This window comes from Amphritea sp. (assembly GCF_048266285.1).
Lineage (GTDB): Bacteria > Pseudomonadota > Gammaproteobacteria > Pseudomonadales > Balneatricaceae > Amphritea.
Genome location: NZ_JBLWZV010000007.1, coordinates 1 through 57,671 on the forward strand (window position 1 = coordinate 1; position 57,671 = coordinate 57,671).

The 57,671-nt window shown below is 49.9% G+C and carries 46 protein-coding genes (1 of these 46 running past the window's edge); 16 read left to right on the top strand and 30 right to left on the bottom strand.

Annotated features, from left to right (window positions below; all coding sequences use genetic code 11):
- The 4 genes from ACN0T0_RS10000 to ACN0T0_RS10015 all read right to left on the bottom strand — a co-directional run.
- A partial coding sequence (locus tag ACN0T0_RS10000) for a transposase (protein WP_417225964.1) occupies positions 1-165 on the bottom strand: 165 nt, incomplete at its 3' end.
- A gap of 168 nt (positions 166-333) precedes the next feature.
- Positions 334-1,452 carry a tyrosine-type recombinase/integrase gene (locus ACN0T0_RS10005; RefSeq protein ID WP_417225632.1) on the bottom strand — a complete coding sequence of 373 codons (1,119 nt, stop codon included), beginning with the start codon at positions 1,450-1,452 and terminating at the stop codon, positions 334-336.
- A gap of 89 nt (positions 1,453-1,541) precedes the next feature.
- Positions 1,542-2,690, bottom strand: a complete 1,149-nt coding sequence (locus tag ACN0T0_RS10010) for a hypothetical protein (RefSeq protein WP_417225634.1) — start codon at positions 2,688-2,690, stop codon at positions 1,542-1,544.
- 935 nt (positions 2,691-3,625) lie between these two features.
- Entirely contained in the window at positions 3,626-4,348 is a 723-nt protein-coding gene (locus tag ACN0T0_RS10015) for an outer membrane protein (protein ID WP_417225636.1), read from the bottom strand.
- Between the two features lie 104 nt (positions 4,349-4,452).
- On the opposite strand from ACN0T0_RS10015, the gene ACN0T0_RS10020 reads away from it, so the two are divergent.
- Positions 4,453-5,361, top strand: coding sequence for a LysR substrate-binding domain-containing protein (locus tag ACN0T0_RS10020; RefSeq protein ID WP_417225638.1), 909 nt, complete (start codon positions 4,453-4,455; stop codon positions 5,359-5,361).
- Between the two features lie 91 nt (positions 5,362-5,452).
- On the opposite strand, the gene ACN0T0_RS10025 is transcribed toward ACN0T0_RS10020, so the two are convergent.
- Positions 5,453-5,635, bottom strand: a complete 183-nt coding sequence (locus ACN0T0_RS10025; RefSeq protein ID WP_417225640.1) for a hypothetical protein — start codon at positions 5,633-5,635, stop codon at positions 5,453-5,455.
- Positions 5,636-5,867: 232 nt separating this feature from the next.
- On the bottom strand, positions 5,868-6,698 hold the full coding sequence (locus tag ACN0T0_RS10030; protein ID WP_417225642.1) for a phytanoyl-CoA dioxygenase family protein: 831 nt from the start codon (positions 6,696-6,698) through the stop codon (positions 5,868-5,870).
- Between the two features lie 83 nt (positions 6,699-6,781).
- On the opposite strand from ACN0T0_RS10030, the gene ACN0T0_RS10035 reads away from it, so the two are divergent.
- On the top strand, positions 6,782-7,699 hold the full coding sequence (locus ACN0T0_RS10035) for a LysR family transcriptional regulator (protein ID WP_417225644.1): 918 nt from the start codon (positions 6,782-6,784) through the stop codon (positions 7,697-7,699).
- Between the two features lie 20 nt (positions 7,700-7,719).
- Here ACN0T0_RS10035 and ACN0T0_RS10040 read toward each other — a convergent pair whose 3' ends face one another.
- The 5 genes from ACN0T0_RS10040 to ACN0T0_RS10060 form a co-directional block, all read right to left on the bottom strand.
- Positions 7,720-8,319, bottom strand: a complete 600-nt coding sequence (locus ACN0T0_RS10040) for a dimethylsulfonioproprionate lyase family protein (protein WP_417225646.1) — start codon at positions 8,317-8,319, stop codon at positions 7,720-7,722.
- Complete coding sequence (locus ACN0T0_RS10045) at positions 8,320-8,526, bottom strand: hypothetical protein (protein WP_417225648.1); 207 nt, start codon at positions 8,524-8,526, stop codon at positions 8,320-8,322.
- Positions 8,523-10,730 carry an EAL domain-containing protein gene (locus ACN0T0_RS10050; protein WP_417225650.1) on the bottom strand — a complete coding sequence of 736 codons (2,208 nt, stop codon included), beginning with the start codon at positions 10,728-10,730 and terminating at the stop codon, positions 8,523-8,525. The genes ACN0T0_RS10045 and ACN0T0_RS10050 overlap by 4 nt, the downstream gene beginning before the upstream one ends.
- A complete protein-coding gene (locus ACN0T0_RS10055; RefSeq protein ID WP_417225652.1) occupies positions 10,727-11,692 on the bottom strand; it encodes a diguanylate cyclase in 966 nt (321 codons plus the stop codon). Before ACN0T0_RS10055 ends, ACN0T0_RS10050 begins: the two co-directional genes overlap by 4 nt.
- 117 nt (positions 11,693-11,809) lie before the next feature.
- Positions 11,810-15,790 carry a CHASE domain-containing protein gene (locus tag ACN0T0_RS10060; RefSeq protein WP_417225654.1) on the bottom strand — a complete coding sequence of 1,327 codons (3,981 nt, stop codon included), beginning with the start codon at positions 15,788-15,790 and terminating at the stop codon, positions 11,810-11,812.
- Between the two features lie 272 nt (positions 15,791-16,062).
- On the opposite strand from ACN0T0_RS10060, the gene ACN0T0_RS10065 reads away from it, so the two are divergent.
- Both ACN0T0_RS10065 and ACN0T0_RS10070 read left to right on the top strand, forming a co-directional pair.
- A complete protein-coding gene (locus ACN0T0_RS10065; RefSeq protein ID WP_417225655.1) occupies positions 16,063-17,727 on the top strand; it encodes a formate--tetrahydrofolate ligase in 1,665 nt (554 codons plus the stop codon).
- 177 nt (positions 17,728-17,904) lie between these two features.
- Positions 17,905-19,521, top strand: a complete 1,617-nt coding sequence (locus tag ACN0T0_RS10070; RefSeq protein WP_417225657.1) for an NAD(P)/FAD-dependent oxidoreductase — start codon at positions 17,905-17,907, stop codon at positions 19,519-19,521.
- A gap of 76 nt (positions 19,522-19,597) precedes the next feature.
- Here the strand turns inward: ACN0T0_RS10070 and ACN0T0_RS10075 are convergent, their stop codons facing one another.
- The 11 genes from ACN0T0_RS10075 to ACN0T0_RS10125 all read right to left on the bottom strand — a co-directional run bounded on the left by ACN0T0_RS10075 (position 19,598) and on the right by ACN0T0_RS10125 (position 32,096).
- Complete coding sequence (locus ACN0T0_RS10075; protein ID WP_417225659.1) at positions 19,598-21,052, bottom strand: NAD-dependent succinate-semialdehyde dehydrogenase; 1,455 nt, start codon at positions 21,050-21,052, stop codon at positions 19,598-19,600.
- Positions 21,053-21,061: 9 nt separating this feature from the next.
- A complete protein-coding gene (locus ACN0T0_RS10080; RefSeq protein WP_417225661.1) occupies positions 21,062-21,499 on the bottom strand; it encodes an acyl-CoA thioesterase in 438 nt (145 codons plus the stop codon).
- Positions 21,500-21,510: 11 nt separating this feature from the next.
- A complete protein-coding gene (locus ACN0T0_RS10085; protein WP_417225663.1) occupies positions 21,511-22,671 on the bottom strand; it encodes an iron-containing alcohol dehydrogenase in 1,161 nt (386 codons plus the stop codon).
- Positions 22,668-23,336: an ATP-binding cassette domain-containing protein gene (locus tag ACN0T0_RS10090; RefSeq protein ID WP_417225665.1), complete on the bottom strand. Its 669-nt coding sequence runs from the start codon at positions 23,334-23,336 to the stop codon at positions 22,668-22,670. The genes ACN0T0_RS10085 and ACN0T0_RS10090 overlap by 4 nt, the downstream gene beginning before the upstream one ends.
- Complete coding sequence (locus ACN0T0_RS10095) at positions 23,329-24,111, bottom strand: ABC transporter ATP-binding protein (RefSeq protein WP_417225667.1); 783 nt, start codon at positions 24,109-24,111, stop codon at positions 23,329-23,331. Before ACN0T0_RS10095 ends, ACN0T0_RS10090 begins: the two co-directional genes overlap by 8 nt.
- Positions 24,108-25,046 carry a branched-chain amino acid ABC transporter permease gene (locus tag ACN0T0_RS10100; RefSeq protein WP_417225669.1) on the bottom strand — a complete coding sequence of 313 codons (939 nt, stop codon included), beginning with the start codon at positions 25,044-25,046 and terminating at the stop codon, positions 24,108-24,110. The genes ACN0T0_RS10095 and ACN0T0_RS10100 overlap by 4 nt, the downstream gene beginning before the upstream one ends.
- Before the next feature lies 1 nt (position 25,047).
- Positions 25,048-25,944, bottom strand: coding sequence for a branched-chain amino acid ABC transporter permease (locus ACN0T0_RS10105; RefSeq protein ID WP_417225671.1), 897 nt, complete (start codon positions 25,942-25,944; stop codon positions 25,048-25,050).
- Positions 25,945-26,018: 74 nt separating this feature from the next.
- Positions 26,019-27,308, bottom strand: a complete 1,290-nt coding sequence (locus tag ACN0T0_RS10110; RefSeq protein ID WP_417225673.1) for an ABC transporter substrate-binding protein — start codon at positions 27,306-27,308, stop codon at positions 26,019-26,021.
- A gap of 464 nt (positions 27,309-27,772) precedes the next feature.
- Positions 27,773-28,999, bottom strand: coding sequence for an ABC transporter substrate-binding protein (locus ACN0T0_RS10115; RefSeq protein ID WP_417225675.1), 1,227 nt, complete (start codon positions 28,997-28,999; stop codon positions 27,773-27,775).
- On the bottom strand, positions 28,996-30,351 hold the full coding sequence (locus tag ACN0T0_RS10120; RefSeq protein ID WP_417225677.1) for a sigma-54-dependent transcriptional regulator: 1,356 nt from the start codon (positions 30,349-30,351) through the stop codon (positions 28,996-28,998). The genes ACN0T0_RS10115 and ACN0T0_RS10120 overlap by 4 nt, the downstream gene beginning before the upstream one ends.
- On the bottom strand, positions 30,348-32,096 hold the full coding sequence (locus ACN0T0_RS10125; protein ID WP_417225679.1) for an ATP-binding protein: 1,749 nt from the start codon (positions 32,094-32,096) through the stop codon (positions 30,348-30,350). The genes ACN0T0_RS10120 and ACN0T0_RS10125 overlap by 4 nt, the downstream gene beginning before the upstream one ends.
- An 888-nt stretch (positions 32,097-32,984) precedes the next feature.
- Here ACN0T0_RS10125 and ACN0T0_RS10130 point away from each other — a divergent pair.
- From ACN0T0_RS10130 to cydX, 6 genes are all read left to right on the top strand, one after another.
- Positions 32,985-34,949 (top strand): TonB-dependent receptor plug domain-containing protein, encoded by a 1,965-nt coding sequence (locus ACN0T0_RS10130; protein ID WP_417225681.1) that lies wholly within the window; start codon positions 32,985-32,987, stop codon positions 34,947-34,949.
- Positions 34,946-35,527, top strand: a complete 582-nt coding sequence (locus ACN0T0_RS10135; protein ID WP_417225683.1) for a YfiR family protein — start codon at positions 34,946-34,948, stop codon at positions 35,525-35,527. Before ACN0T0_RS10130 ends, ACN0T0_RS10135 begins: the two co-directional genes overlap by 4 nt.
- 5 nt (positions 35,528-35,532) lie before the next feature.
- A complete protein-coding gene (locus tag ACN0T0_RS10140) occupies positions 35,533-37,608 on the top strand; it encodes an EAL domain-containing protein (RefSeq protein WP_417225685.1) in 2,076 nt (691 codons plus the stop codon).
- A gap of 460 nt (positions 37,609-38,068) precedes the next feature.
- Positions 38,069-39,637 carry a cytochrome ubiquinol oxidase subunit I gene (locus tag ACN0T0_RS10145; protein ID WP_417225687.1) on the top strand — a complete coding sequence of 523 codons (1,569 nt, stop codon included), beginning with the start codon at positions 38,069-38,071 and terminating at the stop codon, positions 39,635-39,637.
- A complete protein-coding gene (gene cydB, locus ACN0T0_RS10150; RefSeq protein ID WP_417225689.1) occupies positions 39,630-40,766 on the top strand; it encodes a cytochrome d ubiquinol oxidase subunit II in 1,137 nt (378 codons plus the stop codon). The genes ACN0T0_RS10145 and cydB overlap by 8 nt, the downstream gene beginning before the upstream one ends.
- 17 nt (positions 40,767-40,783) lie before the next feature.
- The gene (gene cydX / locus ACN0T0_RS10155; RefSeq protein ID WP_417225691.1) at positions 40,784-40,888 is read left to right on the top strand and encodes a cytochrome bd-I oxidase subunit CydX; all 105 of its coding nucleotides are present in this window, start codon (positions 40,784-40,786) and stop codon (positions 40,886-40,888) included.
- Between the two features lie 39 nt (positions 40,889-40,927).
- Here the strand turns inward: cydX and ACN0T0_RS10160 are convergent, their stop codons facing one another.
- Positions 40,928-42,244, bottom strand: a complete 1,317-nt coding sequence (locus ACN0T0_RS10160; RefSeq protein ID WP_417225693.1) for a sigma-54 interaction domain-containing protein — start codon at positions 42,242-42,244, stop codon at positions 40,928-40,930.
- Positions 42,245-42,341: 97 nt separating this feature from the next.
- On the opposite strand from ACN0T0_RS10160, the gene cydD reads away from it, so the two are divergent.
- Complete coding sequence (gene cydD, locus ACN0T0_RS10165; protein ID WP_417225695.1) at positions 42,342-44,051, top strand: thiol reductant ABC exporter subunit CydD; 1,710 nt, start codon at positions 42,342-42,344, stop codon at positions 44,049-44,051.
- Positions 44,044-45,681, top strand: a complete 1,638-nt coding sequence (locus ACN0T0_RS10170; protein ID WP_417225697.1) for an amino acid ABC transporter ATP-binding/permease protein — start codon at positions 44,044-44,046, stop codon at positions 45,679-45,681. The genes cydD and ACN0T0_RS10170 overlap by 8 nt, the downstream gene beginning before the upstream one ends.
- 126 nt (positions 45,682-45,807) lie before the next feature.
- Here ACN0T0_RS10170 and fusA read toward each other — a convergent pair whose 3' ends face one another.
- The 6 genes from fusA to ACN0T0_RS10200 all read right to left on the bottom strand — a co-directional run bounded on the left by fusA (position 45,808) and on the right by ACN0T0_RS10200 (position 50,507).
- On the bottom strand, positions 45,808-47,892 hold the full coding sequence (gene fusA, locus ACN0T0_RS10175; protein ID WP_417225699.1) for an elongation factor G: 2,085 nt from the start codon (positions 47,890-47,892) through the stop codon (positions 45,808-45,810).
- Between the two features lie 156 nt (positions 47,893-48,048).
- Positions 48,049-48,612: a phosphoribosyltransferase gene (locus ACN0T0_RS10180; RefSeq protein WP_417225701.1), complete on the bottom strand. Its 564-nt coding sequence runs from the start codon at positions 48,610-48,612 to the stop codon at positions 48,049-48,051.
- A gap of 182 nt (positions 48,613-48,794) precedes the next feature.
- Complete coding sequence (locus tag ACN0T0_RS10185) at positions 48,795-49,235, bottom strand: c-type cytochrome (RefSeq protein ID WP_417225703.1); 441 nt, start codon at positions 49,233-49,235, stop codon at positions 48,795-48,797.
- Entirely contained in the window at positions 49,216-49,695 is a 480-nt protein-coding gene (locus tag ACN0T0_RS10190) for a DUF411 domain-containing protein (protein WP_417225705.1), read from the bottom strand. The genes ACN0T0_RS10185 and ACN0T0_RS10190 overlap by 20 nt, the downstream gene beginning before the upstream one ends.
- Positions 49,692-50,111, bottom strand: coding sequence for a Cu(I)-responsive transcriptional regulator (cueR, locus tag ACN0T0_RS10195; RefSeq protein WP_417225707.1), 420 nt, complete (start codon positions 50,109-50,111; stop codon positions 49,692-49,694). The genes ACN0T0_RS10190 and cueR overlap by 4 nt, the downstream gene beginning before the upstream one ends.
- Before the next feature lie 48 nt (positions 50,112-50,159).
- Positions 50,160-50,507, bottom strand: coding sequence for a hypothetical protein (locus tag ACN0T0_RS10200; RefSeq protein WP_417225709.1), 348 nt, complete (start codon positions 50,505-50,507; stop codon positions 50,160-50,162).
- A gap of 144 nt (positions 50,508-50,651) precedes the next feature.
- On the opposite strand from ACN0T0_RS10200, the gene ACN0T0_RS10205 reads away from it, so the two are divergent.
- Complete coding sequence (locus ACN0T0_RS10205) at positions 50,652-52,868, top strand: heavy metal translocating P-type ATPase (RefSeq protein WP_417225711.1); 2,217 nt, start codon at positions 50,652-50,654, stop codon at positions 52,866-52,868.
- A 325-nt stretch (positions 52,869-53,193) separates the two neighbouring features.
- On the opposite strand, the gene nhaB is transcribed toward ACN0T0_RS10205, so the two are convergent.
- The gene (gene nhaB / locus ACN0T0_RS10210; protein ID WP_417225712.1) at positions 53,194-54,702 is read right to left on the bottom strand and encodes a sodium/proton antiporter NhaB; all 1,509 of its coding nucleotides are present in this window, start codon (positions 54,700-54,702) and stop codon (positions 53,194-53,196) included.
- Positions 54,703-54,963: 261 nt separating this feature from the next.
- Between nhaB and ACN0T0_RS10215 the strand changes: the two genes are divergently transcribed.
- The 3 genes from ACN0T0_RS10215 to ACN0T0_RS10225 all read left to right on the top strand — a co-directional run.
- Positions 54,964-55,695 (top strand): glutathione peroxidase, encoded by a 732-nt coding sequence (locus ACN0T0_RS10215; protein WP_417225714.1) that lies wholly within the window; start codon positions 54,964-54,966, stop codon positions 55,693-55,695.
- Between the two features lie 147 nt (positions 55,696-55,842).
- Positions 55,843-57,120, top strand: a complete 1,278-nt coding sequence (locus tag ACN0T0_RS10220) for an imelysin family protein (protein ID WP_417225716.1) — start codon at positions 55,843-55,845, stop codon at positions 57,118-57,120.
- Positions 57,121-57,124: 4 nt separating this feature from the next.
- A protein-coding gene (locus ACN0T0_RS10225; protein ID WP_417225718.1) for a di-heme oxidoredictase family protein crosses the window boundary here: on the top strand, positions 57,125-57,671 show its start. The gene runs 950 nt beyond the window's last position; only the first 547 of its 1,497 coding nucleotides appear in the window; it begins with the start codon at positions 57,125-57,127; its stop codon lies off the right edge, out of view.

The following is a 57,671-nucleotide window of genomic DNA, read 5'->3' on the forward strand; positions in this document are numbered from 1 at the left end:
CTCGTTCCGAAACTCTCTAATCCAGTTCGACAACATATTTGCGTTGATGTCATATTCACGCGCAATCGCCGCCTTAGACTCAGGGCCTGTAATCGCTTCATGAACTATCTTGAGTTTCAGTTCGGGGGGATATCGACGTCGTGGCGGTAGTGTGGATTTATGCATGTTACGTTCCCATCTATTTTTAAATGGGAACTTCGCATCTCACTTATTTTCAAGCAACGTGTGAACAGTCCACGCTTACCAATAAATGACTGATGCAACCAGATGAAATTGAAAAGAATGAGAACTGACAGCCATCTAATCGCACTTCCAGTTCTCAACCTATGTGGATTAAACCAGACTAGCGATGGAGTGTAGTTCTGAGCTAGCGATATGGGCATATCTACGTGTTGAGACATGTGACCGATGCCCGAGTAGCTCCCCAATGTGATACAAGGTGACCGCTCCTTTTCCTTCCTTGAGAACCCGAGTACTGAAATCATGTCTAAGGTCGTGAATATGGAAGTCTTCTCCCTGAAGGCCGATCACCGTCAGTAGGCGCTGAAAAGTGGACCTAGGATGCCCTATAGGCTTGATACCATCCTTCTGGCGGAATACGTACCCATCGTTACCGTGAAGGATTTGTTGCTCTTTGAGGGTCGCTATAACCTCATCAGAGAGATAGATAGTTCGCGCGTAACCGTTTTTTGCTCGTGGTACCCGGATTGTTTTCTGGTCGAAGTTGATCGAGCTGAAGAGGAGATATTGCAACTCTCCAAGCCTGGCTCCTGTCTTCTTCAGGCAAATGAGAAGGTTGGATGCTTCTACATTTATGTCCTGAGCAGCTGCTTTATCAAACTGCTGGCTCTGAATGTCAGTAAAATACGCTATCCGCTCGTTATTCTCTTTCAACACCTTGATTCCCTTAACCGGCGATACATCAAGATAGCCTTCTTCCACTGCGAGTCTAAAAACACAGCTCAGCAATGAGCGATGTTTATTCCGGGTAGCAGTCTTAACATCAAGCTGACCCAGGTAAGCCTCAATGTCCTCGCGAGGAATTTTATCCAGAGGTTTGCCACCCAGAAAAGACTTTAGGTGAGTCTCATATTTAGATACATCACTAGCCCAGCTGCGCTTGGATTCTTTAGCTTTTGGTAGGTAAACCTTATAGAAAAAATCATGGAATAATTGAGAAGCGTTAGTCTTTTTCGCACAATAAATCCCAGTCACAACCTGATTATAGAGCGTACTTGCATGAGCTATAGCCTGTTGGTAATTTAACAGAGCAAACGGAGCGATCTTGATCTTATAGTGCTTTTTCTTATGCGAGCAGTCTAAGTACCACGTTTTACTCTTTGATCCGACATACAGCGACAACGCAGGAAACGTCGTACAGCGATACTCAATCCGACCCTTGTTGCATGTAAGAGCTTCCATAGCGCGTTTAGTTTTAGGCAAAGTGGGCATGAATAACCTCCTATTGATAGAAGGTTATTCATGGTATGCATATAAATTCTTAGAGCAAAAGGTTTAATGAGGATTTGCCCAAATATTCATTAGTTTCTAGGTAGAAAGCTTTCGTCAATATAACTCTTAAGTCTAATGTTATCTGCTGAAAGTAGGTCATATGGCATATGTTCTAACAAATAATCAGGCTGAAACAAGTCATTAACAAGTGAAATAATAGTAGATCGCTCCATCTTCAAGTTGTATTTTCCCAAAACGATTTCAAGATCAGCAGCTAGAGAATACTGTGGTTTTGGGTTATCGCGAGTCTGTAGATGAATCCAAGCTTTTATGACTACATTCCTCATAAATGTTCTGTATTGCTTTAGTTGAGCCCCTTTGTCACCTTTCCTTACCTTAGATAATATGAAATCATCAAATGTTTGGAGCTTAATTTTAGATTCTACTAATTCTTGCTTAGCTTCTACTTCCCACTTTTCTTTATTTTCTAAAAGCTTATTAGCTTTGGCAAGACTCACTACCCAGTACAGGAAAACCAATTTAAAGATATCTTTGCTCGATAGTTGAGTTTTTTCAGATGCTAATAGAGGTTCTATTTCATAGAAAACATAAGAGACCGCAAAATCATAAGGTTTGATGCTTCTCGATGCCAAAGGGTGAGCTAATTTAGAAAAGTTATTTTTTTTGTGAAGTAAAACAACAGTACTCATCCATTCTTCTGCAAAAATAGCAGCTTCATTGACGACAACATCTACATTCATAACTTCCGAGTTCTCATCGCCGAGCCATCTTAGAAATTGATTACGGGCTTTAGGGTACTCATTCCCTTTAGATTCATTTAAATGCTTATGAAGAGCAGGGGTTTTAGCGTATAAATAACGTTCGAAGATATCATTAATTATAATTTTTTTTCTAGGCTCATCTTGAATAAATGTAGGATATGACAAAAGAGATCCTTGCCGGGCCTTTGTCTGCTTACTAATCAGCTTTGACGCTTCAGTCTTAATATATTCACAATAATCCTGGAATGCATCGAGCTGATTTAATGCAGGTAGCAAATGCCAGCTAGATCTAGTGTTGTCTAAGAAGTGAAGGCTCTCTTCTAGGTCATTAAAATCTGACAAATCCAGACTACCAGTTAAGACTTTGATTAAGGCGATATCATGGTCATCTGAATCATTTGGATCATTTGGATCACCTATATGAAGCTGGAACCCTTTTCCCTTTTTATCTCCCATAATCAAATCTCATTTTTCAGCTAAAACAGAAGAATATTTATGAAGGAGAAAAATCAAAACTGCAAAGCATCTCTACTCATATTGAGACATTAGATCTAAAGCGTCGACCAGAGCTCTGGTCGCTCTCTGGTCATCGCAGCGGGAATGAAGGTCTATCTATAGGAAACTTCATGCAAAATCCCTGTGTACAGATCACCAAGAAAAGCCAGCCCCTGCTAGCAATGTGTAGCGATAAGTAACTATCGGATAGATCTGTGAAAGGGATTGAAAATCCTCGTGTCCTTGGTTCGATTCCGAGTCCGGGCACCATTTATTTAGTTAAAAGAGCCTCACTCATCTTGTAAAAAGAGAGCTGGGGCTTTTTTGCGTCTGGACTACCGCAGCTCGGAACACGAACCTGGTTCGATTATTCGTTGCTACGCCCCTTCATAACTATGAACAATAATCCCCATGGGGAAACTTCTCGCTAGGCTCTAGCGCTCAACGTTTTGCTTAAGTAGAGTGGGCCTGACAGGCAACTTGTGACCGCTATCGGTCGTGACTTTAAACTTAGGCGCTCAACACTGGTCTTTTTGAATGCTGCCCGCCAGTTATAAAGCTGCGACTCATCAATACCGAGCGCTTTGGCTGCTGAACGACACTGCTTTTGGCTGCGAGCTTTAGAGCTTCTGACTTGAACGATGGAGCGTATTGCCGACGTTTGCCCCTGGATGTCATTGTTTACCGAGCTAAGCGATTTTACTCGTTTAACTCGGTGTTCAAAATGCTGGGGCGGATCAATATAGAGAATACGGGCATACGATAAAAGTAAGTTGCGCTGCAATAAATTAGCTTATCGGGTAACTGGATATTAACCACAGAGCCGCCAACCCGGGAATAATCTCTAAAGGCTAATTTAAATAGCCCTTATGTCTTAATAGTCATCGTTATCTATCTTAGAAATTTACACGTACACCCACGGCAACTTCATGACTTGCGAGATCATCGATCTTAAAACCGTCAGTAAATGAATCCTGCCCAGTGCTTACATCGCCGAATGTGGCATATTGGTATTCACCATAAATGGAAGCCTGTTTGGTTAATGCATAACTGCCACCTACACCCACATTCCAGGTGAATTCAGTGTTATCACCATTTTTATAGTTATCATAATAACCATCGGCTACACCATCAAACGGATCGAATGCAGCAACACCCGCTCCGCCAAGACGTGCTGAGTAGCGGTTCTTAGATACGCCCACGCCAGCTTTAACGTAAGGCGTGAACTGAGATTCATTAGAGAAGTCATAAAAAACTTCTACAGTAAGGGTTGTGCTTTTGACGTCACCGTTGAGTATATATTCTTCACCAGCGCGACTACCGGTGCCGACCTTCCTGTCGTCAAAGTCACTTTCGTGGTAGCCGATACGCCCTTCAACACGCAGCTGCTCATTGAACTGATAACCGATACCCACCTCGCCTGCTATACCGCTGCCTGCATCAAATGATCCAGGAAAATCAGCATCAGAGGCAACATTGTTTCCGTAGGGTGTTGAGTCATTCGCCTGTTGATTGGTGCCGAGTTGTGCCGTCGCATAAAAGCCTTGTGCCAGCACTAATGAAGGAGTGGCTAATATTATTGCAATCGCTGAAGCAAACTTCTTACCTGTATGGTTCATCATTTCCCCTCTTAATTCTCTTAATTGATGTAGAAAGTAGGGCGAGTATGACGCAAACTACCAGAACCGATAAGCTCACTAATTTAGAATAGATTGGTCTGATTATGAGTACAATTGATTTCACCAACTTGCGCCTGCTGGCTGTGTTTGCCACTGTTGTCGAGCTAGGCAGCTTTGCCGCAGCGGCTCGTAAACTCAACACCAGCCGCTCAAGAGTGAGTGAACAGATCGCCAGTCTGGAAACAGTGCTAGCCGTGCGGCTCTTACAGCGCTCAACCCGCAAACTCACGGTCACATCCGAGGGTCGTAATGTTTATGAGCAGGCACAACTACTGCCGGATATTCTACAAAAAGTGGAATCCATAACCCACACCGAAATCCCTAGCGGGCGCGTCGCCATTACGATGAATCACGACACAGCACATAAGTATATTTTACCGGTGCTGGCGGATTTTCAGGCACAGTACCCTGAGGTATATCTGGATTTTATTCTAAGCGATGACACCTTAGACTTTATTGATGACCAGATTGATCTGGGTATTAGGATTGGTACCACAATAGATGATTCACTTATTGCCCGCCCCCTTCACGAAGAAAAGCTGGCCTTGTTCGCCAGCTCGTCTTATCTGGCGCAGGCAGGGACACCAGTCACAGTAGAGGATCTGGAAAACTGCCGCTGGGTGACTCTCATGCAAACCAACTTTAATGGTTCATTACGCCTGTGGGAAAATGGTGCGCCGTTGGAAATAAGACCGAAGGATTTTTACCGCTGCAATGCACCGCTGATGATGCAGCAAATGGTAGCCAACGGCATGGGGATTTGCGCACTGTTTCCATCGATGGTGCAGCAGGAAGTAAATAATAAACAGCTGATTAATGTGATGCCATCGGTAAGAAGTGACACGCTTACATTGGCTCTGGTATACCCCTCGCGCCGCCAGATTCCACAACGAACGCGGGTGGTAATTGATTATTTGCTAGCGGCGGACATGTTTACTTTAAAAGAACCCTGAACGACTTTTCAGAAGATTTTCCATGACCAATAGGGCTAAGAATGATCGTCAGGATTTTATCTAAAAAGCACCCATTTATATTGGAAAAAGGTTACACATAATCGCACCAGATTTTGTGAAACAGACCATGGAGATGATAGGCATAGAGAGCAGAAGCGACATCCCCGCAGCAGACATCGCCAAAGAGTGGTAATGCACCGTCCGCGATAACGAAGAGCATCTCTCCACAGAAGATACCGAGAAAAGCGATAATCATTGCTGCTTTCGGTGCCACCTGATACCCCATATCGCTACTGGAAGCAGCTCCCACTGTACCTACTAACACTATAGAGCAATTGATCGCTTGGTCTGTTCGTTAATGATCGATACCTCAAAAGAGCATGTGCCTTCCTTCATCAGAAGGACGACAGAGTCTTAAAGTCGAAAAAACGAAACAACCTTACTAGGGGAGCAAGCTTCTTGTCGAAGACAGATAAAACAACTTACTTATCTTCGACCGCCGCATCCTAGGCCTTATAGAACTCAGGAAAGATCGCATTATCCGCAGGATAGCTACCGGGACTCACGCGAACCTCCTCAGGATTAACACTCGGATCGGTGCCGGGTCTTGGATCCCAGATAGCACCATCGCCCAACCAGCGGGTTGAGAGGGCCATGCGATCCTGAGTAGTCGATTGGTTACCCGGTGCGCCATGCAGGGTCCAGGCGGAGAATAGCAAGGCATCCCCGGGCTGAAGATCAAAGCCGATAATATCGAAATCATCCCGGGCCGCTTCGATATCGGGACATGGAACACCCTCACCGGTACCGGTCCAGCTGTTCTTATCTGCACCTGAGGTACCGAAAGCTTGCGGCAGATAAAATAGGTCGTTTTGTTGCGAGCCTCGAACAAACTCTAAACCACTGCCCGCTACCGTCACCGGCGTTAGCGCTAACCATATTGAGGCGATCTGCTTACCTCTAAACGGCCAGTAAGGTACGTCCTGATGCCAAGGCGTCGGAATCGCTGTTTCAGCTTTCTTAATCAGTAGATGATCAAAATAGAAACGAGCGCTCTGGCTCTGCATCGCTTGGGCCGCGAGACGGGCGCAACCGGAATCTTTGGCATATTGATAGATAAGATCATGGGAGCGCCACAGGTAACGGTCGGTAAACATCCGTCCTTTTTCGGCTCCGGGGTTAGCATCGTTACAGAGTTTGCCGGGGTTTTCGAGTTGCTGTTGGCCGAAGGCGAGCAGTTTGGTAATCCATTCCGGGTCAACTGCATTACGAACACACACCACCCCCTCCTGTTGATACAGGCGGATCTCTTCTGCACTTAGGTTTCGCTCTATCATGTCGGTTTCCTCTTATAGTTATTGTTGATCCGACTATAGCGTTATCATTAGTATTGATTAAGTCGATAAACTTGATATCTATTATGGAAAAATTTGATTATAGCTCGCTAAGTTTCAAAAGCCTTAACACTCTCAAGCAGATTTATGAGCAAGGCTCTCTCACCGCAGCAGCCATAGAGTTAGGACAGAACCAACCCACCGTAAGCTATACGCTGGAACAGCTGCGTGTCGCACTGCAGGACCCGCTATTTGTCCGTTCTGGCCGTGGGGTAGCGCCCACCCAACACTGTCACCAGATCATGCCGGAGATTGAGCACTTACTCAGCGGGATGACGGCGCTATTGCAGCCAAAAGACTTTGATCCCGCCGACGCCTCACTAGAAGTCACTATCTCCTGTAACCAATATGAACTACAGGTCATCGTGCCTCGTCTCGTCCAACGGTTAAATCGAATAGCGCCGAATATTCGTATGACATTTATTCAATCGCAGGTAAATGGCCATCAGCAACTGCAACGTGGTCAGTGCGACCTGCTGCTATCCCCGGTGGTACGGGATTACGAAGCACTCTATCGGCGGGTGCTATTTAAAGATCGTTATGTGTGCTTAATGTCCACCACACATCCATTGGCTCAGCAATCACTGACGAGGGCAGATTATCTCGAGGCTAAGCATGTAGAAATTCGTTATGAGGGGGGCTGGAAACCCTTTTATCTAAATACACCCGAGTTGCAGGGGGCTACGTTGAACATTGCCCTTGGCCTACCGAGTGTCGCTAATATTGTGTCTATCATCGCCAATACCGACCTACTACTGACACTACCGGAACGCTTAGCGCAACTCATCGGTGACTCAATGGCGATCAAAGACCCACCCTTTAAGAGCGATTTTGAAGTTTGCCTTTACTGGAATAAAATAACTCACCATTCCAAGGCCCATCAATGGCTACGTGAACAGATTATTAACCTCATCTCGAATGAAATCATCCACGCCCCGGACTAACGATTAAGCAAAATGAACGTTTAGTGCTTCAAGCACCAGAGCGCCAAGAGCGGCGTATCGACTGAGCGCATCGCATGAACAATATGGGATGGGTTGTAAACATAGCCACCGATGCCCGGCGACCACCAGAAATCATCTGCTTGACGCCAAAGACCGTGGCTCAAGACGAGATAGATCTCTTCGGGCAGATGGTGGTGATCGGGATAAGTTAGACCCGGTCGCATTAAACTGATCCCAACCGTTATATCATCTCGCCTCTCAAGTCCGCGAGGGCCAATAATCTCGGCATTGATATGACCGGCCATAAAGTCAGGATGCTGCGGGGAGGAACGCTGAAACCAAAAGAGAAGATCAGCGAGCGAAAAGCACGCTTGAGCTAACGAGCGCAGCTGAGGTGGCAACTGAGGAATAGTGGCACCAAGCTGGTGACGTAAATCATACAGTTCAACCTGCGGTGAAATTTGCATAGATGGTAGGGATAGCACTCCCTGCTCTGCCAGCCGCTGACGGATCACTTCGGCGGCTTTGAGCTCCGGCCCAGCCAGCTCAGTCGTTTTTAACAACCCCCTTAGCTGAGTGCGAATATCATGCAAGACCGCCACAACATCGCCAGATTCCATCTACTTGTTAGCCGTTTCGATCTTTTTAATATAGGCCTCCATTGAGGCTAAATTAAGCTGATCCACCTGACTCTGAATCTGCATTTTAACATTGGCTTTGGCTTCGCTTGAATAAAGACGATACAGGGTAAAATTAACCCCCAGTGATAATACAAACAGCAGCGTAATCACGATCAACGCGTCCAGATGGAGTTCAAACTTCTTCAATGTTTATCCTTTTCTAAGCAGGGTTCAATGCGCTTAAGCCATTCGCTCGCCGGCTCAGGTATCGAGAATAGATACCCCTGCATCAACGGCCTGCCGTTCTGACGGAGATATTCCGCCTGCTCTTCGGTTTCCACCCCTTCGGCGACAACGCTTAGGTCAAAGCGCGAAGCAATTTGCTGGATGACATTAACCAGCTCGGCATCACCCGCATCATTGAGCATATCGCGGATAAAACTCTGATCAATCTTGAGTTCAGCTAACGGCAGGCTTTTCAGGTAAAAGAGGCTGGAATAACCGGTGCCGAAGTCATCAATAGAAAAGCTGACTCCCGAATCGGCTAGTGCAATCATCTTACCAACCACTCGATCGATATTATCCAACATGGTGCTCTCAGTAACTTCAATCACTAACTGAGCCGGATTGGCGTTATAGCGCTGCAAACACTGCTGTGTGTAATCAACAAAATCATCACACTGAAAGCACCGCGAGCTGACATTAACCGACATTTTCAGGGCGGGATGACTATCCCGAAGCCCGCCTAACAGCGCCGATACTTGATCGATCATCCAACGGTCGATCTGTACAATGAGATCAGACCCTTCTGCCAGCGGAATAAACATCGCCGGACTGATCAAACCATCATCAGGATGTTCCCAGCGCACCAGGGCTTCTGCGCCATGTAAGCGGCCATCGGAGCACACCTGTGATTGTAGATAGACTCGCAGCTGATCATTTTGAATCCCCAGACGTAAGCGATGTTCGTCGGTAAGCCGTTGCTCAATTCGCTCCCCCATACTGGATTCAAAGAAAACCGCCGGACCACCATCACTGCCCGCACTTTTAGCCCGAAAATAAGCGGTTTCAGCCCGACTAATCACCGATGTTACCGCTTCATCAGGCGCATCCGGATAGATCGCTACACCAACCGCCGCACGTAACTGGAATAGATCATTTTCAATAGCACTGGAAAAACGCACCACCAATTGCTGAATCGCATCCGCCTGCTGATGTGCCGCATCAATGGCTAACGCCGAGCTGCTGTGCACCTGAGGCAGCAACAACGCAAACTGATCACCTTCGAGACGGGCTAGAGAGTTACCATCGGTTATATAATCCTGTAGCTCTTTAGATAGGTCATGCAAGATTTTATCACCCAGCGCCGAACCTCGGGTGACGCAGAGATCGCTAAACCGCTGCAAACCAAACACAAGCAACGAGCCTAAACCTTCTTGACGACTGGTACTGCCCATTAATTGCGACAATCGATCGGTAAACAATAGACGGTTTGGCAGCGAAGTTAACGGGTCATGCCAGGTCAGAAAATCCATCCGCTGCTGCACTTCCCGCAACTGGGTAATATCACTAAACACGCCGATATAACACTTGATCCGGCCATCATCATCAAGCACGGCACTGATAGTCAGTAATTCCAGAAATAACTCACCACTTTTCTTCTTGTTCCAGACCTCCCCCGTCCAATGGCCGGTGCTTTTAATGGACTTCCACATCTCGCTATAGAAAGTCTGATCATGCCGGCCAGAGCGCAACATCCGGGGAGGCAGCCCGATGACTTCAGCTTCGCTATAACCAGACACCTGCGTAAAAGCATTGTTGACGGCGATAATATTGCCCTTGATGTCGGTAATCATTACACCATCATTGGTGCTTTCAAATACCTGAGAGAACAGCTTCTGACGTTCTCGCACCTCAGCTAATTCAGTGGAATACGTTAGCATCTTCTCATGTTGCTGTTGCAACAATGAAAGCTTGTCACTCAACCGCTGGTTGGCCTCTTCTAACTGTCTGACCAAGCTTTTTAGCTTCAGATGCGTATTCACCCGAGCCCTCACCACCGAGGTGGTAAAAGGTTTAGTAATGTAATCCACAGCCCCCAGTTTTAAGCCATATTCCTCTGCCGTCACATCGCTTTTAGCCGTGACAAAGATAACCGGAATACTGCTGGTTGAGCTATGACTCTGAAGTAGCTTGCACACTTCATAACCGTCCATACCGGGCATCATGACATCCAGTAAAATCAGATCGGGTCTTTCTTTCTCATGCACCAATGACAACGCTGACGGGCCATCGGTGGCAATCATAATATCGAAGTCATCCTTGAGGGATTGAGCCAATACATGGATATTGCTAGGGACGTCATCAACCATCAGCAATAAAGGCTTTGCGCTCGAGCACCGGCTACTCATTGGGACTCCCTTGTCTCTTTAGTGAAGCAAACCCGGTCTCGACCGGTCTCTTTAGCTTTATACAGCTGTTTATCAGCCAGCATAAACAGCGATTCTGGAGACTGGTTTTTATGGGGATAAACACATGCAACACCAATACTCACAGTGACTCTATCACGCAGAGCATCCGGTGCGTGTGGAATATTCAGCTCACGAATATGCGTCATCACTTTTTCCGCCAGCTCCATTGCCCCTGGTAACGGTGTTTCAGGAAGCAATAGCGCGAACTCTTCTCCGCCATAACGAGTCAGTTGATCCGAGGCACGACCAATCACTTGGTTTAACCTCATGGCTATACGTTGCAGACAATCGTCTCCTTCCCGGTGGCCAAAAAAATCGTTGTACAATTTGAATTGATCGATATCTACGATCAGCATGGATAAACAACTACCTTTACGTTGTAGCCGCCGCCACTCCGCTTCAAGAATTAAGTCATAGGCGCGACGATTACCAACGCCGGTAAGGGCGTCAATAAGGGTACGCTGTTCGAGCATATCGGTGCGCCGTTTTAGCTCAAGATGAGTATGCACCCGGGCCAACAAAATGGGCGCCGAGATCGGTTTGTGGATAAAATCTACCGCTCCTAGCTTAAGCCCTTTTAATTCATCGACTTCATCACTTAAGGCCGTCACAAAGATCACCGGAATATTGCGGGTTTCATTGTTCTCCTTAATTTCACGACAAAAGCTGAAGCCGTCAACCTCAGGCATCATCACATCCAATAGCAGAATATCGGGAATCTGCTTACGTAACACTTCCCTTGCCTCAGCGACATTTCGAGCGATCAATACTTCATAGTGAGGCGTCAACAAGTCGCCCATCAGCCTTAGGTTTGTCAATTCATCATCGACGACCAATACTTTAGCGGGAGAGTCTCCCCGGCTTTGCTGTTGATACCCTGCCTGAATAAAAGCTTTGACCATGTAATTACTCAACCAATTCGCTGCAAAGGTGTGACTTTAGAATAACAATTCGACGTGAAATGCCCACTTTATCAGGCCCCATTCTGTTTACCAAGCGATTGATTTAGCATGACTTCGTTAAGCGTCCTTTCTCTTCTCAGTATCGCCTTTAGACCAATGCTGTTTAAGAATTTTCTGCGCTGTAGGGTAATCAAAGCCGTCAATTGCTCGAATCAATCCTGATAGCCAGTCGACATCACTAAAATGTTTATATGATTCTAGTTTAGTCATCAACTCAGAAGACACCAGTCGGTGCCGCTCGACCAGGTCAACAACCTGCAATAATGACTGTTCTAACTCCGCGGCATCCGCCTCATTCAGGAGACAGGTCTGCTTCACTTCAGTTTGTTTCAGGTAGGGCTGCAAACACTCAAGAGTCGCGTTGATCGCTTGTTGTAACTGTTCTAACTCAGCCGCATCCGCACGGTTCTGATTCTGCACCTGCTGCTCAAGCCTTGCGGCCTCTTGATGCAGCGGCAACGCCTCAACATTGGCGGCAATGCCCTTTAAGGAATGCAGTGTCTGCTGTAACAAACTCAATGAGGTTCCTGCGACCACTGAGGGTAATAGCTGGGCATCCAGCTTACGCAAGTCATCGTTGAACGCTTGTAACAACCGCTGAAACGATGCTTGATCGCCGCCCAAGCGCTGCTGCAGTTTAGCAAAATCAATCCATGGAGTAGTGCCGTCATCACTCGATGTTTGCTCATCTAGGCCTTCAGCCATCGTAGCCGGCTCGCCTGCACAGAGATAACGTTGCAGCATGGCTTCCAGTGTTTTTAACTCAATCGGTTTAACGATATAACCATCCATCCCCGCCTCTTGAGAAGCTCTCTTGTCCTCATCCAGCACCGCGGCGGTCATCGCTATAATAGGGAGGTGCTGCCCGTCGGGCTCTGTCGCACGATAACGCTTAGTCGCCTCAAAACCATTGATATGCGGCATCTGTAGATCCATCAAGACCAGATCCAACGGCTGCGCCGCTATTAGCCTCAATGCTTCCTCACCATTATTTGCCAGTAAAACCTCGACGCCCAGCTTTTGTAATAGAGCCTTGGCTACCATGCGATTGGATGCCTGATCGTCCACCAGCAAAACCTTTTTACCCTTCAGGACCAACGTGGTTAAGGGCTGTTTAACCAGATGTTGAGGCTCACCACGTAAACTACGCTGCACCGCATTATAAAGACGCCGTGGGGTTACCGGTTTAATCAATACGGCATCCGGCTGGGTCGTATTACCAATCAGCTCGGCGGCGCTCTCATTCGCATTGATCATAAGCAAGACATGATGTCGCTCGCCCCGTTGCGCGAGTTCAGCGGACAACGCTGGCCAATGGCTGCGACTGCTGCTATCAAAGATAATCAGGTCGGCTTGTCGCAACTCAGGTGAACTCAACCCTTCCTCCTCGCTACTAACGGCAGTAACCGATGCCCCCAGCGATGTGAGCAGTGCCCCTGTGACCCTCTGACCGGTTGGTTGCGCATCGACTAATAGCACGGACACCTTAGCCAAATCACCTTCAAGTAAGCGCTCACTCTCAGCAACACGCCCTACCAAAGCGCTAAAGCTAAATTCACTGCCCTGCCCAAACGTGCTGCTCGCCTCAATGCTACCCCCCATCAGCTCCGCCAACGAACGACAAATCGCCAAACCTAAACCCGTACCGCCATATTTACGTGTGGTTGACGCATCCAGCTGTGAGAACGATTCAAACAGTGAGTGGATCTGACCTTCCGGCATCCCAAGGCCTGTGTCGCTGACTCGGAAACGCAACCGAATCTGATCTACCTCGCTGACAGCCTCAACCGCCACCACAATCTCCCCCTGCTCGGTAAACTTGACCGCATTACCAACCAGGTTATTGAGTATCTGTCCCAGCCTCAAAGGATCGCCAATCACCCGGGCAGGCAAGTGCGCCGGCATATCAAGATAGAGACGCAAGCCCTGTTCGTGAGCATCGATGGCAAATAGATCAATAGAGCGGCTCACCACCTCTTCTAAGGAGAACTCGACATGCTCTAGCTCAAGCCGGTCGGCATCCATTTTAGAATAATCAAGAATATCGTTAAGCAGGCTCAGTAGTGCTCGGGACGCATTAAACATACGCATAATATAATCCCGCGCAGTATCCGGCAGATCAAACTCAGTCAACAGCTGACTCAGGCCGACTATAGCGTTCATCGGGGTGCGAATTTCATGGCTCATATTGGCAACAAATTCACTCTTCGCCAAACTCACCGCTTCCGCTTGGCGGCGTGCCTCTTCGAGTATTTCAGAGGCTTTCGCTCGCTCAGTCACATCCACCACCGCGACGATAATCACCTCTTTATCCTGATAGATGATGGGACGGGCGGTCAGCTCGACACGAATCTCACTACCATCTTTTTTACGATGGATTGACTCACGCGAGAAATGCGACGCACTTAGGGATTGCAAGGTACTGCCATCTGTCACCAGATCGGTGAGTTTCAGACGCAAAAACGCTTCCCGCGCATAACCATAGTGGATCTCAGCCGCATGATTGATCATTAAAAAGCGGCCGCTGGCTCGATCCAGCAACATCATCGGCACCGGCGCTAACTCAAACACTTCGTGATAGCGGCGTTCACTGGCTTTCAACGCCTCTTCAGCCTGCTGACGCCGGGTGATATCGATAATAATCGACATGATCAGAGTCCGATGCGCCATGTCTATCTTGCCGTTACGAAGCTCAACAATACGCTTTTCACCGTTCGCTAACCGGTGGGTCTGGCGTATCAATTTTTTATGCCCGCCATGAGTATCCATTCGCTGCGAGCTCAAACCCGCCAACGTCATACCTTTGAAGGTATCGATGTCATAACCATAAAATTCTCGCGCCGCTAAATTAGCATCAAAGATTGTGCCATCTTGCGGATCACTCAACAGCATGGCGACTCCCGCATTACTGAATAGCAAACGGTGGCGTTCTTCACTCACACTCAGCTCATCGGTCATCTCCCGCGCCAGGCGCTGCGCCGCTTTTTGTGAAAACGAAAGGTTCGCCACAATAAAAAACAGTAATAAACTGACCACCAAACCACAGACTAAAACAATCGTGGGCTGACTGGCTTCAACGCTGGAGAGATAATCCGAACGGCTATAGAGATAAATACTCCAATGATGCCCGCCCACATCCAGCACATAGAGATCACTGAAGGCAGGGTCATGTCCCGGTGTCCCGTATAGGGGTTTAGCATAGGGAACGTTGTTGTAAAGAATATGCTCTGCCGAAGCTTCTTGTCCGTCATAGATTTCAAAATCGATACCTTCCTGATTAGACCCCAGCACACCGCGCATCAAATCACCCATACGAAAAGCACTGTAGACATAACCCAGCAAGGCACTACGACGCTGCTCTATCGTTCCCACCGGAGCATCTCGACGGTACAGCGGGTAATACATCAGAAAGCCATACTGAACATCTTTATCGGTTTCCTGCACCAACGTCACACGACCTGATACCGCCGCTTTACTGGTATCCCGGGCAATATTCATTGCCGAACGACGGGTCGGCTCCGAGTACATATCAAAGCCAAAAGCGCGCTGATTACGCCAATCAAATGGCTCTAGATAAACGATCGCACTATAGAGATCTCGCTCGCCTAAAGGCCTGATGTGATAATCAGGAAAACCTTCCGCTTGGATTTCAGCCTCATGCGAAAGCAGTTCCTCCGGCGCAACCATCCGCGCATACCCTAGCCCTTGGATACCGGGAAAGTGATCCTGTAAATTAAGCGTATTGGTAAAGGTGTGCCAGTCTTCTCGACTCACATCACTGGAAGCATTAAATAAACCGATACCACCACGCAGCGCCACCACATACTCATTCATGCGCTGCTCTATCGCTTTACGTACATCCAAAGTCTGAAACTTGAAACGTTCACCCACCCGTTGCTCAATAGCACTATCGGAGACGTACCAAGCCAGCCCCGTCAAGATCAATGAGATCGCCAAAACCACCCAAGCAATCGTTGGCCGGTGTTCTAAAAACTGACGAATACTGATGCCGTATTTCGTTGAATAGGCTTCTGGCATAGATACTGACTCCGGGGCAGGCTGCGCGCCCTTTAATTACACGATAAAAATGCCTAATACCTAGTCTACCCTTAGATATCAACAGGCCCGACTACACGTCTGTCATCATTAAGATTAGATCACATTAACCAGTTAGCCATTAACTCGGATGATCTCAGATTAAATCGAAATACTGAAGCCTTAAGTTATCCCGTTATTATGCGCAAATATTGACGTCATTAGTCTTTAGAACCATCTTTAATAAGTGTCCACAGGATAACCTAGGAGGCTCTATGGCGAGCGATGTTGAGATTGCACTTCAGTTCACCCCTCAGCCGATTGCTGACATTAGCGCTAAACTAGGTATTGATCCGCATCACCTTTATCCTTATGGCCGCGATATTGCCAAAATCGACCTGCAGGCGCTCACCCATAACAACCGCCAACCCGGCAAACTGATACTGGTCTCGGCCACCACACCCACCCCGTCCGGCGAAGGCAAAACCACCACAACCATCGGCCTAGCGCAGGCATTTACGCTACTAAATGAATCCGTCTGCATGGCCTTACGTGAGCCATCCCTAGGCCCATGTTTAGGGATGAAAGGCGGTGCCACCGGCGGTGGTTATAGCCAAATCATGCCGGCCGATAGAATCAATTTACACTTTACTGGCGATTTTCATGCTATCACCAGCGCCAACAATCTCTTATCTGCCGCGCTGGATAACCATATCTATCAAGGTAATGAGCTAACCATCGATCCTAGGCAGATTGTCTGGCGACGGGTAATGGACATGAACGATCGTAGCCTGCGCAATATCGTTTTGGGTCTCGGCGGAAAACTTCAAGGAATCCCCCGAGAAGGCGGCTTCGATATTACCGCCGCCTCCGAAGTCATGGCCATGCTTTGCCTGGCCGAAGATGCCGCCGACCTGCAACAACGGCTCGACCGTACCCTGATTGCTTATACCTATACTGGCGAACCCGTCTATGCCCGACAACTCCACATTACCGGTGCCATGATGGCGCTACTAAGAGATGCACTCCAACCAAATCTAGTGCAGAGTTTTGAAGGCACCCCGGCCTTTGTCCATGGCGGTCCGTTTGCCAATATCGCCCATGGTTGTAACAGCCTGATCGCCACCCGCATGGCGATGCAATACGCCGACTGGACAATCACCGAAGCCGGTTTTGGTTTTGACCTAGGGGCCGAGAAATTTTTCGATATCAAATGCCGCGCTGCGAATCTCGACCCAGATGCAGTCGTATTGGTCACCACGGTCAGAGCGTTAAAAATGCATGGCGGTAAAGCCAAAGACCAACTGGCAAGCGAAGATCTTAGCGCAGTAAAAAAAGGATTAAGTAATCTAGATAAACATATCGAGAGTGTCGCAATTTTCAATAAAAAGCCGGTTGTGGCACTCAACCGCTTTGCCACCGATACTGATCGGGAAATCGAGATTATACGCACCCGCTGTACGACACTCGGGGTCACATTTGCCGTCACCACTCACCATGCCGATGGTGGTCAAGGAGCGCTTGAGCTAGCCCGAGCAGTCATCGCCTCAGTGCCACAGAACAAGCCCTTTAAACCCCTCTATTCTTTCGATCTCAGCGTAATGGAAAAAGTGCGCATAGTTTGCCGGCAGATGTATGGTGCCGATGACGTCGCTTTCACCAAAGAGGCGGCAAAAGACCTCCAACTAGTGCAACAGCTAGGACTGAGCCATCTACCGATCTGTATTGCTAAAGCCCCGAGTTCCTTATCTGACGATCCTAGCCTGCGAGGCCGACCACGGGACTTTGAAGTCACCGTCCGGGCTATTCAGATCAATGCCGGTGCCGGTTTCTTGGTGATTCTAACCGGTGATATCCTGCGTATGCCTGGATTACCGAAAATACCCGCCGCCAATAATATGCGTCTACGTGACAACGGTGTGATCGAAGGCTTGGAATAAACCAACCGCGCGATACTTGCAGACGGATAGCTATCCCGAGGCCCGTCATCCCGACACGCAACTCGCCCTATCAAACTGTTCGGCAACGGCGCTAAAAATACAGTAAAATGCCAGCTTTACTATAGCTAAGTAACCCTGAGCCGTTTGCCGCGCTCGTTAATACCGGATTTTTATCAAATGATACGTGTTTCAAATATTAAACTGCCCCTTGATCATGATGAGCAGGCCCTCACCAATGCCATTTTAACGACCCTCGATATTACCGCTGACCAATTGACTGCCGTTGAGATCCGCCGGCGTGGTTACGATGCACGTAAAAAGAACACCATCTTTCTGATCTATACTCTAGATATCGACACCACCATTAACGATGCGTTACTGGCTAAGCATGTAGGCAATCAATCAATCCGTCTAACGCCGGATATGGAGTACAAATTTGTTGCTCAGGCGCCCACCGACCTACAAGAGCGGCCACTGGTGATCGGCTTTGGTCCCTGTGGTCTGCTAACCGGACTGGTATTGGCTCAGATGGGCTATAAGCCATTGATTATTGAGCGAGGCAAAGCAGTACGCGAGCGCACCAAAGATACCTTTGGCTTCTGGCGACAGAAGAAACTCAACCCTGAATCCAACGTCCAGTTTGGTGAGGGCGGAGCAGGCACCTTTTCCGATGGCAAACTATCGACACAGATTAAAGACCCCAAGCAGTATGGCCGCAAAGTGCTAACCGAGTTCGTTGAAGCCGGTGCGCCAGAAGAGATCATGTATGTTAGTAAACCCCATATCGGTACTTTTCGACTAGTATCCATGGTCGAAAAAATGCGCGCCAAGATCATCGAGATGGGCGGCGAGATCCGCTTCAGCGCCCGGGTGGATGATCTCCATATCGAAGACGGACAGCTAACCGGTGTCACCCTCGCCAACGGTGAAGTCATCCATTCAAAACATGTCGCCCTCGCGATCGGCCATAGCGCCCGAGATACTTTTCAGATGCTGCTCGATAAGGGTGTCTATATGGAAGCCAAACCGTTCTCGGTGGGCTTTCGTATCGAGCACGAACAATCACTGATCGACCGCGCCCGCTTCGGCAAAAACGCCGGCCACCCCATTTTAGGAGCGGCGGATTACAAGCTGGTACATCACTGTAAGAGCGGCCGTTCGGTCTATAGTTTCTGTATGTGCCCAGGGGGGACCGTAGTCGCAGCCTCTTCTGAAGAGGGCCGCGTAGTAACCAACGGCATGAGCCAATATTCTCGCCAAGAACGTAATGCCAACAGCGCCATTGTGGTCGGTATCGACCCGTCAGATTATCCCGGCAACCCATTAGCCGGCATGGATTTTCAGCGGCAACTAGAAAGCAATGCCTATCTAATGGGCGGCGAAAATTACGATGCCCCAGCGCAAAAAGTAGGCGATTTCCTCAAAGGGAAATCCTCAGAAGCGCTCGGTGATGTGCAGCCCTCATTCAAGCCCGGCATAAAATTGACCGACCTATCAAAGGCACTGCCGGACTTCTGTATCGAAGCCATTCGCGAAGCGATCCCCGAGTTTAATAAACAGATTAAAGGCTTCGCCAAGGATGATGCCCTACTGACCGGCGTCGAAACCCGCACCTCCTCGCCCGTATCCATTAAACGCGGCTACGATATGCAAAGTATTAACACCCGAGGCTTATACCCAGCCGGTGAAGGAGCAGGTTATGCCGGCGGCATTATGTCGGCAGCCATCGATGGTATCAAAATCGCCGAAGCGATCGCCATGAGTATCAATGCGCAGCAAGCTTCTCAGTCTTAACTGAGTCGGAAGCATAAAAAGCCCCTGTCACAGGGGCTAATAGGTCCAACAACGTCAAGCAACCATTAAAGCCTGCTCAATTACCTCCCATACAGAGATACTTCAGTTCGACATAGTCATCGATACCGTACTTCGAGCCTTCACGCCCTAAACCCGACTCTTTAACGCCGCCAAAGGGCGCTACTTCAGTTGAAATCAGGCCTTCGTTTATCCCGACCATGCCATACTCCAACGCTTCAGATACGCGCCAGATTCGGCCGATATCGCGGGCATAAAAATATGCCGCCAAGCCAAAGGGTGTATCGTTCGCCATCTCAATCACTTCGCTTTCTAAAGTAAACGGAATCAGCGTGGCCACGGGGCCAAAGATCTCTACCTGAGCAATCCTCATCGAGTTATCCACATGGCTCAGTATGGTAGGTCGATAACCATTAGCAACACCAGCAAACGGCTCACCACCGGTCACCACTTTAGCCCCATTTGCCAGCGCATCGGCAACTAAGTCCTGCACTTTATTAAGCGCCCGAGCGTCGATTAACGGACCAATTAGTACTCCCTCAGCAAAACCATCGCCAACCGTTAGCGCATCAACGGCCAAGGCAAACTTTTCCACAAAGGCATCATAAACACCCGCCTGTACAAAGATGCGGTTGGTACAGACACAGGTTTGTCCGGCATTGCGAAACTTCGACACAATAGCGCCCACCACGGCGGCATCTAGATCGGCATCATCAAAGACAATAAAGGGCGCATTGCCACCCAATTCGAGAGAGACCTTTTTAACATTCGCGGCACACTGTTCAGCTAACAGTTTTCCGACCGGTGTCGAGCCGGTAAATGAAAGCTTACGCACCCGCGAGTCGGCACACAAAACCCGCCCCACCGCCGGTGCATCGGTCGAGGTAACAACATTGAACACGCCATCGGGAAAACCCGCAAGTTGTGCTAATTTAGCCAGCGCTAACGCCGATAATGGGGTTAGTTCGGACGGTTTAATCACCACTGGGCAGCCGGCCGCTAGTGCTGGCGCGACCTTACGGGTAATCATGGCGATCGGAAAATTCCACGGGGTGATCGCGGCTGCGACACCAATCGACTGTTTAACTACCAATAAACGTTTATCTCGCCCATGACCGGGAATTATATCGCCATAGAGCCGCTTGGCTTCTTCGGCAAACCACTCAACAAACGATGCCCCATACACCACTTCACCACGGGCTTCGCTGAGGGGTTTCCCCTGTTCGGTGGTCATCAGTGTGGCGAGATCATCTTGTGCGGCAATGATCAGATCAAACCAACGACGCAACACGGCGCTACGCTCTTTGCCGGTTCGAGCACGCCAATCCGCCCAAGCATTATTCGCCATCCCAATCGCCTCGGCAACATCCTCAGCATCCAAATCCGCCACAGCGGCAATCGCTTCACCACTGGCCGGATTGTAAACGGTGAACTGTCTGCCTCGCTGGGCATCACACCACTGACCATTGATAAACGATTGATGTTGCAGTAAATCAGCGTTATTTAATTGCATAAAACCACCCTAAACTGAAATTTTTTCTAACGCTGCCCGCAGCGGAGCCGGCAACGCGACAGGCCGTTGGCTGGCGCGATCAACATACACATGAATAAAGTGTCCCTGAGCCGATGGTTTATCCTGCCCCTCAAGAAACAGACCGATCTCATAACGCACAGAGCTATTCCCCAACCGAGTCACCGCCACCCCGGCAATCACATCGGCGGGAAACGCCACACTGCTAAAATAGTTACACTGAGTTTCCACCACTAGGCCAATAACCTCGCTATGGTAGATATCCAAGACCCCTTGATCGATCAGATATTTATTCACCGCCGTATCGAAATAACTGTAATACTGCACGTTGTTTACATGACCATAGACATCGTTATCCATCCAGCGAGTCGGAATGGTAATCATATGTGGATAATCACTACGGCTTTCTAACTTCGTTAAATCAGACATGTTATGTGCTCCTACCAAGCCGCTTGATAAATCGCCAAGGCATCATCGATGCTGACATTGCGTGGATTATTGACTAGTAAGCGGGTCTGCTTCATTGCGTCCTCGGCTAATTGAGACAAGGCCGTTTGTGGAATATCGTAATCTCGCAAACGATCCTTAATACCCAGCGAGCGATTTAACTCAGTCAGTGCATCGATAAAGGCATTGCTTCTAGCCACACCGTCTTCTATCGCCCCTAGAGCAGGGAACACGAGTGGCGCCAAGGTCGCATAAAGATCCGCGCATACCGTCTGGTTAAAGCGCATCACGTGAGGTAACACCAGCGCATTGGTCAGCCCGTGAGAGAGGTGATAGATCCCGCCCAACGGATACGCCAGAGCATGTACCGCTGCCACCGGCGAGTTAGCAAATGCCTGACCGGCCAGCATCGAGCCCAGCAACATATTGGAACGGACCTCAAGATTACGGCCATCACTCACCGCCGCTTGGATATTACCGCCCAATAAGATCAACGCCTCTTTCGCCAGCGCATCGGAAATCAAGTTATGGTTGGGGTTATGTGAGGTATAAGCTTCTATTGCATGCACCATCGCATCCACGCCAGTGGTCGCCGTCACGATAGGCGGTAAGCCGAGCGTTAGCTCCGCATCCAGCAACGCTAGATCAGGCAACAGTTGATCCGATACAACTCCTTTCTTCTGGCCTTCACCCACAGTAATAATGGCCACCGCAGTCACTTCAGAACCCGTGCCCGCCGTGGTCGGAATCTGGATCAGCGGTAAGCGACGCCCCTTCACGAGGTTAACCCCATAAATAGCCGCTAGATCTTCCTCGCCTTTAGCCAACAGGGCCACCAATTTAGCGACGTCCATAGATGAGCCACCACCTAACCCAATCACCCCATCAACACCGGCCGCCACCGCCTGAGCAGTCGCCGCCAAGACAATCGATTCAGCCGGATCAGCTTCCACCTCAGCGAAAATAACCGGCTCAACCCCGGCACTTTTAAGAGTGTCGATCACCGGCTGCAACAAACCCGCATTAACAATGCCCTGATCCGTCACCACCAACACGCGCGCACCAATCACCCGTTGGCAGATTTCGCCTAACTCGCTCGCGGCACCCGGTTGGCAAATAAACTGCTTAGGAAAATTAAACACAAAACTATTCATGCGACCGCTCCTTTAACCTGTTTCGGTGCTGACACGGCACCCCGTTCAATGGTGTAAACCTGATCCACCAGATCTGCCGAATGGCTGTAATCTGATTCGGAAAGCAACACCGTCAGCCCTTCATCTTTGAGGGTGTGTAAAACACTGGCTAAACGCCGAGATAACGCCGGCGCAACCCCTTCAAAGGGCTCATCTAAGAGCAACAGATGACTACCGCTCATCATCGCCCGCGCTAACGCCACCAGCTTCTGCTGTCCACCCGAAAGCTGCAGCGCTTTGCGATCCGCAAAAGCTTCGACTTCGGGCATCAGCTCATACACCCAAGCCAGGCGGGCTTGTGCTTCTGGTAGTTGGTTGGCCCAAGCAGGGATAAGGATATTTTCTTCAACCGTCAGAGTCGGCACTAGCTGGCGATCTTCGGGCATATAGCCCACTTTGGAACGAGCGCGAAAATGCGGCGCCAACGAGGTCATATCCTGACCCGCAATGGTGATGCTGCCGGAAGACGGCTGCAGCAGCCCCATCACCGTTCGCATCAATGTCGTTTTACCGGCACCATTGCGGCCAATCAGACCAACAAGAACACCAGGTTCTATCGCCAGGCTCACATCACGTAAGATCGGTGTGCCGGCAATATAGGTATTGATAGATGAGAGCTTAAGCATGGGAGACCTCCCGCTGATAATCGATTTCCAGATGATGCCCAGTGACCAGTTCTTGCACTTTGGCATCGTCCATCACCTCGACCACCGGCCCATCTGCCAGCACTCGACCATCATAAAAAGCGATTAAACGGGTCGAATAACGCGCGATGACCTCCATATCGTGCTCGACAAACAGCACCGCCGCGCCGGACTTGCGTACCGCACGCATAACGGTGTCCATCAGGTCGAACTTATCGTCGATCGCCACCCCGGAGGTCGGTTCATCCAACAGCAGCACTTGCGGCTCTCGCAGCATCGCCAACGCGATATCCAGCAACTTGCGAACCCCTTGGGGAAGAGTGACAACCTTTTCGCTCAGATAATCGGCAATGCCATATTCCTGCAGCAACACTTGTGCCTGTTGAATGTTTTGTGTCGTCGCCAATGGCCGAATCATCGGCAGTACCGGATGCTGCATAATGCCGTAAGCGATCAAGACGTTATCCAGCACTGTCAATTCAGGGAACAACTGCGCCACCTGAAACGAACGGCAGATACCCGCTCGCATCACCTGTCGAGGATTTTTACCGACGATGCTTTTGCCCTTAAACAGGATGTCGCCACTGCTAGGCTGCAAATAACCGGTCACCATGTTAATAAAGGTCGTTTTACCCGCCCCGTTAGAGCCGATAACACCGACAATTTCACCGGGGTTGATACTGACATCAATATCCGCCGCAGCCGTTACCGCACCGAAGTTACGCGCCAAGGAGCGTGTTTCTAATAAAGCACTCATGAGGTTTTCCCCTTCGTCACCCGTTCAATCAGTGACCAAACACCCTTAGGCAAATAAAGAATGATCGCCAACAGCGCGATACCCAGAATCATCTGCCAGGTATACGGCGATATCTGGAACGCATAGGTGCGAATCAGCTCAAACAGCACCGCCCCCAGTACGGGCCCGGCAACATGTCCGGTGCCACCCATCAGCGCGATAAAGACAAACTCACCCGAGGTGGTCCAATAGGCCATTTCAGGATCGATATGACCGGCCGCCAGTGCGGTGATCGCACCTCCTAACCCCGCCATGCCGGCAGCGAGCAGGTATTTGATATAGATAATGCGTTTAACCGATGCGCCCAGATATTCAACCCGGATCTCATTCTCACGCACCGCCTCACCGACATAACCCATAGGTGAACGCAGGTAGTTCCACACAAACACGCCAACAATGGTCACCGCAACCACGGCCAAGCCGTAGGCCATCAAGGGTCCACTCTCACCGGTCGGCGTCCAGCCAAATAACAAAGGCGGCTTCACGTTGAAACCATCTGAGGATCCAAATGCCGAGCTCTTAACCAGCACCCCATAGAGAATCATTGAGAACGCCATCGAAAACATGGCAAAGAAAATATCCCGATAACGGCACAGTAGCAGGCCGATCACCGCCGCTAAGGCGACACAAACGATGACCGCAATGATCATCAGAAACAGGGCATTTTGCGTTTCCAGATACTCTCCTGCGATACCGACACAGTAAGCGCCGAGGCAGTAATAAAGCCCCTGTCCAAAGGACACTAGTCCCGCCTTCATTAGCAGTAGTAAACCCAGCACCACCAACCCTTTAGCTAATGCGAGGGTGAGCAAAAAAGTCAGCCAGCCGGGCATAAACATGCCCGCAGCTAAAGCCGCAGCACTGACACCCAGCACAAGCAACGTTGAATTTCTCATGTTAAATTTTCCTTGCAGTCGCGATGGCAAATAAGCCTTGAGGCCGGAAGGCAAGCACTAAGCCCATAACACCGTAGATAACGAACAACTCCGCATCCGGGTACAGGTGAACCGCCGCAGAACGGGCCAGTCCGACAATCAATGCGCCGAGCAACGCGCCGCCGATACTGCCTAAACCACCAATAACCACCACGGCAAAGGCTAAAATAATGACCTCGACACCAATACCCGGCATGACTGAAATACCTGGCGCGGTAAGAGAGCCGGCCAGTGCACCCAGCACGGCACCGATCACAAAGGTAACGGAAAACATACGGGTCACATTAATGCCGAGAAAAGCAGCGGTATCGCGGTCATGGATGACGGCTTTTAACAGTTTTCCCTGACGGGTTTGATTTAACCCCCACCACAATAGGAAACCGATAGAAGCGGAAACAACGATCAGGGCAATGTCATAATTTGCGAATGAGATACCCGCCATTTTGGTGCGTCCCAACAACGTATAAGGTTGATAGGCAAAGTAAGCATCGACGCCCCAAATCAGCTTAATCACATCTTCCAACACCAGCAGAATGGCGTAAGTCACCAGAATCATGACCACTTCATCCCGACCATACATAATGCGCAGTAAACCCCGTTCAATAAGAATGCCCACCAGCATACCGCTGACAATGGCAGCGCCGAGCAGCATTAAATAAGCGCCCCAAGGGGGATAGCCACCGGCTAAATAGAAGCCGACTAAAGAAGCGCCAGCATAGGCACCGATGGCATAAAAACTACCATGGGCCATATTAAGAATTCGCATCACACCATAGATGAGCGTAAGGCCTGCTGCGATTACAAAAAGCCAGGAGGCGTAGATAACGCCATCCATCAACATCGCAATTACCAGTTTCATGGATATCGCTCCTGATTTACGAAAAGAACAAGAAAAGTGACCCAACAGCACAACGCTGCCGGGTCATAAGAAACTCAGTCACACTGAGCGCCAGGCATTCCTTTTTCGATCCATTCAATCGAAGACTCACCTTCCGGTGGATTCACACAGCTAGCCGCATAATGACGAACATCCGTTACCGCAGGTTGACCGTCTTTCTGCATATAGCGTCCATATACCATCTCCATGGTAGCCTGATGACCCTTACCCAGATTCATAGAGACAGTGCCCCCCGGACCTTCATATTCGAGGTATTCAAAGGCCGACACGACCTGTTCCGTTGTCGGTTTACCCTGCGCCTTTTCTGCCGCTTTCTCGGTCGCTAGCTTAAGGCCCAGAATACCCTGCACCATTTTGTAAGCCGGATAGGTCGGCGCGGTGTTAAAGCGCGCGATATACGCCTCACGGAACCAACGATTCAACGCCGTATCTGGCGCATAAATGCCGAATGGTCCACGACCACCCAAAATAGTGCCATCCGGAATCTGATCCGCCAGACGATACATAGCGCTTTCACCGGTGGTCAGCAGTGCGGTCTGATCTTCAAACAGCCCCCGTGCCGAGCCTTGCAGTAAGAAGGCTTCCATATCACCGCCCCAGAAAGAGGAGTGAATCACCTCGGCAGAATTAACCATCAAGGCGGAAATTTCTGCACCATACTGGCCGGCATAAATTTTCGGAAACTGCTCGGTACTCACTTCAACGCCGGGGATTAGCTTATTCAATGAACCATTAAAATCGGCCCATGATTCATGACCAAATGAATAGTTCTGATTGATCCCAGAAACACTACTCAGCTCCGGATACATCTCTTTGATATAGAGCGAGGCAGCCACGTTATCCATCGTCGCGGTCGGCCCGGTACGGAACACATATTTGTAACTGTTCTCTTCAAATACCCGTGGGGTACCACAATCGAATAACACGGTTAACGTTTTTAACTCTTCCGCCACTGCCGGCACCGCCAAGCAATCGCCAGAGGAGATATACCCGATAACCGATTCAACGCCTTGTCGCTCAACTAAATTACGCAGTTCAGAGGCTTGTTTGGTGGCTCCGCCCGCTTCATCGACATACACCGGTGCGATCGCACGACCGTTGATGCCCTTGAGGTTGTAAGGCGCCGGTAACTGACCCGCATTCAGCGTTTCTAACAACAGATCCGCCGCATTCTTCGCCGGGACCCCGAACGGCCCCGCAGCACCGCCCGACAGGAAGGTCACCAGACCTAACTTATATTCATCAGCCGCTAACACCGGCTGAGCCATAGCCGACGCGACAATTAATCCTGCCAGCGTGGACTTTTTAACAAAGGATGTGATCATTGAGTTTCGCCTTCTCTTGTTTTTATCAATTTCAGTAAGGGCTCTGTACAGACCATCAAAGAAAGGGTCATGAGCGCTGCCTGCACAGATTCGTTGTCTCGCCCTAACCATAGATAGCAAGCCATATGCCAAGAGAATTTATTTCTATAACACGCTGTTTTAATTGAATTTTTTATACACTCGATTAACACTCTATCAAACGATGATCGAATGCCGCTCCAACGTGAGCGCAGCTGTTGAGCTGGAACCGATCAACGGCCGATCCACGCCAAGGGCACATAAATGAGGTGTAGAAGACGGTATTAAGAGCGCCTGAAAAAGCCGTTCAGACGTTTCATTGAAGTATCACGCTGAGGAGACAAACGTTAAGTGGGAGAGTTGATATAGCGCTATCAGGCAACACCCATCAGGCCCGCGAAGACTGCCCTGATGTAGGTAATAATGGTTTGGAGGGCAAACCCCGCCTAATCAACACTCTCTGGACGATAGATGACCCACTTACCCAACATCATCCGAGCGGGGGGATAGCGATCATCGGGGACTGTTTCGCCGATAGCAATAACCTGTTGTAATTGATGGTTGTCCGGATTCATAAACGAGCTAAACCCTGCCGGATCTTCCGGCAAACTAAGAGTCAGTTGGGTTAGTTTTTCTCGCACCACATCATCGCTGGCATCGGGACCGGCCAAACGTAACGCTTCTGAGATCGCCAGAATACCGGAGTAAGCCCCCTCGGCTGCATAAGAGGGGTAACGCCCCGTCAGTTCATAAAAACGCTTCACAAACCAACGATTATGCTCTGTCTCTGGCCAGTTATTGTGATGGCGGGAGGATAGAATCAGACCGGCGGGCATATTTTCCCCCAGCGCTGACAACACCTCATAATTACCACCAGTATCAAAATTGGCAAAACGAGCATGTTTAAAAAGCGAGGTCTGATTAGCTTGCTGGATAAACGCCACAAGATCCCCGCCCCAAAGGGAGTTCACCACTAAATCGACCTTTTTTTCGACCAGTGCTTCAAGATAATGAGAATAATCCGATTCATACAGCTTCGGCCAGAGCACCGTTTCAACGCGGTAACGCACCCTTTCCTTATCCAGCCATAAACGCAGATCTTTCCACGCCTGATAACCATAATCATAATCTGGGCCGATATAGGCTAAGCGTAACGGTCTTTTGGCGCTTCCCCGGCCAAACGTTTTGCGGATATAGTTCGCCCCCGCCCGCATCGATTGTGCGGTGTTATTATTTACCCGAAAGTAAAATCGGTTCTGCTCGCCCTCGGTCAATCGCGATGAGGCATGATCCGTCCCAATAAAGAAAACCCCTTCCTCCTGTGCGACTTGTGCCACCTGCAAGGCAATCGATGAGTTAACCACCCCACAGATAAACCGCACCTTATTCTGACGGACAAAATTTTTCACTTGCCGCGCCGCTTTAGATGCCTTCGAGCTAGTATCGGAAAACAGCACCCGCAGAGGTGGACTCGCATATGGTTGCTGCTGTAGATGCTCAAACGCCAACTCAATGCCGGTGACACTATCCCGACCATATAACCCCCCTCGGCCACTCATAGGAAACAGACAGCCAACGGTTTCCTGCGCCTCAGCTTCGGACGCCCCAACCGATAACTCGGCGGCATCAACCGTGGCACTGAGTAACAGCAACATTAGCAGCCGAACGATCATGCCTCATTCTCCAGATTGAGCCGTTGTATCCGCCGCTTCAATGCATGCCGAGAGATCCCCAGCTTCTCGGCGGCGAGTCCTTTGCGCCAGTCAGACTCTTTCAGTGCATCTAAGATCAACTGTCGCTCATGATCTTCGACAGCTTCTCGATAATCCTCTTTAACATGTTGAATCCCCCGCTGCCCGCCATGAAACTCCACCGGCAACATCTCCACATCGATCCGTTTGCCTGGATAGAGAATCGTTAAACGCTCCATCAAATTCTTCAGTTCGCGAATATTGCCGGGCCAATCATACTTTTCTAGCAAGCCTAACACCGACTCATCCAACTGAATCGGCTCGCAGCCCTCCTGCTGGGCAAACAGCTCGCTAAAGTGCGTAACCAGCAAAGTAACGTCCCGATCCCGCTGTGACAGCCCGGGAATATCCACCGGCAGTACATTAAGCCGGTAAAATAGATCCGCACGAAAATGCCCATCATCGACATCCTCCTTGAGATTGCGATTGGTCGCCGCCACCACAAACACATTCGCTTGGCGTTCGCGCCCAGCCCCCACGGGCCGATAGTTTCGGTTCTCAAGAAAACTCAGCAACTTAGCCTGTAGATGCAGAGGAATCTCCCCGATTTCATCCAAAAACAACGTGCCGCCATCAGCCAGATCGATTAATCCAGCTCGGCGCTGATTCGCCCCGGTATAAGCTCCCCGTTCGGCGCCAAATAGCTCCGCTTCGATCAGCTGTTCCGGCAACGCCGCACAGTTCACCTCAATAAAGGGCGCGTTAGTGAAACGAATATCATGCAGTGCCCGGGCAACCAGCGCTTTGCCGGTGCCAGAGGGACCGGTAATCAACACGGTTTTACCCGAACTCTGGCCCACCCGCTCGATGGCCGTGCGCAACAGCGTCATCTCTTTACTGCTACCTACCAGTGGGCCAGTTTCAGTATTACGTTCTCGCAGAAAGCGAATCTCACGCAACATCCGAATGCGCTCGGTGCTTCGACGGATCAGCAACACCAACTCATCAACATCAAACGGCTTGGTAATGTAATCAATCGCCCCCTCTTTAACGGCCTTAACCGCCGAGCGGGTATCACCGTGGGCAGAGATCATGATCACCGGCAAATCGGGATACTGTGCTTTTAACTGCACCAGCACTTTAATACCGGAAATATCCGGCAACCCCAGATCCAGCAACACCACATCTGGCCCCAAGATTTTTGCCTGTTCAAGCCCTTCACTGCCACTGTACGCTCCGGTGACAACCATCCCTTCATCCCGTAATGAAAAGCCAATGCTGCGCACCAAGTTTCGCTCATCATCGATTACCAGAACCGAAATCGCATTGTTCATTCGTACTTCTCCTCAGAAGATGCCGTGGGCAGAAACACCGTCACCGTGGTGCCACTGGTATCAAGACTTTCGATGGTCATTCGCCCGCCATTACTTTTAGCTAAAGTTGCACAGATCGCTAAACCTAAGCCGGTGCCGGCGGGTTTGGTCGTATAAAAAGGCTCCATAATATGTGCCTGAATCTCTTCTGGCATTCCCTGGCCATCATCACTAACGGATAATGCAACCTCATTGGCTAGTCGCAGCGCTCGCAACTGGATCGCGCTCCCCTTCACCGACATCGCCTCTAGGGCATTGATAATAAGGTTCATCAATACCTGACGGATATGGCCTTCATCGGCCCAAACAGCCAGCCCTTCAGGGCAGTCAACGGTTAATTGGATACCCTGATTACGGGCCGAGGCGCCAACCAGAATAACAATACTATTGAGCAGTTCTGCCGTGTCGATGCGACTCGCTAATGGATCTCGGGGGCGGGCAAAATTCAACAGATTCTCCAACACATCATTAACTCTGTCGATTTCCTCCTCGACGAGCGCCATCATCTCTTGATTTTCAGGGTCTTTTTCACGCCGAGACAACGCTGCAATAGTGGTACGAATAGTGGTTAGCGGGTTGCGAATATCGTGGGCAAGACCCGCCGCTAACTGGCCCAGTGTCGCTTGACGTTCGATGGCCAGTGTCGAGCGAATAAACGCCTTCAACTGAAGCCGCATTCGCTCGATAGCCTGCGTCAGGCGCTGCATCTCAACCCCTTTAACAATTGTTACTGGGGTTTCTAGATTCCCTCGTGCCACTTTTTCAACGCTATCAATCAGACTTTCAACCTGTCGATTCAAGCGGCGGGAGATACTCATATGCAGCCACAGAAGCCCGGCCACAGTGCACGCCATCAACAGCAGCAACCAATAGCGCATACCCTCCATTGGCGTCATCACTAGCTCAGGATCTTCTATGACATGCAGAATCCAGCCGGGCAAGAGTGTCCGTTGCTGTGTCGAACGATGGGTTATCGATACCGGCTGACCCACCACGTCGTAGACCTGATGATTACCCGCCTGCAGCAGCACCCGTACCGAACTGCCCTGCCCCAAGCCGCGAAACACCTCAGTCAGTGAATTGAAACGCAGCATCAGGCCGATACTGCCTTGGTTTTTTGTCTGTCGATCGGCATTACTTGGCTGACGAAGAATCACCGCCGAGGGCCGTTCAATAGAGTAAGCCGATGGCCCAACCAACTCGACGTCTTCGAACTTATTTACATGCTTCAATGAGGCTTGCATCACCCGCTGCTCTTCAGGAAACGTCCAAGCGACCCGCCCCTGAGGATCAAAAAACACCACACCGTAAACACTTCCTGTATCAACCTGCAGGCGCAATAACCCCTCTAGCTCAGCCGAAATCGAGTGTCGGCCATCAAGGGTATAAAATTCAGGATTATCAAACTGGTCGGCCAACGCCTGTAGTTCAAACTTACGTTCGCGCAAGAAGACTCGAAATTCGTTTTGCTTCGCGGCAATCGGTGTGGATAGCTGTTCTTCTGTTAATCGTGTCACCAACTGTGAAAAGTAGGCGTCATATAGACCGGCAAAACCAACAAGGGGAACCAACGCCACCAGCAAAGACAACCATAGATACTTAGTCGCCAGACGGTTTTTGGACGTGCCCGGATGTGGCAGGTCATCGGCACTGCCACTACTGTCCTGTGACCCGATATGGCGGATCGAAAAATGATTATCACTCAAATGAGTTGCCTGTTGTCTGAACACTATTATTTTTATTAATAAAACACTTAAGCAAGAATGGAACCATACTCGAACAATGTATAAAACACGCCTTGAATGGTACTTGAATAACCCATTAAGAGCGATAAACGCTCACAGAGAAGAATATCGTGATCGGAAGCCGCTCATAAACGTGGCCCATACGGCTCTCCTAAGCAAGCCCCATAAGTGATGTGCAAGATCTTCAATTTTAGCTCTTGTTACGCCATTTTCTTTGTTGCCCCATAAGTGATGTGCAAGATCTTCAATTCATATTCATCACCCTCTTCAGTGAGGGCCTCTGAGAAAATGGCGCGATGTACAAAAACGCGCTATTTGAATCCGTTAAGGAGATCAAGACTAAGACTATTGACCCCTAGGCTATCGATATTTACATCTCTCCTCTCGCCACTAAAAACATGGCGTAAAGAGCCCCATTAACAACGTGCCAGAGCAGCATTTAAAGTTAATAAGAATTATTCGCAAAAGTTAATAATAATCATAAGTCAACATAACCATCTGTTTTTAATGAATAAAATGATATAAAAAATTCTAAAACAAAGAGACAAAAAGGCGACACATAAAAGATATATCTGTGTATAGTTATAGAATCATAAAGACATATAAATCTATGTAGCTTGCAGCCCATCAACTTCAAACGAGAGAGTTGGGCTGACCTAACGGATAATTGAAATCTAAGTGCAGAAATAATATTGGTATAGCGGTTCGTAACGGTACCTGCACCATCAGATTGACATTGTCATGATGTGTTCTGACAGTTTCACGAGAAAGGAGTCTCACGATCAACCAGCTACCTTAAAATAATAATATTGCCACCGCTTGAAGCTGGCTGCCTGTCCGGAAGTATACATGTCGAGAAACAGTGCGATACCACTGCTTATTTACTCAGCATTTTTGATCCCCAATCCTGCCTCTGCAGCTGCGCAAGACTTTAGTGACATGTCACTAAAGGAGCTGATGGCAATGGATGTTTTCACCTCAGCCTCACTAGTACCTACTCAGGCCAGCAAAGCGCCGGGAACGGTATACAACTTTAACCGGGATGATTTCCGCCGCTTTGGGGTTCGTCGTTTAGATGACCTCTTGCAGTTTGTGCCGGGGTTACAGCTTAACCAGTATCGTAAACGCCATCGTTCCATCTGGACCCGAGGCGTGCTGAATCGCTATAACGACAAGATGGTACTGATGGTTGATGGCGTCAGAAAACGCCACCTCTATTACAACGATTTCAGTCTGGGTGACAACCTCCCTCTCGATTACATCGACTCGGTTGAAATCATTCTCGGCCCGGCCTCTAGCCTCTACGGAGCCAACGCCTTCGCGGGAATTATCTCGGTAACCACCCGTGAGTTCAGTGACACGGAATACCTCGAGGCGGGTGTCGAAGTTGGCAACCATCAACGGCGTAAAGGTGGCGTACTCTATAACAGCAACAATCTACAGATATTCGCTAGCCAGCTACAACAAGATGCGCCCTTTAGTGCCGACAGAAAAACCTTTATTGGTGAGGATTCACTGCAGCCGCTCGATGAGGATTACACGAATATTCATATCAAAGCGCAGCCCTTCGCGGGATTAACCCTGCAACTGGATTACAACCGTAGTGAAACCCCCTTTCTCTTTATACCCAACAGTCAGAATGCATTTATCGATAGCGATAACCTCAGTCTCTCGGCGCATTATGAAATGGGCTCACTAGATGAGGGGCAGCTGCAAAGCACCTTTTACTATCAACAGGATAACGCCCGAGAATACGAACAGGAGAGACAAACACAAACGCTGGGATATGAGGAATATCAAAACGCCACCATGGCGGGCGCATCCCTGACGCTACTCCAGCAGTTTGAGCCTCACACCCTCGCTGGCGGCATCAGCTGGCAGTATGAGAAAGCAGAGCGCACCGATTACGCCCGACGTTTTCATTACAGCAGCTATTTTCTCGCCTTACCTGAAAACAACAACCTGCTCTCTGAACCCGGCATCACCAATAATGATGGCGCTCTATTTATCCAAGATATCTGGACTATCCACCCCAACCTCAGCCTAACCGCCGGCGTGCGATATGATTACTTCGAAAGATTTGGTGGTTATGTTAATCACCGGGAAGCCTTGGTCTACAGCGACAACCAGCATACTTGGAAGTTTCAATACGGCACGGCGATCCGCACGCCGGGGTTCCGCGAATACCTCAAAGTCTTGGAGCACACCAACTTTAAGCCTCCGGCACTCAATGCCGAACGTATCACACAAACAGAACTGGGTTATCTCTATCAGTGGGATCAGGCCAGCTTAAATATCAATCTGTTCAAAAGCCATATCGATGATTTTATTCAGGAGGAACCCACCCCGGACACTTTCGATGAGTACTTTATCAACAGCAGCTCGGTTTACCGAATGCAGGGCGTGGAATGGCTTCTCAACCTACGTCCAAGCCATAAACTCAATACCCGCTTAGGTCTCAGCTATCTCGAAACTGACATCGACGACGGTTCATTACCCTATTTAGCCAGTTGGAGTGGCAGCCTACAGGCCGATTATCAATTAACACCTAACCATCTTATCGGCGCCAGCATGATCTATAGCAGCAGCCGTAGCGATACGAATGGCTTTGCGGATAATGCCCAGAGCTTTACCACGGTTAACCTGTTTGGCTCTGGACGGCTGACCCACCAACTAGATTATTCACTGGGCATCGATAATCTGTTTAACAAGCACATTATGGACCCTGCAGCCGACTTCGGCGGCCATTACAACACTGAGCGAAGCGAAAGAGAGCTTTGGATTCGTCTCCAATGGAATCACGACCTCTTATGATCAACGCACTCCTAAGACTCAGGCTCAATCCCCGCTACGCGCTGTCGGCGACGCTACTGTTCACCTGTTTATTGTCGCCCGACCTAACCGCCGCCCCTAGCGACCCGCGGTTACAGCAGGTTAAAGCGGCTATCCTGTTCAATATCGCCCGCTTTGTCCGCTGGCCTGAACCGACTCTCGGCGACCCAAATTCAACGGCACTGACCCTATGCCATTATCATGAGAACACGCTCGCCTCAGCATCATCGGCCCTGATCGGCAAGCCTGTTCAACATCGTCACTTCGCCGAACGACACATCGAGTCATTAGATCAAGTTCAAGGCTGTGCTATTCTCTTTATTCCTTGGCATCAACTGAGTAGCTTTTCTGTCGATCAGGCGCACCATTCAGCGCTCCCGGTACTCACCGTTGCCGACCTCACAGAAGTCAGTGCCAGCCAAGTGGTCACATCAACGGCGGCGGTCAACCTAATCCGCCAAGATGCACGGATAAGTCTCGATATCTTTCTACCTGAATTACAACGTAGCGGGCTGACCATCAGCTCCGAAGTACTTAAATTAGCCAAAGTTAGGCGGTAATAACGGTGCCATTCTTTAAAACCCTCCCACTGCGTAAAAAGCTGATTTTACTATTACTGTTAATCAGTAGTACCGTACTCACCCTTGCCACGGCGGGCTTCGCCATCAATGATTGGTATGATTCCAAGCGGCAGGTAATCGAAAATCTCCGCTCGCAAGCCGATATCATCAGTAATAACTCCACCGCGGCGCTCACTTTCGGAGACTCCGATTCCGTTCGGATGACCCTTGAGTCACTGGAGAATGTCAAAAGTATCGTGCTGGCCGTCGTCTACGATGCTGATAAACAGATATTTGCCCAATACTCGCCCAATAATGCACCGATCCCGGCTCTGCCGGACGACCTCGAAGGTGACATCGACGGCGCACTTTACATTATTCGCCCAGTCAGCCTCGATCAGGAAACGGTCGGCTTCACCCTACTACTAACCGATCTTAGCTATCTAAAAAATCGGCAATTTGACCAGATCGGCATCGCCTTTGTGGTCTTCCTATTATCCCTGATCGTCGCCTTGCTGCTTTCCAGCGTGGCACAAAATATCATCACCCGACCGATTACCGAGCTCGCCAGTACCGCACGCAAAATCACCCGTACGCGAAACTATAAGCTTCGAGTCCGTAACCGCTCAGAAGACGAGATAGGCAGTCTCGCCACCGACTTCAACCGTATGCTGGAGCAGATTCAATCACGGGAGAACGAGCTCCAAGATGCCCGGCAACTCTTAGAAAATAAAGTCCGCCAGCGTACCGCCGAACTACTGCGGCTCACAGAACAGCTGGAACACCAAGCATTTCACGACAACCTGACCGGCCTACCTAACCGTTCAACCTTCGATGACAAGCTCAACACGGCGATTAGTTATGCCAACCGTCAAGATGAACAACTGGCGGTCATGTTTCTCGATCTCGATCGTTTTAAGGATATTAATGACACCCTCGGCCACGATATGGGCGACCAGCTATTAATAGAGCTGTCATCACGACTGAAAAAATGCCTGCGAGGCAGCGACACTCTCGCCCGCTTTGGCGGCGATGAATTTGCAGTACTGACCCTTAACACTTCACAAAACCATGCCGCGGATATTGCCGCCAAGCTTATCGAAGAGATCAAAGAACCAGTTGTGATTGATGGTTTAAACCTACAGGTCACCACCAGTATCGGGGTCAGTATTTATCCACAAGACGGTCGGGATGCAACCACCCTTGTAAAGCATGCCGATACCGCTATGTATTCATCCAAGGCCGCTGGCCGAAACCAGTTTAGCTTCTTCGATAAGCAGATGAATATTCGCTCTGAACGACGCATACAGTTGGCGCAAAAACTCAGACACGCCATCGATAACAAGCTGTTTAAGGTTTACTACCAACCCAAATGGTGTACTCGACGCTCGGCGATTGTCGGGGTCGAGGCACTGATTCGCTGGTTCGATGCAGAAGAAGGCGCGATCTCGCCCGAAGAGTTTATTCCGTTAGCCGAAGATCAGGGGCTGATCGGTCAGGTGGATCAATGGGTGATGAATAGATCCTGTGAGGATATTCTGCAGTTACGGCAGCGCTTCGGTAAAGAGATTCAGCTATCGGTTAACTTCTCTCCAGCCCACTTTATCCGCCGCGATCTATACAACCGTATTGCTAACGTTCTAAGCAACACCGGCTTTCCCGGCACGGCACTGGATCTTGAAGTGACCGAAACCGTGATGGCGACAGAGAATGATTCGCTGCTCGAACAACTCGATCAGATTCGCACCCTTGGAATAGAGATCTCCATCGATGACTTTGGCATCGCGTACTCCTCCCTCAGCCGATTAAAGCGGCTACCCCTGAACACCCTTAAAATAGACCGCTCTTTCATTCGCGATATCGGCAGTGACCAAGACGATGAGATGATCGTTAAAACCATTATCGATATGGCCCATAACCTTAATCTGAAAGTCGTTGCAGAGGGGGTTGAAACGGAAGAGCAGCTAGCTTTTGTGACCCAATATAACTGTGATCAGGTACAGGGGTTTCTCTTTAGCCGGCCGCTACCGTTAGATGAGCTTATCCAACTGATGGAAAAGCAAAATAGCGCCGAAGCATAAGAACCCACGTCAAAATGACAATAAAGTCATGCCCTGTGACAAATTGAAGCAGCTCCTTTATCAAGGCCTAAAAAGTGTCTATAGGCATACTGCTTTAGGCTTCTTTATGCTATATATGAAACATTAAGGCAGATTCTCAGCGTCGCTTTCTCCTCATTGAAGGCCGCTGATAAAACATTCACTGTCATATTTGTCTTAAAGCAACCTGCGACGCTATGCCACAGTCTTTTTTGTCATTTTTTGCGACATAATGACAAAAGTTGCGTAAACAGGCCTCTGCAATAGTTGGCCCCTTCATAATAAAAACATACAAAACAATATGTTAATTTATTTTTAGTCACTTGGTACAGCTTTTGCTGTAATTGACGCTATAGCTTGAGCGCTTAGGCCCTGACCTGATGTCCAGGACACTTAACGCTCTATTCGGCCGGGATGCCGAACTGATGAAGGTATTAACACTATGGTTTCTGAAACAGTTGTCGAACTATCGCGCTGGCAATTCGCCCTCACCGCGATGTATCACTTCCTCTTTGTACCCCTAACACTGGGGCTCTCATTCATGCTTGCGATCATGGAGTCGGTCTATGTTATGACCGGTAAACAGGTCTATAAAGACATGACACGCTTCTGGGGCAAGTTGTTTGGTATCAACTTTGCGCTGGGCGTTACCACCGGACTCACAATGGAGTTTCAGTTTGGCACCAACTGGGCCTATTACTCCCATTATGTCGGCGATATCTTCGGTGCACCACTGGCCATTGAGGGGCTGATGGCTTTCTTTCTTGAGTCTACCTTTATCGGCCTGTTTTTCTTCGGCTGGGATCGACTCAACAAGGTTCAACACCTGGGGGTTACTTGGCTGGTCGCGATCGGTTCAAACTTCTCCGCCCTATGGATTTTGATCGCCAACGGCTGGATGCAAAACCCTGTGGGAGCCTACTTTAACTTTGAAACCATGCGCATGGAGATGGACAGCTTTGCTGATGTTATCTTCAACCCCGTCGCCCAGGTTAAGTTCGTCCACACCGTGTCTGCCGGTTATGTTACTGGAGCCATGTTCGTCCTCTCGATCAGCGCACTCTACCTACTGCGCAACCGTGATGTTGGCTTTGCCCGCCGCTCTTTTGCCATCGCGTCTGCATTCGGCTTAGCCTCCATTTTGTCAGTGATCCTTCTGGGTGACGAAAGTGGTTATGAAGTCGGTGAAGTACAGCAGGTTAAACTGGCGGCTATCGAAGCCGAGTGGGACACTCATCCAGCCCCTGCCCCGTTCACTCTGATTGGCCTGCCTAATCAGGAAGAACAAGTCACTGATTATGCGATACGCATCCCTTGGGTACTCGGCCTGATCGCCACCCGCTCATTGGACGAAGAGGTCACCGGGATAAAAGACCTGATAGCGATGAATGAAACACGTATCCGTAGCGGCATGGACGCTTACGACTTGCTGCAAGAGCTGCGTAACGGTAATGATACTCCGGCTAACCGGGAAGCCTTCAGCGCCATCAGTGATGATCTAGGCTATGGTCTGTTGCTGACTCGCTTTACCCCAAATGTCAGTGACGCAACAGAAGAACAGATCAAAGCTGCTGCACGGGATACCATCCCACAGGTTGCACCGATGTTCTGGACCTTCCGTATTATGGTGGCAGCCGGCGTTATTATGCTGTTCACCTTTGCCGCGGCCTTCTACTACACCGCCCGCCGTCGTGAGTATAAAACTCGCTGGCTGCTTAAACTGGCACTGTTCTGCCTACCGCTGCCGTGGATCGGCGTGGAAACCGGCTGGTTTATTGCCGAATTTGGCCGTCAGCCTTGGGCTATTGGTGAGATTCTACCCACCTATGTTGCGACATCAACACTCAGTGAAACAGATCTATGGCTTAGCATCGCTGGCTTTGCAGCACTTTACACCTTCTTCCTTTGTATTGAAGTTTTCCTGATGATCAAATATATACGCAAAGGCCCGAGTTCCTTGGAAACTGGCCGCTATCATCATGAACAACTAGGAGAAACTCAGCATGTTTGATTATGAAACTTTGCGCCTAGTCTGGTGGCTTTTAGTTGGCATCCTGCTGATCGGTTTTGCCGTCACCGATGGGTTTGATCTTGGGGTAGCGATGCTGCTGCCATTCTTAGGTAAAAGCGATACTGAACGACGGGTGATTATCAACACCATTGGACCACACTGGGATGGTAATCAGGTTTGGCTCATCACCGCAGGTGGTGCCATTTTTGCCGCTTGGCCACTGGTCTATGCAACTGCCTTCTCCGGCTTTTACTGGGCGATGTTATTAGTATTGTTCGCCCTGTTCTTTCGCCCTGTCGGTTTTGAGTACCGAAGCAAAATGCCGAGTGCTCGGTGGCGCAATAACTGGGATCTAGGTATCTGCTTGGGCTCCTTCGTACCCGCGTTGGTCTTTGGTGTCGCTTTCGGCAACCTGTTCCAAGGTGTACCGTTCAGCTTTGACGAGTTGACCCGCTCCACCTATACCGGCTCGTTTTGGGCCTTGCTGAACCCCTTTGCCATCGTCTGTGGTTTGGTGAGTGTTGTGATGCTAGTACAACACGGTGCGGTCTGGTTGCAAATGCGCGCGGGTGGCGCTGTTCAGCAGCGTAGCCAATCCGTTGCAGCGCTATCGGGCGTGCTCCTCAGCGTTCTACTGTTAGTTGCCGGTTTCTGGTTATACACCGCGATCCCAGGCTTTAGCATTAGCAGCGAAGTGATCGGTGATGCTAGCTCAAATCCATTGAGTAAAACCGTTGTACAAAGTGCCAACTGGTTCGGTAATTTTGCCCAGTACCCACTGCTGTGGTGCTTACCATTGGCGGCCGTACTGCTGCCTTTAGTGACTAGTATGCTGGCCCGTGGTGGACGCTTTGGTGTGGCCTTCCTGAGTAGCTCACTGGGTATCTCGGCGATCATTCTATTAGCCGGGGTAACAATGTTTCCGTTTGTTATGCCATCGTCTACCGACATGGCAAGCAGCTTGACCCTCTGGGATGCAACATCAAGCAAGCTAACACTGGAAATTATGCTCTGGGTAGCACTGTTCTTCGTCCCCATCATTCTGATCTACACCACTTGGTGTTATGTCAAAATGTGGCGTCGAGTAGAACCTGAGTTTATTGAGCAGAACAATGTTTCTAACTACTAGTCTTAACGGAGAATAATATGTGGTATTTCGCCTGGATTCTCGGTGTTCTTCTGGCCTGCAGCTTCGGCATCATTAATGCGATGTGGCTAGAACACCAAGACGACACTGAAGAATCATCCTGATCAGTCAGCGTCATAAACGTCATGACTGGGGCAGTAACATCACTGCTCCAGTTTGCGATATAAGGTTCGTAAACTACAACCCGCAATCTCAGCAACCCGGCTCTTATCCGGATAGGTTTGCAGCAAGGTTTTAAGATATTGTTGTTCAACTTGCTCAATACTAAGACCCTTTAATGCCAGTTGAGTCAGCCCTTCGGATTTATGCGAGGTTGCCTCAGAAACCACCATTAAATTCAGACTACGCTGAATCACATCAACCCCGATCAGGTCATCATGACGCAATACAACGGCCCGTTCGAGGATGTTTTTCAGCTCACGTATATTGCCCTTAAAGGGCTGCTGCGCCAGCAACTGCAAAGCCTCATCAGTGAGCCGCAGCGGGGTTTTATCCTCGATACGCAAGAGAATACTTTCCACCAACAACGGCAAATCTTCGCGGCGTTCAGACAGCGATGGCAAACGAATCGGAAAGGTACTAATACGATGAAACAGATCCTCCCGAAACTCGCCTCGCTCGACCATCAATTGCAGATCTTTATGGGTAGCGCACACCAGCCGGAAATCGGCAGCAACGGCCTTACTATCACCCACAGGACGGAAGGTTTTTGTCTCGATCAGGCGCAGCAATTTAACCTGCTGATGCAACGGTACATCGCCGACCTCATCGAGAAACAGGGTGCCACCGTGGGCCGATTGAACCAATCCGGTACGCGAATGGATCGCCCCCGTAAACGCCCCTTTCATATGACCAAACAGCTCGCTTTCAAACAGGCTGTCGGTGAGACCAGAACACTCCACGGTGACAAATGGCTTGCTCGCCCTTGGACTCGACGCATGCAGCGCCTGAGCGGCCAGCTCTTTACCTGCCCCGGAAGAGCCCATCAACAGCACATTGGTATCGGTCTTACCAACCCGCTGAATCAAATCCACCAGCTCGTTAAATACCCGGCTCCGGCCAATCATTTTATTGGCAATCGGTTCCGCGCTCACTTCCCGAATGGGCGTCATCAACTCGATAAAGTAGGCTTGCTCCTCATCATCGGTGATCGGAATGGTTTCAATGCCGACATGCTCTTTGCCCTGCGGCGTGTTATGAATATGCAGTACACTGGCCCGGTGACCGCTGTCACGGGCTTCCTGCATCGGACAGGTTTCACCTTCCAAATCACAGGGCCGTTGATAGCCATGGGAAAGAAAAAAACATTTGGCGGAGCTACGACCGTTCAAACTACCAAAACGAAAGTCATAGCTGGTATTAGTCGCCACCACATTGTAATCGGCATCGATCAAAACCGCAGGAGAACTGTAGCTATCCAACACATTACGCATGGTCCTCAACCAACTCGCTTTGGTCATCGCTATACTCCTTTTCCGTCAATTATGGCTAAAATATGCCAATAATGACAAGCACCTTCACACAATACCAGCTCCTTCGTAACAGAGGCCGCCATTGATGAGCCAGATCAATATCTCAATGCTACAGCAGTGTAGCGATGGTCAGCAGCTACTGCGACTGGCCGGAAAAATCAGCCGCCGAGAGAACCGTGGTTTAACTCTATTAGGCATGCTGCAAACCGCCACTACCATCGGCATCACCGCCCTGGTAGCCCTGCTGATCAACAGTGCCGTCTATGCCGCCGAGCCTATCACTTGGCAACCTCAGGCATGGCTATCACTGGCACTGTTATTAACGCTACGGGCACTGCTGCCGCTCTGGCAAACCCGCTTAGCGGATCGCGCCAGCATTAATGTGCGCAACCAATTACGCGGCCTCGTATTGCAGCACTGTGAGAGCTTACAGCTGCATGTTGAGCAACACTTCAGTCATGCCGAACTCAGCAATCTATTGAGCAATGAGATCGACAGTACCCGGGATTATTTTGCTGAATTTTTGCCCCAGCAACGGCTGGCAATGCTGGCACCCATCATGATTATACTGGCCTGCTTTTGGAGTGGCTGGCTCGTGCCGTTATTGTTAGCGCTTTCCGCCCCTTTGATTCCCCTGTTCATGATTATTGTGGGCCACAAAGCCGCCGATGCCAGCCGTCGCAACCTGACAGAGCTGACCCGGCTCGGTAATTTACTCTCAGACCGCATCAAAGGTATTTCTGCGTTACAACTCGCCAATCGCTGCCCAGAAGAGCAGCACAACCTCTTTCGCCAGTCAGAACAGTTTCGTCGCTCAACCATGCAAGTACTGCGGCTAGCATTCCTCTCCGGCACGCTATTAGAATTCTTCAGCGCGATCAGCATCGCTATGGTAGCGGTGTATCTCGGATTACTTTATCTCGATAAATACCAAATCGGCATGTGGCAAGACAATCTCAACCTTAGCCACGGCATCTTCTTACTGATGTTAGCGCCGGAATTTTATCTACCGCTACGTCGTCTCGGCGCGCTCTATCATGCCCGCGCCGATGCCAGCAGTGTTGCCGACCATTTACTCAGACTGATGCAACTGCAACCGCCAGCCCAGCCTAACGACATAAGCACCTTACCCAGCGAAACGATCGATCAGATCGATCTTAAACAGCTGCACGTTGGCTACGGTGATATTGTTATTGGCAGCCACAGCTTTAGCCTTAAACGGGGACAGATGACGCTCTTAAACGGGCCATCCGGGGTGGGTAAAAGCACGCTCTTGGACACCCTTGCGGGCTTGCAACCTGCAATTAGCGGGCAGCTAGAGGTGAACCACAAGGCGCTCAATATTTTCAACAACCGTCACTGGCAACAGCACATCGGCTATATGACCCAACAGCCTGAGCTGCTGTTTGACAGCATTCGCAACAACCTCTGCCTAGGCCGACGATTTACCGACGAACAGCTGTTCACGGCCCTTAGGCAGGCCCGTGCCGAGCATCTAGTGACGGCCCTAGCAACACAACTAGATTACCAAATCAGTGACAGCGGTGGTTTCCTCTCTGGCGGACAAGCACAGCGGATTGCCCTTGCACGGGTCTTTCTACATCAACCTGACCTCTTACTGCTAGACGAACCCACCGCGAATCTCGATCATGACAACGCCGTCGCCTTTATGGCTGGCTTGCGTCAATTCACTGATAACGGTGGCATCGTTCTTATCAGTAGCCACCGGGATGCAGCGGCGCAGTTTGATCAAATCATCAGTCTGACAGCAACTCCGGAGGCAACCCATGCCTAAACTCGTCAACCGTTACTTTCAGTTGCTATGGCAACAGCGCGGCATGGCTTCGCTGGGGCTGCTACTAGCGACCGTTACCGCCCTCTCGGGAATCGCCTTACTGGCGGTATCCGGCTGGTTTATCAGCGCCACCGCTTTAGCCGGCTTATCGCTAACCGCCGCCCATGGTTTTAACTATTTTGCCCCCGGAGCTGTCGTGCGCGGCTTATCGATTAGCCGCACCTTTGGTCGCTACGGTGAACGATTGGCCACCCATGAGGCCACTTTTCGGGTTATTTCGCACTTACGCAGCGATATGTTCGCCACTCTGGCTCAGCATAACTGGCAAGAACAGCCACTCAACAGTCATGAGGCCAGCGGTCGACTACTAGACGATATTCGTCATGCCGAAGCACTCTATCTCTCAGCATTAGTGCCGGGACTAGTGATGCTGCTCAGCAGTTTGCTTTATCTGGCCACCATTATGCTCTTTTTACCCACATTGGCGCTCTGGCTAACCCTGCCACTGCTGGTCTCAGTCGTGCTAGTGCCGCTGCTCTATCTACGCCGAGTGTTGCAGCCACAAAACAGCCTACATCAGCAACGCAATCAGCAATGGAGCGATGCTCACTCGCTGTTTAGCAATCTGCGGACCCTCATTCTATTTGATCGGCTCTCCCATCAGGGCGAGGCGCTAACCCACAGCGCTCATATTGCCGATACCACCGAGCAGCAAACCAGCCATGCCCGACAGCAAGTACTGGTTATCAACCAGTTAGTCCATGCAGCTATGCTGTTATTAGTTTTATGGCAGGGACTCATCAGCTTAGCCGCTGGGCAATTAGAGGGGGCACTGGTGTTTATGCTGCTGTTACTGACTCTTGGCCTACAGGAAGTCCTCGTCACCGGTAGCAGCGCGCTGGCGGCCTTTGCACTGGGTTATAAAGCCTTGCAACGGATCGGCCAACTCAGTCCAAGTACGCCCCAGGCCGACCAACGTCAGTTCGTTGAGCCCCAAAGCACGCAAAAGAGCATCGCAGTAACAGCATTAGAATACCGCTACCCATCACGCCAAACTGCCACTCTATCGGGGCTTAACACCACGCTGAAGGCAAATAATTGGTATTGGCTGACGAGTCCTAGCGGGCATGGTAAAACCACCCTATTGCAGCTGCTAGCAGGGCAGCTACAGCCACAACAGGGGGAACTCCTCTATACCGGCTTAGCTCCTGAGCAGGTCGGTTTAATGCCGCAACAGATAAGTCTGCTACAAGGCTCACTGCGCTTTAATCTTTGCCTACACCATGACTTTAGTGAAGCGGCACTATGGCAGGCGCTGCAACTTGTGGAACTGGATAGCTGGGCCGAACAATTGCCAGATAAATTAGATACCTGGTTAGGTACAGGCGCTCAGCTGCCTTCCGGGGGTGAATTAAAACGTTTGGGGCTGGCCCGTTTGATCTTGCTTGATCCGCAGGTGCTGTTACTAGATGAACCGACCGCCGGGATTGATAGCGCGCGCAGTCGTCGAATTCTGCAGCGACTCCGACCGCGCTGGGCCAACCGTATTATTGTCATCAGCAGTCATGAGACGCAGCTGATGGCCGCCGAGGACCAGCCTTTAAGTCTTCCAGCCACTCACATCAGCTAACAAAAAAACCCGCCACGGCGGGTTTAGAGAAGCAAGCAGATCGCTTATTTTTACCGTATTTCAGATATCGCAGACACAAAAAAGGCCCGCACAATGCGGGCCTTCTCATATAACGCTCAGCTACAATTACTTGTTAGCTTTGCGCTCTTTCTCTTCAGCGATAACCTTATCAGCAACAGATGCTGGGCAAGCTGAGTAGTGCGCGAACTCCATAGAGAACTGACCACGACCAGAAGTCATAGTACGCAGGTGTCCGATATAACCGAACATCTCAGACAGAGGCACGTCAGCTTTAATACGTACGCCTGAACCCGCTGCTTCTTGACCAGAGATCATGCCGCGACGACGGTTAAGGTCACCGATAACATCACCTACGTGATCTTCAGGAGTGAACACGTCAACCTTCATGACAGGTTCCAGCAACTGTGGACCCGCTTTAGGCATAGACTGACGGAAAGCACCTTTAGCGGCGATTTCAAAGGCAATCGCAGAGGAGTCAACCGCGTGGAAGCCACCGTCATACAGTTCGATTTCAACGTCCAACACAGGGAAACCAGCCAGTGGGCCTGTTTCCATCATACTCTTGAAGCCCTTCTCGATAGCCGGGAAGAATTCTTTTGGTACGTTACCACCCACAACAGTCGATGCGAAGGTGAAGCCAGTGTTCTGCTCGCCCGGCTTGATGCGGTAATCAATCTTACCGTATTGACCTGAACCACCAGACTGTTTCTTGTGCGTGTAGCTGTCTTCGATCGCCTGAGTGATAGTCTCGCGGTAAGCAACCTGTGGCTGACCTACGATCAGTTCAACGCCGTATGTACGCTTCAGGATGTCAACTTTGATATCCAAGTGCAGCTCGCCCATACCTTTCAGGATGGTTTCGCCAGAGTCTTCGTCAGTTTCAACGATGAAGGTAGGATCTTCTGCAACCATTTTACCGATCGCGATACCCATCTTCTCAGCACCACCTTTATCTTTAGGTGTTACTGCGATAGAGATTACAGGCTCAGGGAAGACCATCGCTTCAAGCGTACATTCGTGCTTAGGATCACACAGTGTGTGGCCTGTCTGTACGTTTTTCATACCCACGATCGCGATGATGTCACCGGCTTGAGCAGAATCAAGTTCTTTACGCTCATCGGCTTCCATTTCACACATACGACCAACACGTTCAGTTTTACCTGTGAACGAGTTCAGTATGGTATCGCCTTTCTTCAATTTACCAGAGTAAATACGAATAAAGGTCAGAGCACCGAAACGGTCATCCATGATTTTGAATGCCAGTGCGCGGAAAGGCTCATCAACAGAAACAGTCGCAACTTCACCTGTTGGCTCACCGAACTCATCGGTCAGATCCTGTGGAATAACGTCAGTTGGGCTCGGCAGGTAATCAACAACCGCATCCAGAATCAGCTGGATGCCTTTGTTCTTGAATGCAGAACCACAGTAAGTTGGGAAGAACGCCAGTTCACGAGTACCGGTACGGATGCAACGCTTGATATCTTCCATAGCAGGCTCTTCGCCGTCCATGTAAGCCATCATCAGGTCATCGTCTTGCTCTACAGCCGTTTCGATTAACTGTTCACGGTACATTTCAACATCTTCTACCATGTCGGCAGGTACGTCAGTAACTTCGAAGTTCTCTGGCAAGCCAGTATCATCCCAAACGTAAGCTTTACGTGTTAGCAGGTCAACCACACCCACGAAGTCTTCTTCACGGCCAATAGGCAGAACCATGATCAGTGGCTTAGCCGCCAATACATTTTCAACCTGGTCGACAACTTTATGGAAGTCAGCGCCCATACGGTCTAGCTTGTTAACGAAGATGATACGGGAAACGCCCGATTCATCAGCATAACGCCAGTTAGTTTCTGATTGAGGCTCAACACCACCAGAACCACAGAATACGCCGATGCCGCCATCCAGAACTTTCAGTGAACGATATACTTCAACCGTGAAGTCAACGTGCCCTGGAGTATCGATGATGTTCATGCGGTGATCTTTCCAGAAAGTGGTGATCGCCGCTGACTGGATAGTAATCCCCCGCTCAGCTTCTTGTTCCATGAAGTCAGTCGTGGACTCACCATCGTGAACCTCACCTGTCTTATGGATTTTACCTGTCAGCTTCAGGATACGTTCGGTCGTAGTAGTTTTACCCGCGTCTACGTGGGCGAAAATACCGATGTTACGGTAGTGTGATAAGTCAGACATTTCTTCACTCGAATGTTAGGGGCGTAAAATGCGCGGCATTATACCGCATATCATTGGCATTTGTAGATATTTTAAGCAAAGAATAATCCTCGCTGTGATATCAACGCTCAGGGTTTATTTTTGGGCATACGGATACTCTCTTCACAGCAAAGGCTGTCAGATGCCGTATTCCTCATAAATCTCTTTCAGTCCCGGCTTATTGGCCAGCATCTCTTCCTTGTCCAACCCCTTAAGTTCATGGGGGAAAACCAGCCAACGGTCTGATTTATGCAAATAATAATCGGGTTCTAAATCGGTTCGATTATTAACTGGCTTGAACCAAGGTGTCGCAATCCGAATATCATGGGGTGCATTCAGACGGGCCTTGTCTTTTAGCGTATCGATAACCGCTTTAATACTCAGGCCTGTATCGAACACATCATCAACAATCAGCAATGAATCTGATTGATTGATGTTACGCACTAGATAATCCAACCCATGCACCCGCACCTCTTTTTCCCGGGTACCAATACCCGAATATGAAGAAGTACGAATAGCGATATGATCGGTATCGACACCCAGATGATCTAACAGTTCCTGTACTGCGATACCGACCGGAGTACCTCCGCGCCAAACACCCACAATAAAATCAGGACGGAAGCCACTATTATAGACCTCCAGAGCCAACCGGAAAGAATCTTCAAGCAGATCCTGTGCGCTCAGATATACTTTTTCAACCATCTCTTTATTCCATTTACCGGCCGATACGGACCTATGTATACAGGCCTATCAAAGCACCCGTTAAAAGTACCGAATTGTCGGCAAGACCCGCTACTGTACGTATTCTGACCAGTCCACGCAAGATCAACAGGGCGTTTTTATGTAAAAAGCAGGGGCCATTGAGATGGCCCTGCAGAATAGTGTTACCTCAACCCACCACGATCAAGCCATGCCTGATAGGTCGTTGTCGGCCATTGACTCTGGAAGAAGCTAATCAACGCTTCAATATCCGCATCTGACAGCTGGCCTGCAAAGCCGGGCATCGAACCGCCCAACGGCACACCGCCTTGCTGAATAGAACGTTTTAGACCTTTAAGAGGATGATGCCACGCATGCCCCAAACCATTTAACGGCGGAGGCGGGTAGGTGCCATCCGCACCGAGTGTCTGCCAGTTCTGCGTGCCTTGGGCGCTAGCGCCATGACATTCGGCGCAATTATCGGCAAATAATGCTTTGCCAGTTGCGACCTGTGACGGGCTATACCAGCGTCCATCAACGGTGGCTTCCGTTTCACCACAACCGGTCAACAACGCCATACTCAACAGCAAAGCGGCCACGGTTCTATTAGTAATCGGCATATTCATGATAACTCCCGACCCGGTTTTGCTCATCAATAGCGTAAACTGTAAAGGCATCTTTACGCGCTCCATCACTATCCATACCGGGACCTCCGAACGGCATTCCCGGCACTGTTAATAGGCGAACATGATTCTCCGTCGCCAGCAAACGTTTAATATCCTGTGCAGGCACATGCCCCTCAATCACCTTGCCATTCACTTCGGCGGTATGACAGGAGGCGCCATTGGCGGGCACCCCTAAACGTTGTTTATGGGGAGTCACATTACTGACAACCACATCATTGACGGTAAAATTGTGCGCTTTTAAATGACTAATCCAGCCCTTGCAGCAACCACAACTGGCACTGCGATAGACGTTAATAGAATAAGACTGCTCGGTTTTATCCTTCAGCCATACCGGATCAGCCCCATAAGCATGAACAGACAATCCCAGAAAACCAACCAAGGCCCATTGCATATAGTTCATGCTTTACCCCCACAGACAGGCTCGTCCGTCATACCATTCAATTGATCCAGAATCGGACATTCCGCTTGTTCATCACCACGACACTCACTAACAGCAGTTTTCAATAAAGCCCGCATCTGCTGCAATGACTCAATCTGCTGATCGATCCGCTGGATCTGCTGCTCAGCTTTCTGCTTAACGCTAGCACTGGTGCGAGTGGGATCTTGGGACAGCGCAAACAACGCGCGACTCTCATCGAGTGAGAACCCCAAATCCCGAGATCGCTTGATAAAACGGAGCATATCCAGTTGCTGCTCACTATAGATACGATAGCCGTTCGCGGCACGCGCAGCGGGAGGAATAACCCCCTGTTGTTCGTAAAAACGGATGGTTTTACTGGTCAGCCCCGTTGCCTCGGCTGCCTGAGAAATATTCATAATGCACTCCAACGATATTTAACCAAAAACGATTAACCTTGCGGTGTATCAAGCAGGTAAAAGCATCGCGCGGGGAGGATGGTAGGGCGGAGGAGAAATAGCGGAAAAGTAGACCTCTGGTGCCCAGACAGGCACCGCGGTCATAAAGCGAGGTAGTTCAGTGGGCAAAACAAACACTGCAGCCGAAAATGCGCCACAGCAGTGTGACAGTGGCTCACAACAGCTCAGCTCATGCATGCCACAATCTTGTTCATCGTGGCGGCTTTGCTCATCCATCTCGACAGACATATGACAATCCGCTGATGCTTCAGCGACCATCCACACGGACGCCGTTGAGCCCGTCTGATTAAAGACCAGCACACTGAACAACAGAATTATGAACGCTCGATAGATCATCAATACAGACCGGTGTTTATCCAGATATCATGAATTTAAAATACAGATTCGCGCGTTCTTATAAAAAATGCAACTTCCGGTTGACCTTACAGTGACTGGAAGCTCTAACCTTATGTTAGGTAAACACTGTGATGAGAGAACATCATGACGACAACACTGTTATTAGAGAACGTCACCTGTGCCGGGTGCGTTAAAAAAATTGAAAAAGGCATCAATGCACTTCCGAACGTCGAACAAGCCAGCGTCGACTTTCCCCAACGCCGCCTAAATGTCGAAGGCAGTATCAGCGGCCCGCAACTGATCGAGGTGCTGTCTGACATCGGCTATCGTGGCCGACTCGCCAGCAATGACGCGAATGACAGGGCCCGTCAAAAAGCCCAACAAGCGGCGCAATATAAGCAGTATATCCGCAATACGCTATTGGCATTAGGGCTTGGGGTTCCGCTAATGGTCGCCGGTTTGTTAATGGATGAAATGAGTGTCCGAACCCTTCAAGATCAATTGATTTGGGGCGTTGTCGGGCTACTAACGCTGATGATTTTACTGTTTCCTGGTCGACATTTCTTTACTGGCGCGTGGCACTCTCTGAAAAACGCCTCGGCCACCATGGACAGCCTGATCGCACTCGGTACCGGCTCTGCCTGGTTATTCTCAACCGCCGTGGTGCTGCTACCCGAGATGTTTCCAGAGGGTTCACGCCATCTGTATTACGAAGCCAGCGCCATGATTATTGGCTTGATCAATTTCGGCTTGGCGATGGAAATACGCGCCCGGGGCAAAACCTCTGAAGCGGTCGAGCGGCTGCTCAACCTACAGCCCAAAACGGCCCGAGTTATCCGTAACGAAAAAGAGATAGATCTACCGTTAGAACTGGTCGAAAGTGGCGACCGGCTGCGCATCCGCCCCGGTGAGCAGATCCCCGTCGATGCCATTGTAGAGGAGGGCAGTAGCCTGATTGATGAATCCATGCTCAGCGGAGAACCGCTACCGGTAAGCAAATCCAACGGCGATCAGGTCAGTGCCGGCACGTTAAATAAATCCGGCGCGCTCATTGTCAAAGCAGAGAAAGTCGGCAGCGACACCGCCTTAAGCCGCATTATTGAGATGGTAAAACAGGCTCAGGCGAGTAAACCGGCAATATCCCGACTCGCAGACACCGTGGCATCGATCTTTGTGCCGGTGGTGATACTCTGCAGCCTCGCCACCGCGCTTATCTGGTATATCTGGGGCCCACAACCCCCTCTAGCCTATATGTTGGTCACCTCGATGACCGTACTCATTATCGCCTGTCCCTGTGCTTTGGGTTTGGCGACACCGATGTCGGTCATGGTCGGAGTAGGGAAGGCTGCTGAATACGGTATTCTCATCCGCAATGGACAGGCCCTGCAGAGCGCTTCCCAACTGGATACGCTGGTGCTGGATAAAACCGGCACCATTACCGAAGGCGCACCGCAGGTGACCGATATTCTGACCGACCGAGCCGATATGCTGCAGCTAGCTGCGTCATTGGAAAGCGCATCAGAGCATCCGCTAGCGGAGGCGATTGTACGCCACGCCAACGAGCAACAGATCCCCCTATTAGCGGTGGATAACTTTCAAGCCACCAGCGGTCGGGGAGCGATCGCCGATATCAATGGTATTAGCGTCAGCCTCGGCAATCAGGCTTGGATGCAGCAGCAGGACATCGACTGTGCCAGCTACGAGCAGCAAGCAACGGTTTTCGCGGAACAAGCAAAAACACCGGTGTACGTTGCTCTTGATGGACAGATCGCGGGACTCTTAGCCATTGCCGACCCATTAAGAAAGGATTCTATTGCCGCCATTGCTCGCCTAAAGAAAGCCGGGTTGAAAGTCATTATGCTCACTGGCGATAATCCACATACTGCCGCAGCGGTAGCCCGACAAGTAGGTGTGGATAACTTTATTGCTGGCGTTTTGCCACAAGATAAGGCCATTGAGATTGAGAAACTACAACAAAACGATAATACCGTGGGCATGTGCGGCGATGGTATCAACGATGCGCCCGCTTTAGCACGGGCTGATGTTGGCTTTGCGATCGGCAATGGCACCGATGTCGCGATAGAAAGCGCCGATATGGTACTGCTGCGCAATAGCCTACACTCGGTAGCCGATGCCATTGAGCTCTCTCGGGCGACCCTAGGTAATATTCGTCAAAACCTGTTTGGTGCCTTTATCTACAACACTCTAGGCATTCCTATCGCCGCCGGTATTTTATTCCCCTTTACGGGTTTGCTCCTCAGCCCGGTTATCGCTGGGGCCGCTATGGCCTTCTCATCCGTCACCGTAGTGAGTAATGCCAACCGACTGCGCCTGTTCAAACCCTCTTCGGCCAAAACATAGAGAGATAAAACAGTCGCTAGCCTGTGCAACAAGACGATTTTCCACTTGTGCACAGGCTTTCAGGCTGATTTCAGCTAATCATTCGATAATGGTGACATAATGTCGGAGGATAGCCCCATGTGCAGCTCACCCAAAGCCAGTCACCAAAGCCATAGCAACACCACGTTGAGACCCATACAGTTAAACGGTCATCAGCAGGCAAATTTTGCCGCAAAAGCCAATGCGGCCTTCGAGCGTAGAGAACAGCAACGTCTACAGCGTAACCAATCTCACAGCGTACCGGTGGATCAATCCTCTCGGCTGCAGCGACTGTGGCGTAAGTTATTCAGAGCAGATACCACACCGCCAACAGCCCGGTCACACTCAACACAATAGTGTAGGGCAGGGCCATGATGACCATTCGCATATAAGACAACCTAATCAGCGGCGCAACCGCCGAGGTTAACAGAAACAGAAACGCCGCCTGCCCATTCGGAGTGGCGACACTTGGTAGGTTGGTGCCGGTATTAATCGCCACTGCCAACGAATTAAAATGTGCCTGGCTGATACGCCCTGCAGCAAAGGCATCCGCCACCTCATTGATATAAACCGTAGCGACAAAAACATTATCGCTAATCGCCGACAGCAACCCATTCGCAATAAAAAACATCACCGGTTGATAACGCAAGTCTTGGGCTAATACGGCTTCAATCACCGGCGTAAACAAGTGCTGATCGTGAATCACCGACACAATGGTAAAAAATACCACCAGCAATGCGGTAAAGGGCAACGACTCTTCAAAAGCGTGCCCCAACTGATGCTCTTCCGTAATACCATTAAGACTGGTGAGTAAAATAATCACCGTTAAGCCAATTACCCCCACCTCCGCCAAATGGAAGGCTAGCGCTACAATCAGAAAGATAGCGACCGCAAACTGCATATAGAGTGCCGCTCGCTCTTTCATCCCCCAACGGGCATGGGCCTCATGATCATACTGTTTCAAAATATCGAACACCGGCTGGGGAATCCGTCCACCGTAACCAAACCAGCCGGTCTTTTCTAATATGACGGTCGTAAGTAAGCCGCAAAACAGAACTGGCATCGAAACAGGCGCCACATTAATGAAGAATTCGTTGAAGTACCAACCCATCTTCTCCCCAATCAACAGATTCTGTGGCTCACCCACCAAGGTGCTGACGCCTCCCAGCGCTGTACCCACGGCACCATGCATTAACAGGCTACGCAGAAACGCCCGAAACTCATCAAGTTCTAAGCGATGCTCTTCATGCAAAGCATCATCGTTCGATCGATCGTACTCCATACCGGGATGGCAACCAGAGACAACCCGATGGTAGATAGCATAAAAACCCACCGCCGAACTAATCAGCACGGCAGTTACGGTGAGCGCGTCCAGAAAGGCTGACAGTGCAGCACCCATCAGGGTAAATAACAGCGCCAAAGACGTTTTATTGCGTACATTCAGCAACAGCTTAGTAAACACAAACAGCAGCATCCCTTTCATAAAATAGATGCCTGCCACCATAAACATCAACAACAAAATAACTGGTAGATTAGCGCTGATCTCACGGTACACATGGGCAGGCTCTGATAGGTGTATCACCACCGCTTCTAGCGCCAACAACCCTCCCGGCTGCAGGGGGTAACACCTAAGCGCCATGGTTAGCGTAAAGATAAATTCAAAAATTAGCACCCAACCACTGACGGCCGGCCCCATCAGCTCATTAATCAATGGATTAATGAAGAGAAAAATAACGATTAAATTTTTATACCATTCTGGTGAATTACCCAAAAAGTTGCTGTAAACCGCCGGTAGAAAAGAGCGTAAACTGTGCATAAATCTATAGCAGCAAGACGAAGACCTGCTGCTCTCCCATGTCCATCTAAATTTTGTGGATATAGCTTAAATCAGCCGTACAGTGAATCGCCATGACAGAAAGCAGCTATCGGCTTATATTACCTGTCGCTTAACGTGTGAACGCTACGACAATTAGCTTTTAACTATCAGCTCTCTAAAATTAATTAATTTTATTAACTGAACGTCATTTGGCATTATCACCCTATTGAAAATTACTACCCCATTAGAGGAATGAAACACATGCTAACCAATAAAGAAGGCCAGAAAATCCCTCAGGTTACGTTCCACACCCAGCAGAACAATCAGTGGGTAGATGTCACCACTGACGAATTGTTCGCCGGTAAAAAAGTCATTATTTTTGCACTGCCGGGTGCCTTTACCCCGACTTGCTCAACCACACACTTACCCCGTTATAACGAGCTGCTTCCAGTATTTAAGCAGCAGGGTATCGACAGCATTATCTGTATCTCAGTCAACGACACCTTTGTTATGAATGCATGGCAGGCCGACCAAGGTGCTGAAAATATTACCTTTATTCCAGACGGTAATGGTGAGTTTGCTGCCGGTATGGATATGCTGGTCGATAAAGAAGAGATAGGCTTTGGCAAACGCAGCTGGCGCTATTCGATGCTAGTCGTTGACGGCGTCGTGGAAAAACAGTTTATCGAACCCGATCTGCCCGGCGATCCGTTCACCGTATCCGATGCCGACACCATGCTTAACTACATCAACCCAACCGCAGAACAGCCAAAGCGGGTGAGTGTATTGACCAAACCGGGATGCCCACACTGCATCCGCGCGAAAAAGCTATTGCAAGAAAAAGGCTTCCACTATGAGGAAGTAGAACTCGGTAGCCACGGTCTGAGCTACAGTTCATTAGCCGCCATCAGCGGTCAGGGAACGGCACCGCAAATATTTATTGATGGCCAACGTATCGGCGGGGCCGATGAGCTGGAACAATACTTCGCGTAATCAAACCCCATATACCTAAGGTTAAAAGCCGGTGAATGCCGGCTTTTTTGCTTTTTATTTAAAATTTATTATCGCGCACGCCAACTTACTATTGCGAATCATTCTTATTTGCATTAGCATCCCCGCATCACGTAACGGAGTAACGTCATGCACCTCAAATCTTTTATCACTGCCGCTATCGTCGCCGGGACGCTGTATTCCCCGATCGCCTTTTCTGCCGCGCCTGCACCCGCAGCCATCATTAACAACTATGCAGATATCGCCCTCGCTACCTATGAAGACGCGTTGTACAGTGCCCAAAACCTAAAACAGCGCATCAATGCTCTGCTGAAAGACCCTACGCCTGCTAGCCTAGCAGACGCCCGCACCGCTTGGGTTGCTGCGCGCGTACCTTATCAACAATCAGAGGCGTTCCGTTTTGGTAATAGCATCGTCGATGACTGGGAAGGCCGGGTCAATGCTTGGCCACTGGATGAAGGGTTAATCGACTATGTCGATACCAGCAAATACGGCAGCGAATCCGATGAAAATGAGCAATTCCGAGCCAATGTCATCGCCAATACCTCGTTACGTGTCGCCGGCGTTGAGATTGATGCCACCCATATCACGCCCAAATTTATTGCTGAAACCCTGCATGAAGCCGATGGCATCGAAGCCAATGTTGCCAGTGGTTACCATGCGATTGAGTTTTTACTCTGGGGCCAAGATCTAAATGGCACAAACCCCGGCGCAGGTAATCGGCCAGCCAGCGACTATAGCCTAGACAACTGTACCGGCGGGCATTGCGATAGACGCCGCGACTACCTACAAGCCGCCACGGACCTTTTGATTACCGACCTGCAAGAGATGGTCGACAACTGGCAAGCCAATGGCGCAGCGCGTCAAGAACTGGCAACCAAAGAAGATAATGCCGCCATCGCCACCATTCTCACCGGCATTGGCAGCCTCGCTTATGGCGAACTGGCCGGCGAGCGCACCAAGCTAGGATTGATGCTCCATGACCCGGAAGAGGAGCATGATTGCTTCTCAGATAACACTCACTGGTCTCATTTTTATGATGCCAAAGGGATTCGCAACGTCTATCAGGGTCAATACTCCCGTATCGACGGCTCGGTGGTTTCCGGTCCAAGCCTGTCAGACTATGTTGCCGCCACCGCTGCGGTTGCCGATCAAAATATGCAAAACAAATTAGCCGCCACCGAAGCCGCCGCCCAAGCGATGGTCGATGCCGCCAGCCAAGGACAAACCTTTGATGTGCTGATTGGAGAAAATAATCCACAAGGTAATCAACTGGTGCAAGACTTCGTCGATTCGCTGACCGATGAGACCAAGGCCATTGAAAATATCATCGCCGTGTTAGAACTCGATGATATTGAACTGGAAGGATCGGATAGCCTAGACAACCCTGAAAAGGTAATGGAATAAGTCGATGGGGACAGCCTTTCCTCGACGCCGGCTAATCACCGCTGCGCTGATAATACCAATGCTAACGACGGCTTTACTAGCTGTCGCAGCAACGGCTAACGCAGGCACAGCAACCGAGCAGCCGGCAGTTTATAGCCCAGGAGAGGAGCGTCCCGGTGGGGACACCAGCCATAACAAGCCCCGTAACCGTCACGCTTTTAGTCAACCTTCAGCTAATATGAGCTTTGCCCAGCGGTTCAACTTTGGCCTCGGGGATAGCCTGTTCGATAAGGTCTGGGTGCCTTCCCCATCATCCACTACCGCCAGCGACGGCCTTGGGCCACTCTATAACGCTCGCTCATGCGATCAATGTCACCGACGCGACGGACGTGGACTTCCTCCCAGCGCCAACTGGCCGCAAGAACACGCAGTATCGCTGTTTCTGCGCTTAAGCATTCCCCCGCAAACCCCGGAGCAACGCCAACAACTCGCACAGGGCACACTTGGAGTTATCCCCGAGCCTAACTACGGCGAGCAATTACAAAACCGAGCGATCAACGGACTCGATGGCG

Bases quoted from the DNA above. Each gene is read 5' to 3' on its own strand.
- ACN0T0_RS10115 (WP_417225675.1), bottom strand. From the start codon at position 28,999: ATGATCGTTCGGCTGCTAATGTTGCTGTTACTCAGTGCCACGGTTGAT.
- nhaB (WP_417225712.1), bottom strand. From the start codon at position 54,702: ATGCACAGTTTACGCTCTTTTCTACCGGCGGTTTACAGCAACTTTTTG.
- ACN0T0_RS10180 (WP_417225701.1), bottom strand. From the start codon at position 48,612: ATGGTTGAAAAAGTATATCTGAGCGCACAGGATCTGCTTGAAGATTCT.
- ACN0T0_RS10170 (WP_417225697.1), top strand. From the start codon at position 44,044: ATGCCTAAACTCGTCAACCGTTACTTTCAGTTGCTATGGCAACAGCGC.
- ACN0T0_RS10075 (WP_417225659.1), bottom strand. From the start codon at position 21,052: ATGCAATTAAATAACGCTGATTTACTGCAACATCAATCGTTTATCAAT.
- ACN0T0_RS10105 (WP_417225671.1), bottom strand. From the start codon at position 25,944: ATGAAACTGGTAATTGCGATGTTGATGGATGGCGTTATCTACGCCTCC.
- ACN0T0_RS10005 (WP_417225632.1), bottom strand. From the start codon at position 1,452: ATGCCCACTTTGCCTAAAACTAAACGCGCTATGGAAGCTCTTACATGC.
- ACN0T0_RS10080 (WP_417225661.1), bottom strand. From the start codon at position 21,499: ATGTCTGATTTAACGAAGTTAGAAAGCCGTAGTGATTATCCACATATG.
- ACN0T0_RS10060 (WP_417225654.1), bottom strand. From the start codon at position 15,790: ATGCCAGAAGCCTATTCAACGAAATACGGCATCAGTATTCGTCAGTTT.
- ACN0T0_RS10200 (WP_417225709.1), bottom strand. From the start codon at position 50,507: ATGATCTATCGAGCGTTCATAATTCTGTTGTTCAGTGTGCTGGTCTTT.
- ACN0T0_RS10145 (WP_417225687.1), top strand. From the start codon at position 38,069: ATGGTTTCTGAAACAGTTGTCGAACTATCGCGCTGGCAATTCGCCCTC.
- ACN0T0_RS10215 (WP_417225714.1), top strand. From the start codon at position 54,964: ATGCTAACCAATAAAGAAGGCCAGAAAATCCCTCAGGTTACGTTCCAC.
- ACN0T0_RS10010 (WP_417225634.1), bottom strand. From the start codon at position 2,690: ATGGGAGATAAAAAGGGAAAAGGGTTCCAGCTTCATATAGGTGATCCA.
- ACN0T0_RS10185 (WP_417225703.1), bottom strand. From the start codon at position 49,235: ATGAATATGCCGATTACTAATAGAACCGTGGCCGCTTTGCTGTTGAGT.
- ACN0T0_RS10055 (WP_417225652.1), bottom strand. From the start codon at position 11,692: ATGGTCAAAGCTTTTATTCAGGCAGGGTATCAACAGCAAAGCCGGGGA.
- ACN0T0_RS10205 (WP_417225711.1), top strand. From the start codon at position 50,652: ATGACGACAACACTGTTATTAGAGAACGTCACCTGTGCCGGGTGCGTT.
- ACN0T0_RS10085 (WP_417225663.1), bottom strand. From the start codon at position 22,671: ATGAATAGTTTTGTGTTTAATTTTCCTAAGCAGTTTATTTGCCAACCG.
- ACN0T0_RS10135 (WP_417225683.1), top strand. From the start codon at position 34,946: ATGATCAACGCACTCCTAAGACTCAGGCTCAATCCCCGCTACGCGCTG.
- ACN0T0_RS10030 (WP_417225642.1), bottom strand. From the start codon at position 6,698: ATGATAGAGCGAAACCTAAGTGCAGAAGAGATCCGCCTGTATCAACAG.
- ACN0T0_RS10220 (WP_417225716.1), top strand. From the start codon at position 55,843: ATGCACCTCAAATCTTTTATCACTGCCGCTATCGTCGCCGGGACGCTG.
- ACN0T0_RS10050 (WP_417225650.1), bottom strand. From the start codon at position 10,730: ATGAGTAGCCGGTGCTCGAGCGCAAAGCCTTTATTGCTGATGGTTGAT.
- ACN0T0_RS10035 (WP_417225644.1), top strand. From the start codon at position 6,782: ATGGAAAAATTTGATTATAGCTCGCTAAGTTTCAAAAGCCTTAACACT.
- ACN0T0_RS10120 (WP_417225677.1), bottom strand. From the start codon at position 30,351: ATGAACAATGCGATTTCGGTTCTGGTAATCGATGATGAGCGAAACTTG.
- ACN0T0_RS10100 (WP_417225669.1), bottom strand. From the start codon at position 25,046: ATGAGAAATTCAACGTTGCTTGTGCTGGGTGTCAGTGCTGCGGCTTTA.
- ACN0T0_RS10020 (WP_417225638.1), top strand. From the start codon at position 4,453: ATGAGTACAATTGATTTCACCAACTTGCGCCTGCTGGCTGTGTTTGCC.
- ACN0T0_RS10070 (WP_417225657.1), top strand. From the start codon at position 17,905: ATGATACGTGTTTCAAATATTAAACTGCCCCTTGATCATGATGAGCAG.
- ACN0T0_RS10190 (WP_417225705.1), bottom strand. From the start codon at position 49,695: ATGAACTATATGCAATGGGCCTTGGTTGGTTTTCTGGGATTGTCTGTT.
- cydD (WP_417225695.1), top strand. From the start codon at position 42,342: ATGAGCCAGATCAATATCTCAATGCTACAGCAGTGTAGCGATGGTCAG.
- ACN0T0_RS10130 (WP_417225681.1), top strand. From the start codon at position 32,985: ATGTCGAGAAACAGTGCGATACCACTGCTTATTTACTCAGCATTTTTG.
- ACN0T0_RS10015 (WP_417225636.1), bottom strand. From the start codon at position 4,348: ATGAACCATACAGGTAAGAAGTTTGCTTCAGCGATTGCAATAATATTA.
- ACN0T0_RS10095 (WP_417225667.1), bottom strand. From the start codon at position 24,111: ATGAGTGCTTTATTAGAAACACGCTCCTTGGCGCGTAACTTCGGTGCG.
- cueR (WP_417225707.1), bottom strand. From the start codon at position 50,111: ATGAATATTTCTCAGGCAGCCGAGGCAACGGGGCTGACCAGTAAAACC.
- ACN0T0_RS10040 (WP_417225646.1), bottom strand. From the start codon at position 8,319: ATGGAATCTGGCGATGTTGTGGCGGTCTTGCATGATATTCGCACTCAG.
- ACN0T0_RS10090 (WP_417225665.1), bottom strand. From the start codon at position 23,336: ATGCTTAAGCTCTCATCTATCAATACCTATATTGCCGGCACACCGATC.
- ACN0T0_RS10160 (WP_417225693.1), bottom strand. From the start codon at position 42,244: ATGACCAAAGCGAGTTGGTTGAGGACCATGCGTAATGTGTTGGATAGC.
- fusA (WP_417225699.1), bottom strand. From the start codon at position 47,892: ATGTCTGACTTATCACACTACCGTAACATCGGTATTTTCGCCCACGTA.
- ACN0T0_RS10065 (WP_417225655.1), top strand. From the start codon at position 16,063: ATGGCGAGCGATGTTGAGATTGCACTTCAGTTCACCCCTCAGCCGATT.
- cydX (WP_417225691.1), top strand. From the start codon at position 40,784: ATGTGGTATTTCGCCTGGATTCTCGGTGTTCTTCTGGCCTGCAGCTTC.
- cydB (WP_417225689.1), top strand. From the start codon at position 39,630: ATGTTTGATTATGAAACTTTGCGCCTAGTCTGGTGGCTTTTAGTTGGC.
- ACN0T0_RS10110 (WP_417225673.1), bottom strand. From the start codon at position 27,308: ATGATCACATCCTTTGTTAAAAAGTCCACGCTGGCAGGATTAATTGTC.